53 protein-coding genes and 1 tRNA gene (2 of these 54 only partly in view) are annotated in these 57671 nt (G+C 31.9%); 20 read left to right on the top strand and 34 right to left on the bottom strand.

The window, feature by feature from the left end; translation table 11 throughout:
- Together ppk1 and EU92_RS08115 are read right to left on the bottom strand one after the other, a co-directional pair.
- Window positions 1-7 carry the start of a polyphosphate kinase 1 gene (ppk1, locus tag EU92_RS08110; RefSeq protein ID WP_032513207.1) on the bottom strand. Its footprint begins 2081 nt before the window's first position, so only the first 7 of its 2088 coding nucleotides appear in the window; the start codon lies at window positions 5-7; the stop codon falls past the left edge of the window.
- Entirely contained in the window at window positions 7-1275 is a 1269-nt protein-coding gene (locus EU92_RS08115) for an MFS transporter (protein WP_032513243.1), read from the bottom strand. The genes ppk1 and EU92_RS08115 overlap by 1 nt, the downstream gene beginning before the upstream one ends.
- A gap of 57 nt (window positions 1276-1332) precedes the next feature.
- On the opposite strand from EU92_RS08115, the gene cobA reads away from it, so the two are divergent.
- Window positions 1333-2136, top strand: a complete 804-nt coding sequence (gene cobA / locus EU92_RS08120) for a uroporphyrinogen-III C-methyltransferase (RefSeq protein WP_032513242.1) — start codon at window positions 1333-1335, stop codon at window positions 2134-2136.
- On the opposite strand, the gene EU92_RS08125 is transcribed toward cobA, so the two are convergent.
- The 10 genes from EU92_RS08125 to mazG form a co-directional block, all read right to left on the bottom strand.
- Window positions 2109-2936 carry an aminotransferase class IV gene (locus tag EU92_RS08125; RefSeq protein ID WP_032513206.1) on the bottom strand — a complete coding sequence of 276 codons (828 nt, stop codon included), beginning with the start codon at window positions 2934-2936 and terminating at the stop codon, window positions 2109-2111. The genes cobA and EU92_RS08125 overlap by 28 nt on opposite strands.
- Window positions 2933-4249, bottom strand: coding sequence for an anthranilate synthase component I family protein (locus EU92_RS08130; protein WP_032513205.1), 1317 nt, complete (start codon window positions 4247-4249; stop codon window positions 2933-2935). Before EU92_RS08130 ends, EU92_RS08125 begins: the two co-directional genes overlap by 4 nt.
- Window positions 4246-4920, bottom strand: a complete 675-nt coding sequence (gene queC / locus EU92_RS08135) for a 7-cyano-7-deazaguanine synthase QueC (RefSeq protein WP_032513204.1) — start codon at window positions 4918-4920, stop codon at window positions 4246-4248. Before queC ends, EU92_RS08130 begins: the two co-directional genes overlap by 4 nt.
- Window positions 4921-4926: 6 nt before the next feature.
- A complete protein-coding gene (locus EU92_RS08140; RefSeq protein ID WP_032513241.1) occupies window positions 4927-5598 on the bottom strand; it encodes a 7-carboxy-7-deazaguanine synthase QueE in 672 nt (223 codons plus the stop codon).
- Window positions 5599-5624: 26 nt separating this feature from the next.
- Window positions 5625-7235 carry a CTP synthase gene (locus tag EU92_RS08145; RefSeq protein WP_032513203.1) on the bottom strand — a complete coding sequence of 537 codons (1611 nt, stop codon included), beginning with the start codon at window positions 7233-7235 and terminating at the stop codon, window positions 5625-5627.
- Between the two features lie 75 nt (window positions 7236-7310).
- Window positions 7311-9107: an aspartate--tRNA ligase gene (aspS, locus tag EU92_RS08150; protein ID WP_032513202.1), complete on the bottom strand. Its 1797-nt coding sequence runs from the start codon at window positions 9105-9107 to the stop codon at window positions 7311-7313.
- A 55-nt stretch (window positions 9108-9162) separates the two neighbouring features.
- Window positions 9163-10275 (bottom strand): glycine cleavage system aminomethyltransferase GcvT, encoded by a 1113-nt coding sequence (gene gcvT / locus EU92_RS08155; RefSeq protein ID WP_032513201.1) that lies wholly within the window; start codon window positions 10273-10275, stop codon window positions 9163-9165.
- Window positions 10276-10337: 62 nt separating this feature from the next.
- Window positions 10338-11207, bottom strand: coding sequence for an agmatinase (speB, locus tag EU92_RS08160; RefSeq protein ID WP_032513200.1), 870 nt, complete (start codon window positions 11205-11207; stop codon window positions 10338-10340).
- A 1-nt stretch (window position 11208) separates the two neighbouring features.
- Window positions 11209-12060, bottom strand: coding sequence for a polyamine aminopropyltransferase (gene speE / locus EU92_RS08165; RefSeq protein WP_032513199.1), 852 nt, complete (start codon window positions 12058-12060; stop codon window positions 11209-11211).
- Entirely contained in the window at window positions 12057-12911 is an 855-nt protein-coding gene (gene mazG / locus EU92_RS08170; protein WP_032523502.1) for a nucleoside triphosphate pyrophosphohydrolase, read from the bottom strand. Before mazG ends, speE begins: the two co-directional genes overlap by 4 nt.
- 98 nt (window positions 12912-13009) lie before the next feature.
- Between mazG and EU92_RS08175 the strand changes: the two genes are divergently transcribed.
- The 4 genes from EU92_RS08175 to EU92_RS08190 all read left to right on the top strand — a co-directional run bounded on the left by EU92_RS08175 (window position 13010) and on the right by EU92_RS08190 (window position 16906).
- Window positions 13010-13081, top strand: a tRNA-Val gene (locus EU92_RS08175).
- Window positions 13052-13438 (top strand): AIR synthase, encoded by a 387-nt coding sequence (locus EU92_RS09425; RefSeq protein WP_072013173.1) that lies wholly within the window; start codon window positions 13052-13054, stop codon window positions 13436-13438. Before EU92_RS08175 ends, EU92_RS09425 begins: the two co-directional genes overlap by 30 nt.
- A gap of 97 nt (window positions 13439-13535) precedes the next feature.
- Window positions 13536-16292 (top strand): valine--tRNA ligase, encoded by a 2757-nt coding sequence (locus EU92_RS08185; RefSeq protein ID WP_032523499.1) that lies wholly within the window; start codon window positions 13536-13538, stop codon window positions 16290-16292.
- A gap of 2 nt (window positions 16293-16294) precedes the next feature.
- Window positions 16295-16906, top strand: a complete 612-nt coding sequence (locus EU92_RS08190) for a TVP38/TMEM64 family protein (RefSeq protein ID WP_032513196.1) — start codon at window positions 16295-16297, stop codon at window positions 16904-16906.
- Here EU92_RS08190 and EU92_RS10120 read toward each other — a convergent pair.
- From EU92_RS10120 to EU92_RS08200, 3 genes are all read right to left on the bottom strand, one after another.
- Window positions 16896-17048 (bottom strand): hypothetical protein, encoded by a 153-nt coding sequence (locus tag EU92_RS10120; protein WP_206537403.1) that lies wholly within the window; start codon window positions 17046-17048, stop codon window positions 16896-16898. The two genes, EU92_RS08190 and EU92_RS10120, sit on opposite strands and share 11 nt — an antisense overlap.
- Window positions 17049-17167: 119 nt before the next feature.
- Window positions 17168-18481: an RNA ligase family protein gene (locus EU92_RS08195; protein ID WP_032523498.1), complete on the bottom strand. Its 1314-nt coding sequence runs from the start codon at window positions 18479-18481 to the stop codon at window positions 17168-17170.
- A 24-nt stretch (window positions 18482-18505) separates the two neighbouring features.
- Complete coding sequence (locus EU92_RS08200; RefSeq protein WP_011819289.1) at window positions 18506-18925, bottom strand: hypothetical protein; 420 nt, start codon at window positions 18923-18925, stop codon at window positions 18506-18508.
- 84 nt (window positions 18926-19009) lie between these two features.
- Between EU92_RS08200 and EU92_RS08205 the strand changes: the two genes are divergently transcribed.
- The gene (locus EU92_RS08205; protein WP_032513550.1) at window positions 19010-19537 is read left to right on the top strand and encodes a SprT family zinc-dependent metalloprotease; all 528 of its coding nucleotides are present in this window, start codon (window positions 19010-19012) and stop codon (window positions 19535-19537) included.
- Window positions 19538-19620: 83 nt separating this feature from the next.
- Window positions 19621-20184 (top strand): hypothetical protein, encoded by a 564-nt coding sequence (locus tag EU92_RS10165; RefSeq protein ID WP_032513549.1) that lies wholly within the window; start codon window positions 19621-19623, stop codon window positions 20182-20184.
- Here the strand turns inward: EU92_RS10165 and EU92_RS08215 are convergent.
- Genes EU92_RS08215 through EU92_RS08235 form a run of 5 tightly spaced genes read right to left on the bottom strand, consistent with a single transcriptional unit; the run spans window position 20164 to window position 25623 of the window.
- Window positions 20164-20739: a chorismate lyase gene (locus EU92_RS08215; RefSeq protein WP_193741737.1), complete on the bottom strand. Its 576-nt coding sequence runs from the start codon at window positions 20737-20739 to the stop codon at window positions 20164-20166. The two genes, EU92_RS10165 and EU92_RS08215, sit on opposite strands and share 21 nt — an antisense overlap.
- 48 nt (window positions 20740-20787) lie before the next feature.
- On the bottom strand, window positions 20788-22755 hold the full coding sequence (gene mnmG, locus EU92_RS08220; protein WP_032513548.1) for a tRNA uridine-5-carboxymethylaminomethyl(34) synthesis enzyme MnmG: 1968 nt from the start codon (window positions 22753-22755) through the stop codon (window positions 20788-20790).
- Between the two features lie 12 nt (window positions 22756-22767).
- Window positions 22768-24150 (bottom strand): replicative DNA helicase, encoded by a 1383-nt coding sequence (gene dnaB, locus EU92_RS08225; protein ID WP_032513547.1) that lies wholly within the window; start codon window positions 24148-24150, stop codon window positions 22768-22770.
- Between the two features lie 58 nt (window positions 24151-24208).
- On the bottom strand, window positions 24209-24664 hold the full coding sequence (gene rplI / locus EU92_RS08230) for a 50S ribosomal protein L9 (RefSeq protein ID WP_032513546.1): 456 nt from the start codon (window positions 24662-24664) through the stop codon (window positions 24209-24211).
- Between the two features lie 20 nt (window positions 24665-24684).
- A complete protein-coding gene (locus EU92_RS08235; protein WP_002805294.1) occupies window positions 24685-25623 on the bottom strand; it encodes an acyl-CoA desaturase in 939 nt (312 codons plus the stop codon).
- Window positions 25624-25698: 75 nt separating this feature from the next.
- On the opposite strand from EU92_RS08235, the gene EU92_RS08240 reads away from it, so the two are divergent.
- The 5 genes from EU92_RS08240 (at window position 25699) to EU92_RS08260 (ending at window position 31433) form a co-directional block, all read left to right on the top strand.
- Complete coding sequence (locus tag EU92_RS08240; protein WP_032513545.1) at window positions 25699-26412, top strand: hypothetical protein; 714 nt, start codon at window positions 25699-25701, stop codon at window positions 26410-26412.
- A gap of 3 nt (window positions 26413-26415) precedes the next feature.
- Window positions 26416-27708 (top strand): methionine gamma-lyase family protein, encoded by a 1293-nt coding sequence (locus EU92_RS08245; RefSeq protein WP_032513544.1) that lies wholly within the window; start codon window positions 26416-26418, stop codon window positions 27706-27708.
- A gap of 2 nt (window positions 27709-27710) precedes the next feature.
- Window positions 27711-28100, top strand: coding sequence for a glycine cleavage system protein GcvH (gene gcvH, locus EU92_RS08250; protein ID WP_032513543.1), 390 nt, complete (start codon window positions 27711-27713; stop codon window positions 28098-28100).
- Window positions 28101-28145: 45 nt separating this feature from the next.
- Complete coding sequence (gene gcvP, locus EU92_RS08255; protein WP_032513542.1) at window positions 28146-31055, top strand: aminomethyl-transferring glycine dehydrogenase; 2910 nt, start codon at window positions 28146-28148, stop codon at window positions 31053-31055.
- A gap of 129 nt (window positions 31056-31184) precedes the next feature.
- On the top strand, window positions 31185-31433 hold the full coding sequence (locus EU92_RS08260) for a hypothetical protein (RefSeq protein WP_032513540.1): 249 nt from the start codon (window positions 31185-31187) through the stop codon (window positions 31431-31433).
- 12 nt (window positions 31434-31445) lie between these two features.
- On the opposite strand, the gene EU92_RS08265 is transcribed toward EU92_RS08260, so the two are convergent.
- The 6 genes from EU92_RS08265 to rpmI form a co-directional block, all read right to left on the bottom strand.
- On the bottom strand, window positions 31446-32579 hold the full coding sequence (locus EU92_RS08265; protein WP_032513539.1) for a glycosyltransferase family 4 protein: 1134 nt from the start codon (window positions 32577-32579) through the stop codon (window positions 31446-31448).
- Window positions 32580-32606: 27 nt separating this feature from the next.
- Window positions 32607-33800, bottom strand: coding sequence for an NAD-dependent epimerase/dehydratase family protein (locus EU92_RS08270; protein WP_032513538.1), 1194 nt, complete (start codon window positions 33798-33800; stop codon window positions 32607-32609).
- Window positions 33801-33970: 170 nt separating this feature from the next.
- Window positions 33971-34765 carry a thiazole synthase gene (locus tag EU92_RS08275; RefSeq protein ID WP_032513537.1) on the bottom strand — a complete coding sequence of 265 codons (795 nt, stop codon included), beginning with the start codon at window positions 34763-34765 and terminating at the stop codon, window positions 33971-33973.
- A 2-nt stretch (window positions 34766-34767) separates the two neighbouring features.
- Window positions 34768-35325 carry a tetratricopeptide repeat protein gene (locus tag EU92_RS08280; protein ID WP_032513536.1) on the bottom strand — a complete coding sequence of 186 codons (558 nt, stop codon included), beginning with the start codon at window positions 35323-35325 and terminating at the stop codon, window positions 34768-34770.
- Window positions 35326-35362: 37 nt separating this feature from the next.
- A complete protein-coding gene (gene rplT, locus EU92_RS08285) occupies window positions 35363-35710 on the bottom strand; it encodes a 50S ribosomal protein L20 (protein WP_032513535.1) in 348 nt (115 codons plus the stop codon).
- A 28-nt stretch (window positions 35711-35738) separates the two neighbouring features.
- Window positions 35739-35936 (bottom strand): 50S ribosomal protein L35, encoded by a 198-nt coding sequence (rpmI, locus tag EU92_RS08290; protein ID WP_011819271.1) that lies wholly within the window; start codon window positions 35934-35936, stop codon window positions 35739-35741.
- Between the two features lie 91 nt (window positions 35937-36027).
- On the opposite strand from rpmI, the gene EU92_RS08295 reads away from it, so the two are divergent.
- Both EU92_RS08295 and EU92_RS08300 read left to right on the top strand, forming a co-directional pair.
- The gene (locus tag EU92_RS08295) at window positions 36028-37563 is read left to right on the top strand and encodes a SpoIID/LytB domain-containing protein (RefSeq protein WP_032513533.1); all 1536 of its coding nucleotides are present in this window, start codon (window positions 36028-36030) and stop codon (window positions 37561-37563) included.
- Between the two features lie 27 nt (window positions 37564-37590).
- On the top strand, window positions 37591-38892 hold the full coding sequence (locus tag EU92_RS08300; protein WP_032513532.1) for a glycosyltransferase: 1302 nt from the start codon (window positions 37591-37593) through the stop codon (window positions 38890-38892).
- A 1-nt stretch (window position 38893) separates the two neighbouring features.
- Here the strand turns inward: EU92_RS08300 and EU92_RS08305 are convergent, their stop codons facing one another.
- From EU92_RS08305 to tig, 4 genes are all read right to left on the bottom strand, one after another.
- A complete protein-coding gene (locus tag EU92_RS08305; RefSeq protein WP_032513531.1) occupies window positions 38894-40657 on the bottom strand; it encodes a DNA polymerase III subunit gamma/tau in 1764 nt (587 codons plus the stop codon).
- Window positions 40658-40715: 58 nt separating this feature from the next.
- Complete coding sequence (clpX, locus tag EU92_RS08310; protein ID WP_032513528.1) at window positions 40716-42083, bottom strand: ATP-dependent protease ATP-binding subunit ClpX; 1368 nt, start codon at window positions 42081-42083, stop codon at window positions 40716-40718.
- Between the two features lie 102 nt (window positions 42084-42185).
- On the bottom strand, window positions 42186-42806 hold the full coding sequence (gene clpP, locus EU92_RS08315; RefSeq protein ID WP_275040506.1) for an ATP-dependent Clp endopeptidase proteolytic subunit ClpP: 621 nt from the start codon (window positions 42804-42806) through the stop codon (window positions 42186-42188).
- 89 nt (window positions 42807-42895) lie between these two features.
- Window positions 42896-44323, bottom strand: coding sequence for a trigger factor (gene tig, locus EU92_RS08320; protein ID WP_032513525.1), 1428 nt, complete (start codon window positions 44321-44323; stop codon window positions 42896-42898).
- Between the two features lie 124 nt (window positions 44324-44447).
- Between tig and EU92_RS08325 the strand changes: the two genes are divergently transcribed.
- From EU92_RS08325 to EU92_RS08335, 3 genes are all read left to right on the top strand, one after another.
- Window positions 44448-45479 carry an aspartate-semialdehyde dehydrogenase gene (locus EU92_RS08325; protein WP_032513524.1) on the top strand — a complete coding sequence of 344 codons (1032 nt, stop codon included), beginning with the start codon at window positions 44448-44450 and terminating at the stop codon, window positions 45477-45479.
- Complete coding sequence (gene dapA / locus EU92_RS08330) at window positions 45476-46384, top strand: 4-hydroxy-tetrahydrodipicolinate synthase (protein WP_032513523.1); 909 nt, start codon at window positions 45476-45478, stop codon at window positions 46382-46384. Before EU92_RS08325 ends, dapA begins: the two co-directional genes overlap by 4 nt.
- 77 nt (window positions 46385-46461) lie before the next feature.
- A complete protein-coding gene (locus EU92_RS08335) occupies window positions 46462-48435 on the top strand; it encodes a ribonuclease J (protein WP_032513522.1) in 1974 nt (657 codons plus the stop codon).
- On the opposite strand, the gene tilS is transcribed toward EU92_RS08335, so the two are convergent.
- Complete coding sequence (gene tilS / locus EU92_RS08340) at window positions 48432-49442, bottom strand: tRNA lysidine(34) synthetase TilS (protein ID WP_032513521.1); 1011 nt, start codon at window positions 49440-49442, stop codon at window positions 48432-48434. The two genes, EU92_RS08335 and tilS, sit on opposite strands and share 4 nt — an antisense overlap.
- An 85-nt stretch (window positions 49443-49527) precedes the next feature.
- Between tilS and EU92_RS08345 the strand changes: the two genes are divergently transcribed.
- Both EU92_RS08345 and uvrB read left to right on the top strand, forming a co-directional pair.
- Window positions 49528-50304 carry a DUF561 domain-containing protein gene (locus EU92_RS08345; RefSeq protein ID WP_032513520.1) on the top strand — a complete coding sequence of 259 codons (777 nt, stop codon included), beginning with the start codon at window positions 49528-49530 and terminating at the stop codon, window positions 50302-50304.
- 28 nt (window positions 50305-50332) lie between these two features.
- Entirely contained in the window at window positions 50333-52372 is a 2040-nt protein-coding gene (gene uvrB, locus EU92_RS08350; RefSeq protein WP_032513519.1) for an excinuclease ABC subunit UvrB, read from the top strand.
- Between the two features lie 7 nt (window positions 52373-52379).
- On the opposite strand, the gene EU92_RS08355 is transcribed toward uvrB, so the two are convergent.
- Together EU92_RS08355 and holA are read right to left on the bottom strand one after the other, a co-directional pair.
- A complete protein-coding gene (locus EU92_RS08355; protein ID WP_032513517.1) occupies window positions 52380-54140 on the bottom strand; it encodes an aspartate kinase in 1761 nt (586 codons plus the stop codon).
- 39 nt (window positions 54141-54179) lie between these two features.
- Window positions 54180-55181 carry a DNA polymerase III subunit delta gene (gene holA / locus EU92_RS08360; RefSeq protein WP_032513516.1) on the bottom strand — a complete coding sequence of 334 codons (1002 nt, stop codon included), beginning with the start codon at window positions 55179-55181 and terminating at the stop codon, window positions 54180-54182.
- Window positions 55182-55240: 59 nt separating this feature from the next.
- Between holA and EU92_RS08365 the strand changes: the two genes are divergently transcribed.
- Window positions 55241-55864: a precorrin-8X methylmutase gene (locus EU92_RS08365; protein ID WP_032513515.1), complete on the top strand. Its 624-nt coding sequence runs from the start codon at window positions 55241-55243 to the stop codon at window positions 55862-55864.
- Between the two features lie 32 nt (window positions 55865-55896).
- Here the strand turns inward: EU92_RS08365 and mutS are convergent, their stop codons facing one another.
- Window positions 55897-57671 carry the 3' portion of a DNA mismatch repair protein MutS gene (gene mutS / locus EU92_RS08370; RefSeq protein ID WP_032513514.1) on the bottom strand. Its footprint extends 967 nt past the window's final position, so only the last 1775 of its 2742 coding nucleotides appear in the window; the start codon falls outside the window, past its right edge — the gene reads right to left on this strand; its stop codon occupies window positions 55897-55899.

Raw genomic sequence — 57671 nt, 5'->3', positions numbered from 1 at the left:
TTTTCATTAAAATACTTCTGTTTTTTGATCATAAATAGAATTTTTAGTTTTACCCTCTGCAATAAGATATATCATGAAAATTAAGATAATGGAACCAGCAATAAACGGTGATTTAGGACCAAAGCTATCATAAACTCTTCCCGCCATTGCTATTCCTAAAACTCCTCCAAGACTCTGAAGTCCCTGAAGGTTACTTAGAATTGATCCTTGTTTATCAACGTCTAATTTTTTTGATATTAGTGCTCTTAAAGTGGGAGTAATTAAACCAGCTCCAACGGCTAAAAATGAGACAGCTGAATAAATATTAATTGTCGCATTTTCTTTTGGAGCAGTTATTAAAAGTGAACATGCTACAAGAATAAAGCCTGACCCTAAAAGTGTTAATTTCATTTCGCCGAATTGCTTTACGAGAGGCCCAATAAGTCCTCCTTGAACAATAATCGCAATAATTCCAACTACCACAAGAGTTCCACTTGAGGCCTTAGTTGTCCAACCTAAAGATTCTTGAAGGAAAAATATTAGTATATTTGTCAATCCAGTAAAAGCAATAAAATAGATAAAAAATGCTAATGATAATTTTCTAATCTTTTCTTCTTCAAATACTGTGAATAACTGTTTTAAGGGGTTTTTAAGAAGTGTTTTTAATTTGTTTGAGTTACTTTTAGGTTTTGTCTCTGGTAAGTAAAAGAATACTAAGATAAAGTTTATTATTGGAATAATTGAAGCTATCAAAACTGGAATAATAAAATTATTATTTGTATTTTTTGCAAAAATTACAACGAAAATATTTCCTAAGAAAAAACTTAAACCAAAAGCTACACCTATCAGCCCAAATGTTTTTGCTCTTTTTTCAGGGCTTGAGATATCTGCAAGAATAGTTGTTGCTGTGGCTGCAGTACCTCCACTTAAACCATCAATAAGCCTTGCTAGGAATAATAAAAATAAAGGGATAGAAGCTATATAATTAGACCAATTAAAAAGAACCGTAAAGGATAATATGGAAATTCCTATTACTGAGCCAGTTATACAAAAAAGAGTTACAGGTCTCCTTCCGTATCTATCACTCATAACTCCAATAAAAGGAGAAGCTGTAAATTGAGCTAATTGGTAAGTGCACGATAGTAAGCCATAGGTACTTGCTTTAGAGTCAAATAGTAAGACAAATGACGGTAAAATGGGCAAAAGAATACTTTCGCTTAATCGATCATTTAAAAGAGTCACGAAAGCACTTAGTAGAGTAAATTTTTTGTTTGGTTTCAATAAACTTTCTTTCACAATATTTACCTTCATTACGATTAACTTCTACTACCATACTTGTTAATGGAGATTAATGTGCCTGGTATTGTTTATTTAGTTGGAGCAGGTCCTGGCGACCCTGAGCTTTTAACTCTTAAAGCTTTACGTTTAATAAAAAATTGTGATTCTTTAGTACATGATGCTTTAATCCCAGATGAAATAACAAAAGAAGCAGGAAAAAATACAGAAGTTTTTCATGTAGGCAAAAGAGCTGGGAAGTGTTCTGTACCTCAGGATGAAATTAATGCTCTTATTTTAAAATTAGCAAAAGAAGGCAAAAATGTTGTAAGGCTTAAAGGGGGAGATCCATTCGTTTTTTCTAGGGGTGGTGAAGAAGTTTCGTTCTTAGAAAAAAATGGAGTTTCAGTTGAAATAGTACCTGGGATTACTTCTGGTATAGCTGCGCCTTCATATTTTGGTATTCCACTTACTCATAGAGATGCTGCAAGTTCTGTAACTTTCGTCACTGGACATGAGCGTGTAGATAAGGAAAAAAAGACAGTTAATTGGAGAGATTTAGCTAAATCATCAGATAGCTTAGTAATTTTTATGGGTATAAAAAATATTAAATTTATTGTGGAAGAATTAATACTAGGTGGTTTAGATAAGAATACTCAATGCGCTGTTATTCAAGAAGCTACTTTAAAAAATCAAAAATGTTTGATAGAGAAATTAGATAATCTCCCAGATAAAATCAAAGATAAAGAATTTTTAGCTCCATCAATTATCATTATTGGAAAAATTGTTGAATTTAAGGTTAATAACAATATAACTAAAGTATCTGATGTCTATTTACCAGATATTAATAAAGTTCAACAATATAATAAATCCCAAAAGTAAATTGGATCGAATTTAGGTTTAAGCTTTAAATCATTAACTTGATTAATTTGTCTGCAAGATAAGCTATTAATTGCAACTATTATGTCATCATTTTGAAATTCTGGAGGAATTAATTCTTCTTTTACAATTTTCAATTTTAAAGCTTTAGAAACCATAATCCCCTCTAAACAGCCGCTTTCTTTTCTAGGAGTTATCCATTGATTATTTCTTTTAATTAGAAGATTAAATGTACTTCCACAACAAAGTTCACCTGACGTGTTCAAAAGGATAGAATCATCAAATGATTTTTCATTAGCTTCTGTCAAAACTTGTATTGCCTGATTATATGAAAATGTTTTGCATTTACTTATAACACTGAATTCATTTATTTTTTCCGTTTGACTAATCCAAACGTTTATCGGATTGAAATTTGGTTTAATTCTATAGAACTCAAGCCATAAATTATCCAAATCTTTTCTCTCTGAAGTGCTATCAATTTTTAGTTTTCGACCTTCATTAGTTCCTCGACTATAGTTTATTCTTACTGAAGCAAATTGATCATTCTTAAGCGATAACTTTCTAATTCCATCGTGAATAAGTTGTCTCAAAGTTAATTTATTTATTTTGAGATTAATATTTAAAATCTTGCTGCTTTTTTCTAACCTTTTTAGATGTTCATCAAAAAGAATAGGTTTGTTTTCTTTTATCAAAATGGTTTCAAATATACCATCAGCAAATTTTAATCCTCTATTATTAGCAGCAATAAATATTCTATCAATATCCAACCATTGATCCTTGTGCCAGCCTAATGTTTCAATCATTTTAGTGAATCAATTAATGGTAAAAGTTTCCACTTTAGTTCATTAGTTTCCTCTTCAGGGTTTGAGTCAATAACTATTCCGCAACCAGCATATATATTGATTTTTTTGCCTTTAATTAAAAATGATCTTATTAGTATATTGCTGTCAAACTCTCCATTCCAGTCAAGCTTCAAAAACGAGCCGCAGTATGGTCCGCGTTCAAATTCTTCTAATTCAAAAAGTCTCTGGCATGATCTTAATTTAGGTGCTCCTGTTATAGAGCCCCCAGGCCAACAAGCTTTTAGTAAATCAATCCAGTTCTTTTCTTTTTTTAATTTGCCTCTGATTACTGAAGTTAGATGATGAACTTTTAAGAAACTTTCAAGTTTTAATATTTCTGGCACAATAATACTTCCTGTTTCGCAAACTTTACTTAAATCATTTCTTATTAGGTCAACAATCATAATATTTTCCGCTCTATCTTTTTCGTTCGTTATTAAATCGATAGCGTTAAGTGCGTCTTGATTTAAATCCTTATCTCTGGATCTAGTTCCTTTGATAGGTCTTGATTCTACAAAATTTTTATTATCTATTTTTATAAATCTTTCTGGCGAGGTAGATAATACCGCCTCTTTATAATTATCATTATTTATTATTATTCCTCCAAAGGGAGCTCTTAATTTGCTTCTTATTTTTAAATAAATATCAAGAGGATTATAGTTTTTGGAAGATTCAATCTCGCATTTAGTTGTTAGGTTTGCTTGAAATATATCCCCTAGGGAAATTAATTTTTTCAATTTTAGAATATTTTTCTGAAATTTTTCAGCCATTTCGTCCAAATTTATTTTTGAAAAATCAAAATTCAAATTTGTTTTAATAATATTTTCTTCTTCAATAGTTTTTATATTGTTGATTATATTTTTATAATTCATCAGTTCAGATGAGTTTGTGCCTTCGATAATTATTTCTTTTTTTATTAGATTACATTTAATGATTGGATCATATGATGCAATCCATAAAGTTGCCATATTAGATTTTCGCCATGGGTTTTTGGGTTCTATGTAAACTCCAGCTTCATAACTTAACCATCCGATCCAAAATCCTTTTTCAATATTTCTTAAATTGTTAAATGGATTATTAGTTTTGTCTAAGTTATTGATATCTCTTGATTGGATTATTTTTTTAGGTTTAATTCCTATTATTGACCATTCCCCATTTTCTTTACCATCACTGTCTAGCCAAGCTAATCCTTCATCTCCGAAATTTTTTGTTAGATGATGCGTAATCATTGCTGGATCTATCCATTTTTCTAGAATTATTTTTTTTATTTTCATTTTTTATTATTGTTATTAAGCCATTTTTCATAAGCGGCATTTCTAATTCTGCAGCTATCACACTTACCGCATGGTTTTGAATTGCCCGAATAACAACTCCATGTTTTATCTAAAGGGACATGATTATTAAAAGCTAATTTAATAATTTCCTCTTTATTTAAATCTAATAGTGGTGTCCAAAGTTTTATTGGATTATTTTCTCTTCCTCTTTTATTGGCTAAATCTGCTAATTCTTGAAATTTTTTAATGTAGTCAGGTCTGCAATCTGGATAACCAGAATAATCTAGTGCATTAACTCCTAATCCTATAAAATCAGCATCTATTGCTTCGGCATAACTTAGTGCAACGGAAATAAATATAGTATTTCTCCCAGGAACATAAGTATTAGGAATTTTATTAGTTTGTACTCCTTCTATCGGAATATTTTTTTGAGTATCAGTTAATGACGAGCCTCCCCATAAAGATAAGTCAAGCTTAATGATTTTAAATTCTTCGATATCAAAGTGTTTTGCAATTATTGATGCAGAATTTAATTCTTTTTTATGACGTTGACCGTAGTCAAATGAAAGGCCAAAAATTTTAGCTTCGGATTTTTTTGCGATACCAGTAACTGTAGAAGAATCTAAACCTCCAGATAATAAAACTACTATCGATTTATTTTTAAGAGTCATATGATTTCAATTAATTTTTAAGTATTTGTGAGTTTGAAGGCTCAATTTCCAATCGGGGTTATTTTTCACGAAATCAATAGCAAGAGAACAACCAATAGCATTGTTCCATCCTGGCTGTAAATAAAAAATTTTATCTTCTTTTTTTAAGCTATTTTCGTTTTTAGAGAGTTGATATTGTTTTAAAGTTTCTTTTTTGATTTGAATAGCAAATTCAATATCTTCTATTTTATTTATGATTATTTTGATTTCATTACAGTTTTTTAAAAAATAATTTTTTGGAGGTGAGTGTCTTTTTGGAGATAAAGTAATCCAGTCATAGCTTCCTGATATCGAATTAACTCCACTTGTCTCAATATGAATCTTCATTGGCTTTTGTTCTTCTCCCATCGTCATTTTTTTTATGGCTTTGCAAAAATTATCCAAGTTATGTTGTAAAGGTTCTCCACCTGTAATAACGCAAAAAGATGCTCCTTTTTCTCTGGCAATTTTTATGCGATCTATTATTTTTTCAATTGATATAAAAGGGTGTTTTTTCTCGTCCCATGAATTCTTGGTGTCGCACCACGAACATCCAACTTTACATCCCGCTAATCTTACAAAAAAAGCACTTTTTCCAGCGTGATAACCTTCACCTTGTAATGAATGAAATTGTTCGACTAAGGGTAAAAAATTTGTCATTTTTTCATTCAAAAAAATAAAGAATATTAATTTGATTGAGTTAACTTATCTTGAGAGGCTTTTATTAAACCTTTAAATAAAGGATGAGGTTTGCCAGGTCGTGATAAAAACTCAGGATGATATTGACATGCTAAGAAGTAAGGATGATTTTCTAACTCAATTAACTCAACTAATCTGCCATCTGGCGATGTACCACTAATTTTGTATCCAGAATCTAAAAAACTTTGTTTGTAGTAATTATTAAATTCGTATCTATGTCGATGTCTCTCATAAATAACATCCTCATCATATAAGTTTTTCCCAGTTGTATTTTTTGTCAATCTACATGGATAAACTCCAAGTCTCATTGTTCCACCTAAATCAACTACATCTTCCTGTTCTGGTAATAAATGTATCACTGGATTGGAAGTGTTTGGGTTTAGTTCTGAACTAGATGCATCTTGAAGATTAGCTACATTCCTGGCCCATTCTATAACTGCACATTGCATACCAAGGCACAAACCTAAAAAGGGAATTTTATTTTCTCTTGCGAATTTTATAGCCGAAATTTTTCCATTGACTCCTCTATTGCCAAATCCCCCGGGTACGACAATTGCATCAACTTCATTTAAGTAAGTTTCTGCTGAATTTTTTTCTATCATTTCAGCACTCACCCAATGTAAATCTAATAAAGCCTTTTGTTCAATGCATGCATGTCTTAAAGCTTCAACAACGGATAAATATGCATCTCCAAGTTCAATGTATTTACCTACTAGAGCAACTTTGATTGGAGCTCCAGGATTTCTTAGGTTGTGTATTAGTTGCTCCCAATTTTTCAAATCACATTTTTTATCTTCAAGGTCTAAATACTTCAGAGTTTCTTTGCATAAACCTTCTTTTTTTAAAGAAAGAGGTACAGAATAAATACTGTCTGCGTCTAAAGCTTCAATTACAGAGTTGATACTGACACCGCAAAAACCACTAAGCTTCTTTTTAAGAGCTTCATTGATAGATTTATCACTTCGGCATACAAGTAAATCTGGCTGAATTCCAATTGATCTTAATTCTTTCACTGAATGTTGTGTTGGTTTAGTTTTTATTTCGCCAGAGGTTTTGATGTAAGGAAGTAATGTTACGTGTATGTATGCAACATCGTTCCTATTGACATCATTTTTGAATTCTCTTATTGCCTCTAAAAAAGGAAGAGATTCAATATCACCAACTGTTCCACCAATTTCAGTAATAATAATATCTGCATTACTGTTGGCGGCTACTCTATGAATTCTTTCTCTTATTTCTCCCGTTATGTGAGGTATTACTTGCACAGTTCCACCGTCATAACTACCTTTTCTTTCTTTATTGATAACTGCTTGATAGATAGATCCCGTAGTCACACTATTTAACCTAGTCATTGCAGTATCAGTAAATCTTTCATAGTGACCTAAATCTAGATCAGTTTCAGCCCCATCTTCGGTTACAAATACTTCTCCATGTTGGAAAGGGCTCATTGTGCCTGGATCAACATTTAGATATGGATCTAGTTTTAATATTGAAACACTATATCCTCTAGACTTTAATAATCTTCCTAAGCTTGCAGCTACAATTCCTTTACCAATGCTAGAAACTACTCCTCCGGTGACAAATACAAATTTTGACATTAAATATTTTTAATTAAGCACAACCTCCTTATATTTTATTTAAAAAAAAAACTTTGAGAACATCCATATATATTCTTATTCATCAATTGTTATTTCAATATCTAATTCTTTTAATTGTGATTCAGAGACATTTGAAGGTGCATTTGTGAGAAGACAGTTTGCTTGTTGATTTTTTGGAAAAGCAATGGTTTCTCTGATTGAATCTGCTCCAATGATTAGCATGGTAATACGATCCAATCCAAACGCTATTCCACCATGAGGAGGAGCACCCATTTCTAAGGCTTCTATTAAAAATCCAAATTTTTCATCAATCTCTTTATCAGTAAGTCCTACCGTTTTCAGAACCTCTCTTTGTAAGTTCGCTTCATGAATACGTAAAGAGCCACCTCCCAACTCCAATCCATTAAGAACTAAGTCATATGCATTTGCTGTAGAGCTCTCAATTTCTTTTTGCAAGTTTTCAGAATCTTTAGATTTTATATTTTTTGGAGAACAAAAAGGATGATGTAAAGCTTCATACCTATTTTCCTCTTCATTTCTCTCAAACATCGGGAAGTCAGTTACCCATAAGAAATTCCATTTACTTTTATCAATGAGATTTAAGTCTTTTGCGATATATTGTCTAACCCTATCTAATGACTGATTGACAATTTGTTTATCTCCAGCTCCTAAGAGGATTAAGTCTCCATCTTTTGCTTCTGTGATTTTTAAAATATCAGCTATATCCTCTTCACTTAAATTATTTTTAATTGCCCCAATAGTCTCAAGCTCATCTCCTTTGACCCTTATAAAGGCCAAACCACCAGCTCCTGCATCTTGAGCTACTTGGAAGATGTCACCTCCTGGTTTAATTCTTACGTTGCTAATACTTGAATTACCTCCTTTGACTGTTATGGATTTTATATAACCTCCAGACTTAATTGCCTTGGTGAAAATATTAAATCCAATATCACCTAATACTCCTCCTAAATCTTTTAATAACATTTGATATCTAGTATCTGGTCTATCAGTGCCGTAATTATCCATTGCTGCCTGCCATGACATTCTTGGAAAAGCATTATGAAAATTAAGACTTAACACTTCTTTCCATATTTTTTTTATGAGACTTTCATTAAAAGAAATTATTTCTTCTTCACTAATAAAGCTCATCTCAATATCTAATTGAGTAAACTCAGGCTGTCTATCTGCCCTTAAGTCTTCATCACGGAAACATTTTGCGATTTGATAATACTTGTCCAGGCCTCCAACCATTAAAAGTTGTTTAAATAGTTGTGGGGATTGAGGTAAAGCAAAAAATTCTCCATTTGAAAGACGTGCAGGAACAAGAAAATCGCGAGCGCCTTCTGGAGTTGATTTTGTAAGTAATGGGGTCTCTACTTCTGTAAATCCAAAATTATCAAGAAATTCTCTAGCAACTTTAATAATCTTATGTCTTGTTTTTAAATTTTCTAGTAATTTTCCCCTTCTTAAATCAAGGTATCTATATTTTAACCTGAGTTCCTCTTTTGTATTTTCATAATCATGTATAGAAACTGGAAAAGGTAAGTTTTTTTTAATTTGGTTGAGAATTTGCAAATCTTTAACCTTGAGCTCTAACTCTCCAGTACTTAAATTTGTATTTATGGAATCTTTGGGTCTTTCATTAATAATTCCGCTAACCATTATTACTGTCTCATTTCTTAGATTTTCTGCCTGTTTAAATAGATCTGCACCATCATCGGGGTTAATTGTTATTTGTAGGAATCCACTATGATCTCTTAAATCAATAAAAATTACACCACCATGATCTCTTCTTCTATCTACCCAACCGCATAAATTAACTAATTTACCAATATCTGTATTATTGAGTTCTTTGCAAATTTTGTTTCTCATCTAAGTATGATTTATTTATCAATAACTTATAATAATTCTTTAAGGGTAAATTTAGTTAATAATTTTTTTTATAAAACGCTCTTTTTGTTATAACCCCTTTGAATTTTTTGCCTCTTATTAATATTTGAACTTCATTATTTATTAAGGCATGCGAAGTATTGATGTATGCAAAAGCTATAGCTTGTTGTTTAGTTGGAGACCAACTGCCGCTTGTGATAGTCCCAATATTTTCTTCACCTTTAAGAACTGAGCAACCTTTTCTTCCTATTGCTTTACCTTCTATAGATAGACCAACTAACTTTTTTTGAATACCTAATCTTGACTGCTCTTCAAGAAATCTTCTTCCAAAGAATTCGTGATTATTTTCTAGATGTACTAGCCAGCCTAAACCTGCTTCATATGGAGAAGTTTCTTCATTTATGTCTTGACCATAAAGATGCATGCCTGCTTCAAGTCTAAGAGTATCTCTAGCTCCTAAACCACAAGGTTCAACATTTTTGGAAATTGAGAAATCCCATAAATTAATTGCTGCTTTTTTAGATAAAAGTATTTCTAGACCATTTTCTCCTGTATATCCTGTCTTTGAAAAGAAAATTTTTTCTTTAGGCGAAATATTTTCAAAAATTTTATATTCGCATCCAAAGTTAGGGATATGTGAGATCGAAGATTCAATCCATTCTTCAAATAAATCGAATGAGTTTTTTCCCTGTAGTGCTAAAAGTACTTTGTCTTTTTTAAAGTTTGTTATCGAAATTTCATCTTTATTTACATTATTTTTTATCCACTGAAAATCTTCCTCATATCTACTTGCATTAACTATTAACAATAATTCTGATATGTCATTTTCTTGTATACCAAGGTCATAAATTATTAAGTCATCTATTATTCCTCCTTTATCATTGAGCATTACTGTATAAAGCCCCTGACCTTCAGAAAAGGAGTATAAATTAGTAGGAAAAAATTTTTGAATATAATCCTTTGGATTGATTCCCTTAACAGATATCACACCCATGTGAGAAATATCAAATAATCCTGCTGAAGATCTTACTGATTCATGCTCTTTAATTAATCCTGAAAATGATATGGGCATTTCCCAACCTGCAAAATCCACTAATTTTGCATTGGATTCAACATATTTTGAATAAAGAGGACTTTTTAGCAAATCCATGAAATATTTAGTTTGTATTTAGTATTTTTACACTGTAGTTTAGAAATTTTTTATTGCATATTTTATAATGACAAAATTAAGCTTCTCAGTACTTTGGCTGCAACTATGCTACTTACTCCGCTTTTATCAATTCCTGGAGATAATTCCACAATATCTGAAGCCACAATTCTAAAGTCTTTTAAAGTTTTCAGGATTTCCTCAAAATCATTCCAAAAAAATCCTCCTGGTTCTGGAGTGCCCGTCCCTGCTAATAAACTGGGATCAAACCAATCTAAATCTATTGTTAAATAGATTGGAGACTTGGCGTATGGTAGAAGAGCTTGTTTTAACTCATGTGCATTTTCGCCTGGACAAAAGTTAACTAATTGGTTGTTGTTATGCATAATTTCAAATTCTTCCTTAGTCCCACTTCTTATTCCTACTTGCAAAATTTTCTTTTCAGGTAGCACTTCTAAGCATCTTTTCATAGTACAAGCATGACTATGTTTATTTCCTATATATGATTCTCTTAAATCTGCATGAGCATCAAGTTGAACCAATATCAAATCTGGATATTTTTTTACTAATGCTTCAATAGCACCTCTTGTAATAGAGTGTTCGCCTCCAAGCATAATAGGACTAAGGCGTTTACTAATTAAATAATTTGTTGCTGATATAACCGATTCAATAACGGACTTTGAGTCATTTTTATCAATTAGTATTGATCCAAAATCAACATACATAATATCCTCTAAGTCTTTTTTTAGTTTTGGACAATATGTTTCTAAACAAGAACTGACTTGTCTTATTGCTTCTGGACCAAATCTTGCTCCTGGTTTAAACGAACATGTCCCGTCATAATTAACTCCAAATATACCAATTGAGCAATTCTCAGGACTTCTTTTTGCTCCCATATAAATTGCATTTTCGTTATCAAATAAATTTTTTGTCATCTTATGAATCTAGTTCTTTTACAATTTTATTTGGCATCATTTTGAATGCTGCATTTTGAAAATTTAAATTCCAAATTTCACATCCTTTTTCTATTTTTAGGGCTTCATCATAATTTTGCTTTGATAAATTTAGATCTTCTGAAGAAGCGAATGTCCAACTCCAAATCCCGCTTGGATATATAGGCACAAAGGAATACATAGTTTCAGAAACTTTAAATAAATTTTTTAGACTTTTCAAAATATTTATGTGAATATTTTTGAAGGATTCAGGTGATTCGCTTTGTGTTGCTAATATCCCCTTTGGTGTAAGTATTCTTTTACATTCTTCATAAAAAAAATCTGAAAATAATAAATTTGAAAATTCTGAGGGATCTGAACAATCTATAAATATAACGTCGTAAAAATTATCTCTTGTTTTTTTTACCCATTTAACACCATCATCAAGATGTATTTCTAATCTTTTGTCATTCCATGCTTCGCCTCCAATTTCTTTTAGAAATTTTTTAGATATTTTGATTACTTCCTCATCAATTTCTACTAGATCAATTTTTGATATTTGAGAATATTTAGCGCATTCTCTTACAGTACCACCGTCACCGCCGCCAATAATTAGTACATTAGATTTTTCGTCAATGCTACTTAATGCAGGATGAACAAGACACTCATGATAATATTTCTCGTCTTTTAATGATGTCATCCAGCAACCATCTAACATTAAAGCTTTACCATAATATTCATTTTCAATAACAATAATTTCTTGATATTTTGAGGTTTTTTTAATTAGAATTTTCCCATTTAGGCCGAATCTTGAGCCTTTATGATATTCATCTATCCATGTTGTAATATTTGTCATTTGCTTTTAGGAATTTTTCCCGCCAGTTTTTGCTTGGCTATTTGCCAAAGCCGTTGAAAGTCTTTGGGAGTTTGTTTTTTAATATTATCTCCTGCATGCTCTTCGACGATTGAAAATCTGTCTAAAAATTTTATATTAGTTTTTTGAAGAGCTAACTCAGGATTTATTTTTAAAAAGTTTGAGAGATTCAGAAGGGTAAAGTAAATATCCCCAAATTCATTTTTTATATCTGAATCATTTTTGCATTTAATTGCCTCTTTTAATTCATTTATCTCTTCTTCTAACTTTTTAAAAATCTCATCAGTACTTTCCCACTTGAAACCATTTTCTTTAACAACATTTGTGATTTTATCTGTACCAATCGTTGGAGGTAAATTTTTAATTTTCAAATTTAAATTTTTACTAATTGAAGATTCCATATGAGGTTCTTCTTTTTCTAAATTTTTTATATTTCCCCAAATCTGTTGTGATTTTTTTAATGATACTTTTTCTTTTTTGTTAAAAATATATGGATGTCTATTAATAATTTTCTTATTTAGATTTTTTATAACATCATTTAGTGTAAATTCTTTTTCTTCGTAACCGATTTCAGCATGAAGCATTACTTGTAATAAAAGATCTCCTAACTCTTCACATATGTTATCTGCATTTTTTTCATATATCGCATCTATAAATTCATTACTTTCTTCATACAAAAATGGGATCAACGATATATGAGACTGTATTTTCTGCCATGGGCAGCCCCAAGTTTTATCTTTTAATGCTTTGATATTAGATATTAAGATTTTAAAACTATTTATAGTCTCTAAATCGGAATTCTTTCCCAATTTATATCTTTTTTTTGAGGACATAGGATATATTTTATTAATTAAATTTTGCCTCAATCATGAAATATTTAAATACTTAGTATAAATTTTTCAACTTCATCTATTAGAATGATTTATTATGAGGGCGATTAGCTCAGCGGTAGAGCGCCTGCCTTACAAGCAGGATGTCCCTGGTTCGAACCCTGGATCGCCCATTTATTATTTTTCTAATGACTGAGATCGTCAATCTTTCAATCAGTCAAAGCGCTGCTTCAGAACTATCTAGGCAAGCTTCTTTTGGAGGTTCTCCAGGAGAAATGTCGATTGATTTGGTAGAGGATAAAAATTGTTCAGAAGGATGGATGCATATTAAATTAAGGCCAGGTACATGTAATGGATCCCCTATTTCAAGAACTGAAGGAGTAACTTTATACGCGGATGTAAAAAAGTTTAATTTACTGAAAGATTTAAAATTAGATTATTACGGTGATTTGAGCGGAGGTGGATTTCTTATTTCAACACCAAAAAATGCAAAACGTTGTTCCTGTGGTTCTGGCTTCAAACTTTTGTAGAATGGATTTGTCTTTTTTTGCAAACTAATATTATTTTCATTAATTGGCTGCTATCAAGATAAAATAAACAAAAAGTTTATTGAAATAAAATTTGAACATGACGGAGATGAATGATCAATTATCTTTACAGAATTATTCACCTTTTGAAGTAGAGAAAAAGTGGCAAGAAAAATGGGAAAGTTTAAAGGCGTTTAGTCCTAACCCTGAGGATGATGGGGAGCCTTTTTGTGTTATTATTCCGCCACCAAATGTAACTGGATCTTTGCATATGGGGCATGCATTTAATACGGCTTTGATAGATGTTGTAGTACGTTTTCAAAGACTTTTAGGTAAGAATGTTTTGTGTTTACCAGGAACTGATCATGCTTCAATAGCTGTTCAAACTATTCTCGAAAAAAAATTAAAAAGTGAAGGCAAAACAAGCGAGGATATTGGAAGAGATGAATTTCTTAAAAGAGCATGGAACTGGAAAGAACAAAGTGGTGGAAGAATAGTTTCTCAATTAAAAAGGATAGGATATTCAGTTGACTGGACTAGAGAAAGATTTACTCTTGATCAAAAATTAAATGAAGCAGTTATTGAAGCTTTTAATATTCTCTATAAAAAGAATTTAATTTATAGAGGCGAATATTTGGTTAATTGGTGCCCTGAATCTCAATCTGCCGTAAGTGATCTTGAAGTTGAAATGCAAGAAGTAAATGGCCATTTATGGCATTTTAAATACCCTTTAATTTCTGAAAGTGGTGAACAGTTAGATAAGTACTTAGAAGTTGCAACAACAAGACCAGAAACTCTTTTGGGTGATACTGCTGTGGCAGTTAATCCTAATGATGATAGATATAAAGAATTTATTGGTGTCAAAGTAAAAGTCCCTTTCGTTGATAGAGAAATACCTATTATCGCTGATTCAAATGTTGATAAAGATTTTGGTACTGGTTGTGTAAAGGTTACTCCAGCCCATGATCCAAATGATTTTGCAATAGGAAAAAGGCATAATTTAAAACAGATTAATGTAATGAACAAAGATGGAACTTTGAATATTAATGCAGGTGTTTTTCAAAATTTAGATAGATATGAGGCTAGAAAGAAAATTATCAAAGAATTGGATAACTTAGGCCTTTTGACAAAGATAGAGGATTATAAACATACTGTTCCTTTTTCTGATAGAGGTAAGGTGCCAATTGAACCTTTATTGTCAACACAATGGTTTTTGAAAATGGATGATATATCACAAGGATGTCTTAATGAAATTGATTCTAAAAAACCATCGTTTATTCCTTCACGCTGGGAGAAAGTTTATAAGGATTGGTTAGAGAATATTAATGATTGGTGTATCAGTCGCCAATTGTGGTGGGGGCACCAAATACCAGCATGGTACGTTTTAGATAACTCTCAAGACTCAATAGAACAAAATACTCCATATATCGTTGCTAGAAATGAAGAAGATGCCTTAATAGAAGCTAATAAAAAATATGGATTAAATATTAAATTGGTTCGTGATAAAGATGTTTTGGATACATGGTTTTCAAGTGGTTTATGGCCTTTCTCAACCCTTGGTTGGCCAAATACAAATGATCCGGATTTTAAAAAATGGTATCCAAATAATGTTCTTGTTACTGGTTTCGATATTATTTTCTTCTGGGTGGCCAGAATGACAATGATGGGGAATACTTTTACGAATAATATTCCTTTTAAGGAAGTTTATATCCATGGTCTAGTTCGAGATGAAAACAATAAAAAAATGAGTAAAAGTTCAGGTAATGGTATTGATCCAATATTATTAATTGATAAATATGGTTCTGATGCTCTACGATTTGCTTTAATTCGAGAAGTTGCAGGCGCTGGACAAGATATCCGGCTTGATTTTGATAGAAAAAAAGATACATCTTCAACTGTTGAAGCTTCAAGAAATTTTGCGAATAAATTATGGAATGCAACTAAATTTGTGTTAATTAATAAAACTTCTAACAATAATTATTCGCTTAAAGAGAGTGATGAAAATTCTTTAGAGTTATGTGATAAGTGGATTTTATCGAAATTGAATCAGGTAAATATAAAAGTCGCTGCTTTGTTGAAAGAATATAAATTGGGAGAATCTGCGAAACTTCTATATGAATTTGCATGGAATGATTTTTGTGACTGGTATGTAGAATTTGCTAAACAAAGGTTTAATAATAAAGAGACTAAAAATAGACAAATATCTGAAAAAGTTTTAATAAAAGTGCTCAATGATATTTTGGTAATGATTCATCCTTTTATGCCGCACATTACTGAGGAACTTTGGCATGTATTGCAAATAAAACCAGATAATGCATTATTATCTCTTCAACAATGGCCAATTCACGAAAATAAATTTGTTGATAATAAGCTTGATAATTCCTTTCAGCAACTCTTTGAAATTATTAGGTTGATTAGAAATTTGAGAGCTGAATTAGGTCTCAAGCCATCAGAAAAAGTTCCTGTTTACTTGATTTCAGACAATGATGAATTGATTGATTTTTTAAAAACTTTAGTTGACGATATTCAAACCTTAACTAAATCTTCTGAAGTATTTATTTTTAAAACTAATGCTGTTGATAAAACAGAGTTTGCTAAATCTTTTTCTGGGATAATTAGTGATTTAGAAGTTTACTTACCTTTTCAGGATTTTGTAAATATAGATGCATTAAAGGAAAGGTTAATCAAGGATTTTAAAAAGGTGACTATTGAATTAGATAATTTGAATAAGAGATTATCTAATAAAAATTTCGTTGATAAAGCTCCAAAAGATATTGTTGATGAATGTAGATTTAAATTTAATGAGGGTTCGGTAAAAATGGAGAGAATTACCAAAAAACTCGAACTTTTGAATTGAAAATGAATATATTCCTAGAAAATATTTATAATTTATCTTTTTTTTTTAATACTGGAATTGGCGTTTTTTCGTTTGTTTGCATTTATATTTTAATTGTTTTATTAATACTTCCAGCTTCTTGGTTATCTCTATTATCAGGTTTTTTATATGGCTCATATTTAGGATCAATTATCGTTTTCATTTCGGCTTCCATAGGAGCATCAGTTGCATTTTTTGTATCAAAAAGTTTTTTTGCTAAAAAGTTAAAAAACCTTTTTAGCCGTTATCCAAAATTAAGTGTTATGGAGAAAGTAGTAGAAAAAGGCGGACTTAAATTGATTTTTTTAGCGAGATTATCACCGATATTTCCTTTCAGTATTCTTAATTATTTTTATGGTTTGAATAATGTTAAATTCAGAGATTTCGTTCTTGGTCTTCTCGGAATAATTCCAGGAACTTTTCTTTATTGCTCAATAGGTAGTTTGGCAAAAAATCTTCAGGAATTAAAAAATGTGCAATCACCAAATAATTTATTTATGACTTTCATAGGAGTTGTTTCAACTTTTTTAGTTGTTTATTTCTTAGCTAAATACTCAAGAGAATATTTTGATAAAACTGAAGAATTTAAACTTTAATATTCCAATCTCTAATAGATGCAATTAAGACAAACCAAATAAGCCTAAATTTACCTAATAAAGTTTTGTTGGATTCTAATTTGATATATTTTGCCTGTCCACAGGGTGTTTTGATGTAGTTGAACACAGCTTTTTTATTCATTAGTTTTGCAAAAAGTCTTGATAATTATTTATATATTTTATAGCCAAGATTTTAAGTTTTTTTAATTTACAACCAAATTTTCCATTGACTAATTTGTTTTATACACTTTTTAAAAAAATTTAAATTTTTTCATCAGCTTTAAATCCTCTAAAGCATTTGAACCTAGGAAACCTAAGACTAAAAGCTACTGCATCTTTGGATTTAGTTTTAGCATCAGCTCTGATTTCTACAAGTTGGCCAACGAGGTGATTGCGCTTTGACCAATATTCTTCACGTTGGATATCACTAAATCCGCTCCCGCAACTAAGACTGTATTCAAAACCATCGTCTTCCCCTTCTACCAGGATTGCCCCAAGTCTACCTTTATTGCGACCTGTGCCTTCCTCAACCGATATAACTTTTAGAGTGACTTCAATGAAAGGTTTTGCTTTTAACCAACTATGTGTTCTTTTACATTCGTACATAGCATCAGGATCTTTAATCATTACTCCTTCATATCCACCTTCCACGGCTGATTTATTCAGCTCTACAAATCTTTTCTGTCCCTCGATGGTATCAAGATCTACATTTTCCCATTCAAGTGTTTGAATGTGTTTTAGAAGCATAGAATGTTTTGCTACCCATTCTTTTACTAATAAACTTCTTTTTGATTGACTAGTGTTCCATTTCCCTTTTTGGAAGTTTTCAAGGGGACATAAGTCAAACAGGTGGAGAACTGCATCTTTGTTTTGTTTGCCATCTTTTCTGTGTACCTGTTTCATTAAATCCTGAAAGTTAGCGCTCATTACTTCACCATCTAGGACTAAGTCATAAGGTGCAGGATTTTCTTTTAAGACGTTTTCTATTTCTGAGATAATATGGCCAAAATTATGGAATTGCTTCCCATTGCGAGAAAACATTTCTACTTTATTTTGTCTAATAATAGTTAAGACGCGCACACCATCTAATTTGATTTCAATTTGCTTTTTCCCTATCATTTTTTTTTCATGATTTGCACTGTCATGAGCTAAAGGACAAGAAAAAATAGGAATCGCATATTTGGGAAATTTCTTTGCTATCTTGTTGATTGTTTTTTCAGATACACCACATCTAAGATCTTTAATTAAAACTCGTCTATAAAATCCATTCCACTCTTCTTTTTTTGCAGATTCCATAGCTGCAAGAATTGCATCGCGAGCAGCGTGACCAGTAAGTTCTCTTTGAATAAGCTTATTGGCTAATTCTTTAAAATCTTTCCATAAAAATTTTTGACTTTTTTTATTATCTTTCTCAGGAACCATTTTTACACCAAAAGTTACTAATGGATCAAGTGCCATACGAATTCCTTCAAAAAAATCATCTAGACCTTCTTTCATTGCTTCTGAAATGATTTTTTCTTTATCTAATCTGCTTGGGTGTAATTCTAGTTGATGTATTATTTCTTCTTTAAACAATTCTTTTTGCCTCCCAAGAAATTATTAATTCACTTTAGCTATTCTGTCTATTTTCCAGTCATTGTCAGTTTTTGCGAAAGTAAAGTCTAATGGGAGCTCATCTTGTTTGTCTTCTGATTTTAAATTCAAAGTTATTATGATTTGATCTTCTTGGACTCTAGGTCTTCCTGATTTTAAATTCCTGTATTTATTGAGGTTTAAACTAGCTAAAAATTTAAGAAAGTCTTGTCGCTTAACATGAGTTTTATAAGTTTTTGTAGTCAAACCATAAGCTGCATCAATTCTGCCAGCAGCTATTTGATCAAAAAACTTTCTTACTAATGGATTAATTCCTCTGGCACTTATAACTAATTTGACTGCATTAAAAGTCCAAAAAGAAACTAGTACTGCGCCACCAACTAATAATGCTTTTATTCCAATATCTTTAACTAGTGTTGCATCCATGTTCATTTATCTTTTTTTATACTTTAAGAAATTAAATCGTTTTTGATGGCTTTTTTTGTCAAAATAATATAATTTTAGTTCATAATGCCTTTAATTCCTCTTTTACCTTTATTTCATAGATTTAATAGCCAATATTTTGAAAATTCTTTAGCTGTTAATAATCAACCTTTAGTAAAAGTTAGATGGAGTGACAATAGATTAAAAACTACTGCTGGTTTTTATAAAAGAAAACGAATTAATGGTCTTGTAGATTCTGAAATTATCTTATCGAAACCTATTTTGAGTAAATTATCTACTATCGAAATAAATAGTACGTTATGTCATGAAATGATTCATGCATGGGTAGATATGATATTAAAAAAAAATGAGATACATGGTCCAAATTTCTTAGAAAAGATGAATGAAATTAATGAGAAAGAGAAGAATTTTCAAATTTCAGTAAGGCACTCATTTCCTATTGAAAGGAGAGAATTAAAATATATAGGAACTTGTCAAAATTGTGGTGAGAAATTTTTCTATAGGAAAAAAATAAAGAATATTGCCTGTAAAAAATGTTGTGTAAATTTTTTTAATGGATCATGGAATAAAAACTGTTTAATTTTGTTTGATTAAAAATATAAGATGTGTTTTTGTTTCTATATTTGGAATTATTTATTTTTTTAATGTAATTTATATTTTAAAAAGCATAATCATTTATGGATTCAAGGAGAATTAGAAATCTTAAAAATAATTTTGATAGAAATATTGTTGATAAACAAGTTGATAAAATTTTTGAAACTGGAAGACAATTCGTTGATGGAGTATCTGGGGCTAGGCCAGGTAAAAGAAGAAACTCAGATTTTCAAGGTATAACAAGTAAGAGTGTTAAAAAAGTAGGAAGATGGGTATCTGAAAAAGTGGATTTATTCTTCGATGAGGATAATGATGATTGGTATGATGATAATTTTTGCGATGAAAACAGCGATATTAAGACATTTACTAGAGAATCAAATTCTTATGAATTTGCTAAACCGTACTCAAAAAGACCTTTAGAAGCAATATCTTTAAGGCATCCAAAAAATTTAAAGACAACTGAGCAAAAAAAATTACCTTATGTGAAAGAGAGTAAAGATGATGATTGGCCAGATGAAATGGATTTCAAAGTTGAAAGATGGCAAAGAGCTTCAGCAAAAGATATTAATACATCAAGAGATCAATCAAACCAACAAGGTCAATCAAAATCAAGAAATCTTCCCAGATCAAGAAGAAGAAGAGTATAGATTTGTAAATTCTTTAATTCCTGAATAACCTAATAAACTTTCTAAATGGGGATTGAAGACTTCTCGAATAATTGTTAAGGGCTTTTTGTCTCGAAAAAATCTATAATTTCTTGACCAGAATGGCCCTTTAAAACAAAATTGATCTTCCAGCCAATTTGAATTAACAAGTGCAATTCGATCAACTTCTCTAAACAACTCTGATCTGTCTTGTGTCAAGTTCTTCCATATTGGTTCCTCTTTGGCTTTTAAATTTTCATTCACTTGTTCTGCATTCCACCAACTTTCAGCCCATGCTAGGTTTTTATTATTGTTTTTAATCCATACTTGTCTTCTAATTAAGGGGCCATTTAGCTGATTTAATTCTGTAGGACCTTCTTCAATGAATAGGGGATCTACTTGCATTGAAATTAATTTAATTTTCGTCTCTTTATTAGTTAAAAGCTGTAGATGTCTAGTTGGACTTCCATCCCCAAGCAGCATTAATTTCCATGGACCAGATATTTTTGGTAATGAATTTTTCACTAAAAAAGTAGAGGCTTTTTCTTCCCATAAAATTTTTGGTGAGTTAAAAAGTTTATTATTCAGTGCTCTGACGTATTGCTTTTAAGATGATAACTTTTTTTCGACAAAAATATTTGCCTTTTCTTTCTTTATTTCTCTTATTTTTAGCCAAACAAGTAATGCAGTTAAATCAGCTTTGCTTACTCCAGGAATTTTTGAAGCATCACCAAAATTTTTTGGCTTTATCTTATTCAAATTTTCTCTCGCTTCTAAAGATAATGTATCTATCTTTTCATAATTTATTTCTTGAGGAAGAGATTTACAGCTTTGACGATTTATTTGTTCAATGTTGTTTTTTTGTCTTTTAAGGTAACCCTCGTATTTAATATCTATTTCAACACCTTCCTGTATTGAAGAATCTAGATTTTTTTTAATCAAATTATATTTAATTAGATCTGAATAATGAAAGTTTGGCCTTTTTAAGAGTTCTTTCAAACTTGTCGAGCCTTTGATTTTGGATCCCTTTTCTAATTCTATTTTTTTTGATATTTCATCGGTATTTTTCAAACGGGTTTTATTTAATCTGAATTTCTCTTCCTCGAGGAGTTTCATTTTTTCTTGATAGGACGCCCATCTTTTCTCATCAATTAGTCCTATTTGATAACCTAATGGGGTTAATCTCCTATCTGCATTATCTCCTCTAAGAGTTAACCTATATTCACTCCTACTAGTGAGAACTCTATATGGTTCTTTAAGATCTTTAGTAATTAAATCATTGATCATTGTTCCTATATAGCTGCTTTCTCTAGTAAAGATTATTGGATCTTTTTTGTTTAGTTTTCTTGTTGCATTAACTCCTGCAACTAATCCTTGTGCTGCTGCTTCTTCATAACCAGTTGTCCCATTAATTTGTCCAGCGCTAAATAAATATTCAATTTCTTTCGTTTCGAGTGATGTTTGGAGCTGTGTTGCAGGAATATAGTCATACTCGACAGCATATGCTGGCCTCAACATTTTACATTCACTTAATCCAGGTAAGGTTCTTAAAAGTTCCAATTGTATATTTTCTGGTAAACCTGTAGAAAATCCTTGCACATATATTTCAGGGGTATTAATTCCTTCTGGTTCTAAGAAAATTTGATGTGATTCTTTATCAGCAAATTTAACTATTTTATCTTCTATAGATGGACAATATCTTGGCCCTTTACTATCAATAAAACCGCCGTAAATGGGAGTTAAATCTAAATTGTCTCGAATGAGTTGATGTGTTTTAGAAGTTGTTCTTGTGATATGACAACTAACTTGGGGCATATTATTTTTGATATCTGGATCAAATGAAAAATATTTATCAGCTGCAGTACTGGGTTGAATATCTAATTCATCAAAAATGATACTTTTTTTGTCAACTCTTGCTGGAGTTCCTGTTTTTAAACGTTCTGTTTTGATACCAATTTCGTGTAAGTTTTGCGTAAGACCTTGTGCTGCTTGTTCGCCCGATCTACCAGCTGACATTGATTTATTTCCTATCCATATTTTGCCTTCTAAAAAAGTACCAGCTGTGATGATAACTGATTTCGCTGAATGATAACTACCAAAGAATGTTTTCACACCCTTTATTCTTTTTTTTACGATTTTTTTTGACTTCAATCCAATTTCTTCAGTTTTTGCAATATCTAGTTCAGTAATCATTGCTTCTTTCAAAGATAAATTATCTGTATTTTGTAGTATTTCAATCATTCTTTTTGAGTATTCTCTTTTATCTGTTTGAGCTCTTAACGCCCATACCGCTGGGCCTCTACTTGCATTTAATATCCTTTTTTGTATAGCTGTCTCATCAGCTAACTTACCAATAATTCCACCTAATGCATCAACTTCATGAACCAACTGACTTTTTGCTGGCCCGCCAACTGCTGGATTACACGGTTGCCAGGCAATCCTATCTAAATTGATTGTAAATAAGGCTGTAGAAAATCCTAATTTTGCCGTTGTAATAGCTGCCTCGCATCCTGCATGTCCTCCTCCAATAACTATGATGTCAAAAGATTCATTTGTTGCTTGATGATCTTGCATTTTAGGATCGATTTAATTAGCTAAATTCTTAAATCTCGTAAATTGAGGTTCAAATAATAATTTAACAGTTCCTACGGGCCCATTTCTATGTTTAGTGACAATGATCTCTGTAATTCCTCTATCTTCAGTCTCTGGATTATAGTATTCATCTCTATAAATCATTAATACTAAATCTGCGTCTTGTTCAATAGATCCTGATTCTCTTAGATCGCTTAACATTGGTCTTTTATTGGTTCTAGACTCTACTCCTCTACTAAGCTGAGATAAAGCTACTACTGGTACTTTTAATTCTCTAGCCATGCTTTTAAGACCTCTTGTTATTCGTGAAAGTTCTTGCACTCTATTATCAGGGGTTGATCCTTCCATTAACTGGAGGTAATCAATCACAATTAATCCTAATTCTTTTTTTTGTTCAGCTATTAATCTTCTGCAAAGAGATCTCATCTCTAAAACACTTAAGTTAGGTTTGTCATCTATAAATATTGGTAATTGACCTAGTGAATTGATACCTTCTCCAAGTAAAGGCCATTCATCTTGCTGTAATCTTCCTGTTCTTAGCCTGCCACTCTCGATTCCAACTTCCATAGAGAGTAATCTATATGTCAACTGTTCTTTACTCATTTCAAGGCTAAATACGCACACAGGTAAATCTTGAGATTGTGCAACATTCTTAGCCAGGTTAAGAACTATTGAAGTTTTCCCCATTGAAGGTCTTCCAGCAACAATTATTAAATCACTTCTTTGAAAACCTTGAGTCATCGCATCAAGGTCGTAAAAATTTACAGGAATTCCAGCTACAGAAGTTCCTAATGATCTCGACTCTATTTCATTGAAAGTACTTGTAAGGATTTCAGCTGCTTGAGTCAGACCTTTTGAAGGTTTTTCTTGACTGATTTCGAATATTTTCTGCTCAGCTTTATCTAACACTTCATTAGTATCTTGAGTCTGATCAAAACCTAATTGAACCACCTCATTCCCAGATCTTATGAGTTGCCTTCTCATGAATTTATCGTTAATTAAATTAGCAACTTGTTCTATAGACGCTGTAGAGGATACATTTTCCACTAGTTCTACTAATTTGTTATTACCTCCAATTTTTTCTAGTGATTTATTGTCTGCTAACCACGCACTCATAGACGTTAAATCAGTGGGTTTGCCTTGTGAATGCAACATTAATGCTGTTTTATAAATCTCTTGATGAGCATTTATATAAAAAGCTTCAGGCTTAATTAAATCTGCAATTCTGCCGAAAGCATCTGGGTCAAGGAGAATGCCTCCCAGAACAGCTTCCTCCGCTTGAATATTTTGAGGAGGTACTAACCCAGCATTTTCGCTATTGAAATCTTTTTTAAAGTTTTTATTTTGCCCATTATTTGGAAAAGGTACTGAAACCATATCTTTAATTGCTTAGATATATACTCTGGCTACTTTTCAAAATAATGCAACAAATTGATTAACTTGTTACTTCAATATTTACTTCTGCATTAACTTCTTGATGTAATTTTATTTTTACCGTAAAGGAACCCAAATTATGGATATCAGGAACTGTGATATTTCTTCTGTCGATCTCTTTTTTTGTTGCTGCTTGTATTGCTTCAGCAACATCCCCATTTGTTACAGTTCCAAATAGTACTCCATCTTCTCCAACCTGTTTTTTAATAGTAAATCTTCCTATTGTTGTTAAGGCTGTTTGGAAATCTAAAGCTTCTTGTTTTAATTTGTCGGCAGCAATTTTTTCTTTTTCTTTTTTTCTTTCAATTTGTTTAAGAACAGCAGGTGTTACAGTCATTGCCTTGCCATAAGGTAAGAGAAAATTTCTTGCATATCCTGGTGCGACTTCAACTAGGTCGCCTTCTTTACCGAGCGAGACGATTGATTCAACTAATGCGACTTGTACTCTTTTAGCCATGAAAATATTTAACGATATATTTAATAATAAGACCTAGAGGGTAATTTTACTTTTTTTGCAAGTCTTAATTTAGCAAGAATCTTAATATGCTCCCAAGTTAAGTCAATTTGTCCTTTAAATAATCCTTGCCTTGCTGAATTAGGAAATGCGTGATGATTATTATGCCATCCTTCACCAAATGTTAAAGCTGCAACCCAAGCATTGTTTTTTGATTCATCACCGCTTTCGAAAGGAGCTTCTCCCCAGCAATGAGTAGCTGAGTTTACTAACCAAGTAATGTGGTAAACGACTACAAGCCTTAAAGGTATTCCCCATAAGACCATAGCCCATCCCCCAACTCCTAATTTTTGACCTATTGCATATAATGTGAGTCCAATAGGGATTTGTAAAAATAAGAAATATTTATTTAGGAATCTGTAGTATGGATCTTTAATTAAATCTGCACTTAATTTGGGTACTGCTTTAAGAGCTTCTACATCTTTAAACATCCATCCCATATGGCTCCACCAAAATCCTCTCTTACTGTTGTGATGATCCACCTCTGTATCTGAGAATGAATGATGATGCCTGTGTAAACCAACCCAATCTATTGGACCATGCTGGCAACTGATAGCACCACAAGTAGCAAAGAATCTTTCCAACCATCTTGGAACGACAAAAGATCTATGGGAAAGTAAACGATGGTAACCTAGTGTGACTCCTAGACAGGCAGTTAACCAGTAAAAGAAAAATAAAGCTGTAACTGCTGGCAAGCTCCAAAACTGGGGTTGTAATGCCACTAAAGATAATACATGTATAGCAATCATAAAAACGATGGTTCCCCATGTTTTGTGTAATCTAGGAGGGTATTTCTTAGAGTGACTAGATGGAGCTAGGAATTTATAATGAAGCTCTGCAACTTTTTCTGCGGGTACAGGTCTTTTTAATTTAGCTGTTTCTTGGAAGATAACTGAATTCATGATATTGAAATACTATTTTCAAAATTACCGATATGTAATATTATCATACTATACTATTGATAAGTTTTATTATCTGTGAGTTTCGGATATCGCGATAAATTATCAAATGGTCGAAGGGCTATGGCTCATTTGATACATCTCTGGCATGAGAGGAATGGTTGGTCACATAAAGTGCTGCCAATGCTTTCTGAAATTCTTGACTTAGGTAAAGTTCATAATTCGCAAATTTCTAATCTTAGGAATGGAAAGTTATCTTCGCCAGGCCCTGAAGTTTTTCTTGCTTTAGCTCAAGTTAATACGATTCTTGATCAAGGTATAGAAATAATCAGGGATCGTTTAGAAGATAATTACCCAGATTTATGGAAATCTTTGCAAGAGTCTGCATTACCCTTGAAAAATGATTCAGGTAATCCATTGTCGGCAGGAGAGTTATTTGAGATTTTTTCAGGATTAAAATCTCTGCCTTCATCTTTTGACTGGTATATAGAAGATGAAGAAGCTTCTGCTTTAAGTGATGCCTTATCAGCGCATTTTTGCCAGAATATGGCTTGGAGATCATGTAAAATTAAAGTAATGGAAGCCTATGATGTCAATAAATCTACTCGTAGAGAACGCTTTGCTGAGGTAATAGCAGGAATTAGAGACTATACCGCAGAAGAATTAGATGGAGAACTACTTGATTTATATGAGGCTTCAAAAAAACTCTCTTATTTTCAAGGTAGAGGCCCTAATGCTTTCCTCGCAGAATTAAGAAATTTAGCTTCTAAGAAAAAAGATGACTTTTCATAAATAATGATAAAAAACAATAACTTTAAACTGGCTGAAAATGCTGTGCTCTCTATAGAAGAGGGTTTAATAAAAGTTTTTCAAGAGAGGTCTATACATGTTTACGAGAAATTGGATAATATTTTGACAATTTTTAATGAAGAAAAAGTTTCTACTAGTCATTTCAATCAATCTTCTGGTAGTGGTCATAATGATATATCTAGAGAAAAAATTGATGCGGTATTTGCAAGATTGTTTCTCGCTGAGAAGGCAGCTGTGAGAATGCAATTTGTAAGTGGAACGCATGCAATATGTTCTGTCTTATTTGGAATTCTTAGACCTGGAGATGTGATGTTATCTCTTACAGGTCAACCATATGACACATTAGAAGAAGTGATAGGAATAAGGCGAGGAGGTAAAGGCTCACTTAAAGATTTTGGGATTGAATATAAGCAAATAAATGTCTGCGAGAATTTCGATTCTTTTGAAGAAAAAATTCTTCATTCTTTTAATGAAAATTCATGCAAATTAGTATTCATACAAAAAAGTTGTGGATATAGTTGGAGGAAATCTCTTGCGAATCATCAGATAGAGAAAATTTGTAGTCTGATTCATTCCCTTGATCCTAACTGCATATGCTTTGTTGATAACTGTTATGGGGAGCTTGTTGAAGACAGTGAACCAATTTCTAAAGGTGCAAATATAATTGCTGGATCATTGATTAAAAATTTGGGAGGAACAATTGTTCCTACTGGTGGGTACATTGCAGGAGATGCTGAGTTGGTTGAGATGGCATGTTCTAGATTAACTTCACCAGGTATTGGTTCATCAGCAGGAATAAATTTTGGACTAGGAAGATTAATTTTGCAGGGTTTGTTTTTAGCACCACAAATTGTACACGAATCACTAAAAGGTGCTGATATGGTTGCCGCAGTTTTTAAAAATTTGGGATTTAAGGTTTTGCCAGAGCCAGCAACTTATAGATCTGATCTTATTCAGGCAGTGAGATTGAATAATCCTGATTTGGTACAAAAAGTTTGTCAATCTTTTCAAAATTCTTCACCAATAGATTCTTTTTTAAATGTTGTTCCATCACCAATGTATGGATATGATTCAAAATTATTAATGGCAGGAGGTACATTTATTGAAGGTAGTACAAGTGAATTTTCCGCTGATGCTCCTCTTAGAGATCCTTACAATATTTTTGTTCAAGGTGGTTCTCACATAGCTCATATCAAAATTGCATTAATTCAATTATTATCTGAATTATTAGAAGAAAAATTAATTTCAAAGGATTCTCTACTTTCTTTATCAATTTAATCATGTCTTACCAGTTTCCAGACAACCTCAACTATGCTGATACCCATGAATATGTCTTAGAAGAAAACGGATTGTTAAAAATTGGAGTTAGTGAATTTGCTATAGATCAATTAGGAGATATTGTTTTTGTTGAGTTGGCTGATCAAGGAGCTACTTTAGAGAAAGGTGAGACTTTTGGAACAATAGAATCTGTTAAGGCCGTTGAGGAAGTCTATCTGCCTTTCTCAGGGAAAATAGTTTCTGTGAATGAAAGTGTTGTTGATAATCCTGAGCTTTTACAGAATGATCCTACTGGAGAAGGTTGGTTAGTCATTTTGAAACCAGAATCACAAGTATCAATTGCTGATTTGATGACTTCTGAGGAATATCAATCAAAGGTTGTACCAAAATAAGGCAAACTTTTTAAAAAGAGCTATTTTAAAGAAAAATATTTTAATATGACATCCAAATTTGGGTCCGATTTGTTTATAGATAGGCATCTTGGGTTAGGAGATAATGATCAAAGAATTATGCTGAACAAGCTTGGTTTTAATAATATTGATCAATTTATAAATCAAGTTATTCCTGAAGATATTCAGCTTAAAGGTCAATCTTCAGAAATATTGCCCCAAGGTTGTTCAGAAATTGAGGCTTTAAATGAATTAGACGAGATTGCAAAGAAAAATACCAAAATGAGATCACTAATAGGCCTTGGGTATTATGACAATCACATGCCTAAATTAATCCAAAGACATGTTCTCGAAAATCCTAGGTGGTACACATCTTATACTCCATACCAAGCAGAAATTGCGCAAGGAAGGTTAGAAGCTCTATTTAATTTTCAGACTATTGTTTGTGAACTAACAGGATTCCCTGTTTCCAATGCATCTTTGTTAGATGAGGGTACTGCAGCAGCAGAAGCTATGGCCATGAGTTTTTCCGCAAGAAAAAATAAATCTTCAAAAGTGTACTTAGTGGAATCAAATGTTTTTGATCATACTTTTAATGTTCTACAAACCAGAGCAAAACCTTTGGGAATATCCTTAAAACGCTTTACTCAAAGTAATCTTCCTAATCATGATGATGTTTTTGGCATTTTGTTGCAATTACCCGGCAAAAATGGGGAATTATTTGATCCCACATTCTTAATATCCCAAGCACATAGATCAGAAATTATTGTAACGGCATGTATTGATCCACTGGCACAAGTTTTAATTAAACCAATTTCTGAATTTGGTGTTGATGTTGCAGTTGGTAGTATGCAAAGATTTGGTGTGCCAATGGGTTTTGGTGGCCCTCATGCTGCATATTTTGCATGTAGCGAAAAATATAAAAGGCTGATACCTGGAAGAATTGTTGGGCAAACTCTCTCTAAAAATGGAGAAAAGTCTTTAAGACTAGCATTGCAAACAAGAGAGCAACATATTAGAAGGGAGAAGGCCACTAGTAATATTTGTACTGCTCAATCTTTGTTAGCCATAATTTCTTCTTTTTATGCTATTTATCATGGACCCTCTGGATTAACGCAAATTGCTAAGAGATTAGTGGAGTTGAGAATCAATTTAGAATCTTGTTTGGTTGCTTTAGGTTTTGATATTCCTGATGGGATTAGATTTGATAGTGTTGACGTTTATTCTGAGCACTCCCAAAAGATCCATAATGAAGCTTTAAAAAATGGGTATAACTTAAGAATTTTGCCGTTGGGAGCAACTATTGAAGATTCAACTGGCTTTGGGATCTCTTTAGATGAGCTAAGTAATGAAAAAGAAATCAAAGATATTGTGACTTTCATAGCAAACCTTATAGAAAAAAAAGAAGATTTAGAGCATATAAAATTTGACAAAAAATTTCATCTTGAAAGTTTAGCTTTGAGATCCAGTGAATGGATGCAGCAAGATATATTCACAAATTACCAAAGTGAAACTGAATTAATGAGATATATATTCCGACTTGCTGAAAAAGATTTTTCTTTGGTAGATGGAATGATGCCATTAGGAAGCTGCACCATGAAGTTAAATTCTGCAGCAGAGTTAAATCCAGTCTCTTGGGCTAATTTATCTTCCATTCATCCTTTTTCTCCACCAGATCAAACTAAAGGCTATTCAAAAATAATATCTGACCTAGAAAAATGGATAAGTGATATTGTTGGTTTAAAATCAGTTTCTTTTCAACCAAATGCAGGCTCACAAGGAGAATTTGCAGGTTTATTGGCAATAAATTCTTATTTTGAATCAAAAGGAGAAATTTTAAGAAAAAAATGTTTAATTCCCAAAAGTGCTCATGGAACAAATCCTGCTAGTGCCGTTATGGCAGGTTTTGATGTTTTAACTGTTGAATGTGATGACGAAGGAAATATTGATTTTCAAGATTTGTCCATCAAGGTCAAGAAATTTGATAACCAAATAGGAGCCCTTATGTTGACCTACCCCTCTACTCATGGAGTTTTTGAATTACAAATCAGAAAGATATGTGACTTAATTCACTCTGTTGGAGGATTTGTCTATTTAGATGGAGCAAATCTGAACGCTCAGGTTGGATTATGCAAACCTGGGAACTATGGGGTTGATGTTTGTCATTTGAATTTACATAAAACATTCTGCATTCCTCATGGAGGTGGTGGTCCAGGAGTAGGTCCAGTTGCCGCATCAGAAACTTTAAGCCCATTTCTTCCTACTCATTCTTTAATGGATAATAATTTATCTATTAGTTCTAATTACGTATCTTCTGCCAAGCATGGGAGTGCGAGTATTCTTCCAATAAGTTGGATGTACATAAAAATGGCTGGTCTTAGTGGTTTAAGGAAAGCAACTGCGCACGCAATTTTATCTGCAAATTATATTGCGCATTCTTTAAAGCATAAATTCAAGATTCTTTATAAAGGAAAAAATAATTTTGTCGCACATGAATGTATTTTAGATTTTAGAGATTTAAAATCTAAAACTGGTTTGAGTGTAAATGATTTAGCTAAAAGATTAATAGATTATAGTTTTCATGCCCCAACTATAAGTTGGCCTGTTCCAGAGACCATAATGATAGAGCCTACTGAAAGTGAAAGTTTGGCAGAATTAGATAGATTTTGTGAGGCTATGCTATTGATAGGAGAAGAAATAAGTGAAATAGAAAATAATAATGAATTAAAGAATAATAATGTAATAAGCAATTCTCCCCATACGCTGAAAGAGTTAATTGCTGATAATTGGCATTATCCTTATTCAAAAGAAAAAGCTTCTTTTCCTTATAAAACTCCAACTACTATTAAGTTTTGGTCTTCAGTTTCTAGGATTAATAATGCCTATGGCGATCGTAATTTAATTTGTTCTTGCAATGTAAATCAAGAAGAGACTTTAGAAGAAAAAAAATGTGCTTAAAGGACTAGCGTTCTTGTATTTACTTAGTTACTATCAATGTGAATAAAAATTTAATATTTTCTTATAGAATTTTTTTAAATTTTTTTATTAAAATATTCGAGCATCAAATTTTTTGGGGTATTTGAAGCTATGACCAAAGATTCTAAATCTGGTAATGTTAAGCATCTGCCAGTTAAAAATGTCGACTTACCAAATTTTGTCAATAATTCTTCAGGAGATAACTCTCATATTTGTTCTATTGAGGGAACTAATGTTATAAGAGTACCTTTTGGTAAAAGATTCTCAAAGAAAAAAAGACCTGAAAAGAATCAAAATATCGCTACTCTAATACTTCCTTTAAGTTCGTTTAGTAATCCTACGCCTCCACATGTAGCATAATTTAGATTGAGTTTAATCTATTTCTCTGAGAGTATCTGAATAATAATTTTGTAGTTGTAAAGTTGCTTGATTCCAATCCCATTTTTCTGCTTCGTTTCTTGCCTCTTTCCTCATAACTTCTCTTTTATCTTCATTCTCTAGAATTTTTTTTGTCGCTTGAATCAAACTTTGTTCCCCATTATCTTTTTCATCAGGATCATATAAACAACCATTAATCCCATCGCTAATTATATCCGGAATACCTCCCTTGTTTGCCCCGATAACTGGACATCCTGCCGCCATTGCTTCTAGTAAAACCAACCCAAGTGTTTCTGTACTCGAGGGAAATAAAAATATATCTCCAGAGGCATAGGCGCTAGCAAGTTCATCGCCAGATAAATATCCTATGAAATTAGTCTTGGTATTTTCGAAGATTTTTTCAAGCTGGTTTCTATATGGTCCGTCACCTACAAGTGCTAGGCAAGCATTAGGAATACTTTTTAGGACTGGTTTAATCCTCTCAATTTGTTTTTCTGCTGATAATCTTCCTACATAAATCAATAAGTAATTAGCGTCTTTATATTTCCCAAATAATTTTTCTCTCACTTTCTCACTTCTCAAATCTGGACGGAAACTGTAAGTATCTACTCCTCTTTGCCATAGAGCAGTCCTTTGAATACCTTTTTCTTTTAACTCATCCACCATAGCGGTGGAAGTACATAAATTTAACAAGGCTTGATTATGAGCTGCTTTGAGTAATTCCCATAAAAGTGGCTCTAACATACCCATGCCATAGTATTCAAGATATTTAGGGAGATGAGTGTGGTAGCTTGCAATTAATGGAATATTATTAGTTTTCGCCAACCAAATACCACCTAAGCCAAGTACAGCTGGGTTAACAACATGAATCAAATCTGGTTTGAATTTTTCTAACTTTTCTGAAACAGCAGGACCTGGCAAACCAAGCTTCAATTCTGGGTATAAAGGTAGTGGCATTGCAGCAACTCCAAATACAGTTGCTCCCATATATGACTCTGGACATCCCTCGGGACAAAAAACAATGACCTCATCACCATTTTTTATTAAAAATTCAATAGTTTTAGTCAGTCTTGTTACTATGCCGTCAACTTTAGGTAAAAAAGTTTCAGTAAACAATGCAATTTTCACTTTCTTAAGGTAAATATTTCAGAAATTTTAATTAGTCTTTATGGCTTCAGCTTGTTTTTTGGTCCATGATGAAACACACGGTATGCGTTTTAAATCACATCGCTTGGAGTATTTTTTAGCAACCTCTACCACTTCTTCTAGTAAGCCATTATCGAGAGTTGTTGGGTTTAAACCTAATTCTATAAAGCATTTATTATCAACAATTAAATCATTTTCAACTGCTTCATTTCTTGGATTTGGTAGATAATTGATATCAGCTCCGGTTAAAGATGCAACTTTTTTAGCTAGTTCTCCAACTTGATGACTTTCAGTCATTTGATTAAAGATCTTGACTCTCTCGCCTGGTTTTGGAGGATTTTCAAGAGCAAGTTGTACACATTTTACAGAGTCTTTTATATGTATAAATGCTCTTGTTTGCCCTCCTGTACCATGAACACTTAATGGATATCCAATGGCAGCTTGCATTAGAAATCTGTTTAGAACAGTTCCATAATCTCCGTCATAGTCAAATCTGTTTGTCAATCTAGGATCTCTCAAAGTTGCTTCCGTATTTGTTCCCCAAACAATACCTTGATGCAAATCAGTGATTCTTACAAGATCATTTTTGTTGTAGTAAAGAAATAATAATTGATCTAAAGTTTTGGTCATATGGTAAACACTACCTGGACTAGCTGGGTGTAATATTTCTTCTTCAAAGCGACTTCCATCAGGTTGTGGAACTTCAACTTTTAAATAACCTTCTGGAATTGTTGCACCTCTATGGGATCCATATCCATAGACTCCCATCGTTCCTAAATGAACTACATGAATATCTAAATTACTCTCTACGATTGCAGCAAGAAGGTTGTGTGTCCCATTAACATTATTATCGACTGTATATCTTTTAGTAAAACTCGATTTCATTGAGTAGGGTGCTGCTCTTTGTTCTGCAAAATGGATAACTGAATCTGGTTTTTCTTCGATAAGCAAATTAAGTAATTTTTGATATTGTTTGGAGATATCCATATTAAGGAATCTCATGGGTTTACCTCCTATCTCTTTCCATACAGAAAGTCTTTCTGTTATTGAAGAAATCGGAGTTAAAGATTCTACTTCTAGATCAATATCTATTTTTCTACGACTTAAATTGTCGACAATAATTACATCATGATTTTGTTCTGCTAAATTTACCGCACAAGGCCAACCGCAAAAACCATCTCCACCAAGAACAATAACTTTCACTCAAAACTCCAGAATTAATAGATTCATAATATATTTATTAAATTACTACAGTGTGCTTCCTATTTGCTAAAAAATATTGTAAAAAGTTTCAAATCTTCTTTCTTAAATACAATAAATAAAACCAAATAATAAATTTTTACTATCTTTTAAAATTTTTTAACTTTCGAGAATTAGATAGATATGTTTTTTTCTGGTGAACTTGCAATTGCAAAACTTTGCCTTTCAATTCTTCCTGCAAGAAAAGCATGCCTGCCAGCTTTTACTCCATAATTTATAGCTTGAGCCATTAGAGGCGGATTTTTAGCTAGTGCGATTGCACTATTTATTAAGACACCATCAGCTCCAAGTTCCATAGCTTGAGAAGCTTCACTAGGTACCCCAATTCCAGCGTCAATTATCACTGGCACTTTGGCATTCTCAATAATAATTGCTATGTTTGACAAATTTAATAAACCCTGTCCGGAGCCAATTGGGGAGCCTAATGGCATTACAGTTGAACAACCTACTTCCTCTAGTCTTTTTGCGAGGATAGGATCTGCATTTATATAGGGAAGTACAGCAAAACCCTTTTTTATTAAAACTTCAGCTGCTTTTAGGGTTTCTATTGGATCTGGGAGCAAATACTTTTTGTCAGGAATAACTTCTAATTTGACAAAATTATTTTCTTCTTGTCCAGATAATTTTGCAAGCTCTCTTCCCAAAATTGCTATTCTGACTGCTTCATCAGCATTTACACAACCAGCTGTATTAGGAAGCATCCAGTATTTTTTCCAGTTAATCTTTTCGAGTAAATTTTCTCCAGTCTGATCATTTTTAATTCTTCTAACAGCGACTGTTATAATTTCTGTTTCTGACTTTGACAAACTTTCCTCCATGTCTTGTGCAGATTTGAATTTACCAGTACCTACCATCAATCTACTGGAAAACTGTTTTCCTCCGATTAGTAAAGATGAAAAATTTTCCATATTTAGAATCCCTTATCTTGTATTCCTTTATAAGGTTTGTAATCATTTCTTTTTTCTAACTCCTTGCTTTTTTTAATTGCTGTTTTGTTTTTTGGATCTATCAATAAAACCTTTTGATAAGTGGCATATGCCGATTCGTATTCCAATAAAAGCTGTTGTGCTGATGCGAGATTATTTAGGGCTATCGGATATTCTGGGAGTGTTTTTAGTGCATATTTATAGTATTTAATGGCTTTTTTAAATTCATTTTGAGCAGCATAAGAAAAGCCTAAAGCATTATTTATTATGGCTTTGGCTTCATCAGGTTCATTTTCATAATTTTCAATAGCTTTTAAAAAAGTCTTAGTTGCTTCAGAATATAATCTTTTTTTAATTTGAATAGACCCAAATTCATATAATTCTGTAGCTGTAGTTAGAGAATCTAAACCCTTCTGTTCGAATTTCACTAAATTTAATTCTTCACTTCTTGTTCTAAAAAATTGTCTGAATACAAAAATAGAAATTATTATTAATACAACAAAAAGAATTATTAAATAGGATTGAAAGGAAGATATTTCCATTATTTATAATTACTTTTTAAGATTATATTCTTTTTTTCTAATTACTAACGGAAGAAACTATTTTTTCAAAACATTTTGGATCGTTCAAGGCTAATTGAGAAAGCATTTTTCTATTAATGATAATTTCGGAATTTTTCATGCCATTTATTAATTTGCTATAGTTAGTTCCATTTATTCTGGCTGAAGCATTAATTCTAGCAATCCAAAGTCTCCTAAAATCTCTTTTTCTTCTTCTTCTATCTCTGTAAGCATTGCAAAGAGCCTTCATTACTCTTTGATTTGCTGTTCTGAAAAGATTTTTGTTTCCTCCTCTAAAACCTTTTGCAAGATTTAAGATTTTGTTTCTTCTTTTTCTGGCTATATTGCCTCTTTTTACACGTGCCATGAATTATAAATGAAAATGGGTTAAAACTTTATGCGTAGGGGATCATTAATCTTACATTATCGGCATCTCTTTCATCAACTACTGCTTTTGTTGAAAGATGTCTTTTTAATTTTGAGCTTTTATGGTCAAGTAAATGATTATGGAAAGCCCTTCTTCTCATGAATTTACCCGTCGCAGTAGCTTTAAATCTTTTGGCAGCTGATTTTCGAGTTTTTAGTTTAGACATTTAAGCCAAATGTGTTTAATTAGAATAATCTAAACCTTTATACGCATTGGTGCAAATTAAAGTTTTTAATTGATAAAGAAATCTCTTACTTATGAAACTTAAATTTACCTTTTTAAATTTATTTTTAAGCTTTATATTCCTTTTAATAAATACTAAAGTTGCTTATAATGTAATTTCAGAAGAACTGATAAAGGTTGAACTAAATAAAGAAATTAAAAAAGGAAAATTTTTAATTGGTTTAAAGCAATATCTTGGCAGTGAAAATGATAGTTTTTCTATAAAAAAGAATATTAATTTTAAAACTGATAAAGGTTTTTTAAACTTGCATTCTTCTAATGGTATCAAGCATAACTCAAAACAAATAAATATTACCTGGAGGGATATACCAATCAAAAATCCAAAGACAATAGAAAGAATTGTTTTTGGCCCTTTTGCCAGCTATGAATCAGCAAAAAAACAAGCAGAGAAACTAAAAGATAAAGGATTTAAGACTACTGTTGCTTACCCTGAGAATTGGGAGGTATGGATTCCATTTGAAGATGATTTGCCAGAGTTTGAATTAAAAAATAAGATTTTCAGGAAAATAAAAAATATTCAAATTACTCCTTTTCTTAATAGTGAGTATGGGTTTAAGAAACTTGAAGGACCCATACATATTTATGCTGACGAGGATATAAAAATAAATGATGTTTATTTTGGTCAAAATTTTTATTTAATACAAGATTCATATGGCACTTGGACATTAATTCAAAAAATTAAGTTTGATGATTATTTGGAAGGTGTTTTACCATACGAAATTGGACCGAGTTCCCCTCTAGAAGCACTTAAAGCACAAGCAGTTATTGCACGAACGTGGGGAATTTACAATTCTGAAAGATTTAATATGGATAAATATCATTTATGTATAAGCACTCAATGCCAAGTTTATAAGCCTCCTAAAACTAAATATAAGAAAGTACAAAAAGCTATAGAAGCAACCTCAAATTTAATTCTCACATATGAAAATCAACCAATAAATGCTTTTTATCATGGTTCTAATGGTGGCGTATCTGCTACCTCGGGAGAGTCTTGGCAAATGCAAAATTATTCTTATTTTAATTCAATCATAGATGGCTCTAAATCATTAAAAAAAATTTTTAAACTTCCAATTCCAAGTGAATTTGAATTAAATCATTTTTTAGATTTTGATAAAGCACAATTTTATGGGAGCAATCATTCTCTTTTTCGCTGGAATAAAAAAATTTCAAGTCTTATGATTAAAGAAAATTTAATTAAAAATAAACTTATAAACTCTAATCAAAATGTTTTGGATTTAAATGTTATTGAAAGGGGTTCAAGCGGCAGAGTAACAAAATTACAAATAAAGACGAACAAAGTTAATCAATCTATTGTTTTAGTTAAAGATGATATTCGACGAGTATTAAGTTTCATCCCTAGTAATTTATTTACTATTAATAAATTAAGTGATGATTTGTGGCTTTTGAAGGGAGGAGGCTTCGGTCATGGTGTAGGTTTATCACAAGCAGGAGCAATTGAGATGGCTGAATTAGGATTTTCTTATGAACAAATATTGAATCATTACTATCAAGATGCAAAACTTGAAAAAATTGAGATATTGTCTCAATGAAAATTCAATAATTAGCAATTTACTTTTATGAGTAATGGTTTTTATAAAAATCGAAGATTAAAGTCGTTGCTATTTCTTAGTTCTTGTTTTTTAGTAGCTATTATTCCTCATGTTAATAATATCGAAGGCTTTTTTTACTTTATATGGATTCTTGCTTTCGTCATTTCTTTTTATGGTTTAATAGTTATCTCTAGAAATTTCAAAAGGAACAAGCTTTCAAATACTTTTAGCAGTAGAGTTACTAATAAAGAGTTACCTATAATTGATGTTTTAGTCGCAGCTAGAGATGAGGAGAATGTTATAGCAAGATTAGTTGAAAGGTTATTTAACTTAGATTATCCAAAAAATAAATTAAATATTTTTATAATTGATGATGGTAGTTCAGATAAGACGCCCTTAATTCTAAATCGATTATCCAGACAATTTGACAAGCTAAAAGTAGTAAGTCGTTCTCCAAATGCAGGAGGCGGGAAGTCAGGAGCTTTAAATTATGCCTTAAAGTTTACTCATGGAGAATGGTTATTAGTTTTGGATGCTGATGCTCAATTAAAGCAAGATTCTTTGATCAGGTTGTTTAATTTTGTAAAAGAGGGTGATTGGTCCGCAGTTCAATTAAGAAAATCAGTAATAAATGTGAGTAAGAATTTTTTAACTTCATGTCAGTCTATGGAGATGGCTATGGATGCAATCTTTCAATATGGAAGATTATCAGTTGCTGGAGTTTCTGAATTAAGGGGGAATGGTCAATTAATAAAAAAAGATATCTTAGTGTCGTGTGGTTCCTTTAATGAAGACACAGTTACGGACGATTTAGATTTAAGTTTAAGATTATTATTATCAAAATCTAGAATTGGAATCTTATGGGATCCTCCAGTTATGGAAGAGGCAGTTGAGAATTTAAATGCTTTATTAGCACAAAGGCAAAGATGGGCAGAGGGAGGCTTGCAAAGATTTTTTGATTATGGGGATCAATTATTTACTAATAAAATTGATTTTTTTCAGAAATTTGATTTAACTTATTTTTTCATTTTGCAATATGCACTACCAATTATTTCTATTTTTGATTTAGTTCTCAGTATCGTTTTATTAGATTCACCAATTTACTGGCCTATTTCATTCACAGCTTTTATGTTATCTGGAATTGCTTTTTGGTACGGATCTTCATGTGAAAGCGAAGTCCCGGTATTGCAAAAAGGAAATTTTCTGATGACATTTGTATCAGTTTTTTATTTATCACATTGGTTTCTAGTAATCCCTTGGGTAACACTAAAAATGTCTATTTTTCCCAAAAAGATTCTTTGGCGAAAAACTATTCATACTGGAGTTTAATTTATTCATCAAGGTCTATAATTTCTCCATTAAAGAAATTTGCTAAGTTTTTGGGACTATCATCATAAATTTCCTCTTTGGATATTTTTATTGAGGAATTATTGTTTGGTTTTATTTTCATTAATGGTTTTAGATCCTTTGCTTCAATTTTGTTAGTTTTTGTAGAGTGTTGTGGGTTACTTTTAGTTAATTCTTTGGTGGAAAAATTAAGTATTATTTGATCTCCAAATATCTTTTTTACTGTATTTTCGATTATAACTTTTCTGCTTTTTATCATATTTTCCCAGTTTGGAGATAATGCAATTGTGATTTTCTCAGAATCAAAACTCTCAAGTTCGGCTTGTTGAGAAAGTAACATTCTTGTAGATGGTAATTCTAATTTAGAAAGAATTAGTTCCCACTTATCTTTTAAATTATTTGGTTGAGTATCATTTTGTCTTTCATCTGAAATATTGCTCATACTTTCTTTTTCAAGCTCATTAAAGGTTTCTAATTTAGTCTCTCTTTTTATATTGAATTCAATGCCGCTTATATTCTCTTTTATTCTTGGTTCTGGAGTTTTATTGAAAATATTTTCATTATTAATTGTTTCCTTGTTTTTTGTGTTTTCATGTTTCTCTTTAGTCGAATTATTTTTATTTTCTTGCTTATTCTCAATACTATCTACCTCTTGATTATCTAGAAGGCCAGTTAAATGAATTTCAAACCAAAGCCTTGGATTATCACTTGTTTTGATTTGATATTCAATATTTCTCAGATTATTATGCCAATTAATTATTGTTGATTTATTGATTGTTTTTGAGATCTTATCTAATTCATCTTGAAATTCATCAGAAGTATAGTAAAGATCTGAATATTTATTATTTGAAGAGTGTAGTAGTAAATCTCTTGTAATATTTAATAATCCAATAATTATTTGATGGGGTTCGTTTCCAGCATCATATAATTTGTTGCAGGCGATTATTAATGACGCTGCATTATTCTCAATTAATGATTTAATCAAATTGGTTAACTCAATTTCTGAAACTTCTCCTAGCAAGTTTTGAATATTTCTTATTGTTATACCCTCTGGTAGTAAATTAAGCTGTTCAAGAAGGCTTTGTGCATCTCTCATTCCTCCATTAGATCTTTTTGCAATTATTTTTAATGCTTGAACTTCATAATGAATGGATTCTTTTTTTGCTATTTCTGATAAATGTTGAACAATGTCACTAGGGCTTATTCTTCTAAAATCAAACTTTTGACATCTACTTTGGATTGTATTTAATACTCTCTCAGGATTTGTCGTCGCCAGGATAAATACAACTCTTGAAGGCGGTTCTTCAATAGTTTTTAGTAAAGCATTTGAAGCTGCTGTGGAAAGCATATGACATTCATCAATAACGTATACTTTCCATCTTGCTTGAGTAGGTGCAAACCTTGCTCTTTCTATAATTTCTCTTATATTTTCAACTCCTGTATTAGACGCTGCATCAATCTCGATAATATCTAGAGCATTCCCATCTGTAATTTGTTGACATAAGTCACATTTACCACAAGGATTAATCGTTGGTTGTTCGAATGCCTGGCAGTTTAAAGATTTCGCAAATATTCTTGCACTTGATGTTTTTCCAGTACCTCTTGGACCATTAAAAAGATATGCAGGAGCAATCTTTTTTGTTAATAATGCTTGTTTTAGAGTAATAGATATAAAATTTTGACCAACCAGTTGATCTAGGTTATTGGGTCTATATTTTTGATGAAAAGGTTTATGTATATTAGACATTTATTCTTCATTAATTAGAACAATTAGGGCTTAAATTGCGATAATTAAGCTCTAAATTTTACGCAGACTCTTTAATGATCCTTTTTGACCCTGAAGGTAGTTTAACAATTTTGGAAGAAAATAAATTATCTACCATTTTTTTTGTAATTGTGAATTCCTTTACATTTTCTTCAGAAGGCAAAGTGTACATTATGTCTAGCATTAGTTCCTCAATTATTGATCTTAATGCTCTTGCACCTGTTTTTCTTTTAAATGCTTCATTTGCTATGGCTACTACAGAATCAGGCTCAAAATTTAATTCAACATTATCCATACTTAGTAAAGTTTTAAATTGCTTTACTAGTGCATCTCTTGGTTGAGTTAGAATAGATTCTAAAGTTTCTTTTGTAAGACACTCCAACACAGCACAAACGGGAATTCTTCCAATAAATTCTGGAATGAGTCCGTATTTAACTAAATCATCTAACTCTAAATTTTTTAGTGCATCTCTTGGGTCTACTATTTTCTTAGTATCAACTTTATTCTGATCTGAATTTGTGGTAAATCCTATTGAGTGTTTACCCAAACGCTTTTGCACTATATCTTCTAAACCTATAAAAGCCCCGCCGCAAATAAATAAAATTTGACTTGTATCAATTTGAATACAATCATGATAAGGATGTTTTCTACCTCCCTGCGGTGGAACATTAGCAATTGTTCCTTCAAGCATTTTTAATAATGCTTGCTGTACGCCTTCACCAGAGACATCTCTAGTAATTGAAGGATTTTCGCTCTTTCTGGCAATTTTATCTATTTCGTCTATGTATATAATTCCTTTTTGAGCTAGTTCGACATTCATTTCTGATTTCTGTAAAAGTCTTAAAAGTATATTTTCAACATCTTCTCCAACATATCCAGCTTCCGTTAAAGTCGTTGCATCAGCTACTGCAAAAGGAACATCTAGAAATTCAGCTAAAGTTTGTGCTAATAATGTTTTTCCGCTTCCAGTTGGGCCGATCAGTAAAATATTTGATTTTTGTAATTTGGTTGCTTGTGAATCCTTTGAATTACTATTTTTATTTTCTTCTTTAACTTTCCAAGCTAATCTTTTGTAGTGGTTGTATACCGCTACTGATAGAATTTTCTTCGCAGATTCTTGTCCAACTACTTGATTATCAAGAAAACTTTTAATTTCTAATGGTTTAGGAATTGAGGTTAATTCTAAAGGAATAGATTTTTGGGGATTATCAGTTGGTAATTTCTTTTTTACTTGCTGAGTGTTGTTTGTGTTCGCTTGATTATCAATTAGTTCGTCATCAAGAATTTCATTACAAAGATCTATGCACTCATCACAGATATAAACCCCAGGACCAGCTATTAGCTTTCTAACTTGATCTTGTGATTTCCCGCAAAATGAACACTTAAGATGGGCGTCGAATTTAGCCATCGATTATAAAGTCTAAAGTAAAGGGTTAAATATTCCCTATTCCCTAGGATTGCTTATAAACATCGATTCGTCATCTTATTCTTAAAAAATAAGTATCGCTTGTCATTTTTTGATAACTTTATCAATCAATCCATATTCGACTGCTTCTGAGGGAGATAAGAAGTAATCTCTTTCTGTATCTTCATTAATCTTTTCTATAGGTTGACCAGTATGTTCTGCTAAGAGCGAATTTAATGTCTTCTTGAGAAAGAGTATTTCTTTAGCCTGTATTTCAATCTCTACTGCTTGACCTTGTGCCCCTCCGAGAGGCTGATGAATCATTATCCTAGAATTAGGCAAAGCCAATCTTTTCCCCTTTGCTCCACCAGAAAGTAGAAATGCGCCCATGCTTGCAGCTACTCCAAAGCATATTGTTACTACATCAGGGGATATTTGTTGCATAGTATCGTATATAGCCATTCCCGCTGTTACTGAGCCACCAGGCGAGTTTATATAAATTTGGATGTCTTTTTCAGGATCTTCAGCTTCAAGAAATAATAATTGTGCAACAAGAGAGTCAGATACTTGATCATTAATTCCAGTACCTAAAAAAATTATTCTCTCCCTCAATAATCTTGAATAAATATCAAAAGCTCTTTCTCCTCGCCCAGATTGTTCTATAACAGTAGGAACAGCTGCACTAGTTTTATTAATGCTTTTGTAAGAACTTATTGAGCTTTGGATTAAATGTTTTTTTTCTGAGTTCACAAAATAATTTTCGTCTTATAGATAATTTAAGCGGTTTTTAATTAATTAGTAGGAAATTTCATAAATTAATTTTTTTCTTTTTTATTTTGATTTTTTGTCGTTTTTCTAGTTTTTGTAGTTTTTGTCGCTTGTTTCACTGTTTTCGAAGCTTTTGTTGACTTTTTTGTGGCTTTTATATTTTTTTCTTTTACCTGGGAATTTTCTTCAAGCCAAATGATTAATTTTTCTTTGAGTAAATCGTCACGTATTACTTCTGTTAATTTTTTTATATCGATTTGTTTTGAAGATTGAGAGATTGCATCTTCGTAATTTTTCATTTTTAAATCAATCTCATCTTTTTCAATTGTTATGTTTTCTTTTTCAGCTAATGCTTTTAGAGCTAAATTTCTTTGAACATTTTTTTCAGCCTGAGGTCTTGTGGACTCTGATAATGATTTAACTAATTCCGGAGTGAAAGTAGATTTAACATCTAGACCTTGTTGAGCAAATCTTTGCGCGGTTTGTTCAATATTATTCCTTACCTCAATATCAATCATAGATTTTGGAATTTCAGCAACCAATTCATTTGTTAAGGCCTCCAATAAAGCCTCAATTTTGATATCTTTTTGAGTTTTTTCGAAGTTTTCTTTAAGTTGCTTTTCTATATCTTTCTTTAATTCTTTTAATGATTCTTTGTTGCCAGACTGTTTCGCAAAATCGTCATTAAGTTCAGGTAATTCTTTTTCCTTAAGATCCTTAAGATTTATTTCAAAGATTGCCTCTTTGCCTCTTGAATCCTCATGGGAATAATCTTCAGGAAATTTAAGGTTAAGTGTTTTAGTATCACCAATTTTCATTTTTACGATCCCCTCAACGAAACCGGGAATCATTTTGTTCTTTTCTAACTCAAGATCCATTGATTCACTTGTCCCACCATCAATCTCTTTACCAGAATCTTTATATTTCCCTTTGAAACTAACTACAGCAATATCCCCTAATTTCGCTGCTCTATTGGTTACTGGAATAATATTTGCAAACTGACTTCTAGATTTTTCTAGCGCTTCATCTACTGACTTAGGATCAAATTTATTTTTTGAGATTTCAATACTAAGTCCTTTGGATTTTTTTAGTTTTAATTCGGGGGCAACATCAGTTTGGAGTGTTACTTTAAGTGATTTTTCAGGACTAAACTTTTCAAGTAAAGATTCAAATCCATCTACCAATTCGGGCTCACTGAGAGGCTCTATAGATTTTATTTTTAACGCTTCTTGCCATGATTTATCAATTATTTTTTCTAGAGCAGAAGCATGTAATTGCATGATCCCAATTCTTTGAATTAAGACTTGTTTAGGAATTTTACCAAGTCTAAATCCTGGAATTTTAGCCGAACGACTAATAGCATTGATTGTTTCATTTACACACGTCTTGCATGTCTCAGATGGTATCTCTAATTCAAATGAAATTCTACTTTGAGGCAGAGGAGTTGTTTTGACTATTAAAGCTTCTTTAGCCATGTCTTTTGTAATTATTACTATAAGCCGAAACTTAATTATTTCACATTATATGATTTCCTTGAAAGTTAATTTTTTGATAAAGTAAAAAAAATAGTCAATCCATTAATAAAAAACTTTTTTAAGTGTGAGAAAATCTCAGTTTTTGCCTAATAGGCCATTAAAAGTTGCTGTTTTAGGATCTTCAGGTGCTGTAGGATCTGAATTACTCAGAATTCTTGAACAACGCGATTTTCCAATATCAGAATTGGTCTTACTTTCGTCTGAGCGTTCGGAAGGGAAAAAAATTATTTGGAAAGATGAAGAATTAGTTACAAAAAAAACTACCAAAGAAGAATTCTTAAATCTTGATTTAGTTTTAGCTTCAGCCGGTGGAAGTATCTCAAAAAAATGGTTGTCTACCATTATGGATCAAAATGCTGTACTGATAGATAATTCGAGTGCTTTCAGGTTGGATAAGAACGTACCTCTTGTAGTTCCTGAAGTAAATGCTAGTGATGCACTTAATCATGATGGGATAATAGCGAACCCAAACTGCACTACCATTTTGTTGACATTAGTTTTGGCTCCGTTAAATAAACTTTCTACTATTCAAAGGGTCATTGTCTCAACATATCAATCCGTCAGTGGTGCAGGTCAATTAGCTATGGAGGAATTAAAATTTTTAACTGAAAAATATCTCCAGGGTGATCCCCAAAAAAGTCAAGCTTTGCCTCACTCTTTGGCATTTAATTTGTTCCTACATAATTCAACTATGCTTGAAAATAATTACTGCGAAGAAGAGATGAAAATGGTTAATGAGACCAGAAAAATATTAAATATTGCTGATTTAAAGCTCTCTGCTACATGTGTACGAGTTCCAGTACTGAGAGCCCACTCAGAATCTATCAATATTGAATTTGCTGGTGCAGTTGAACCTAAAGATGCTCTTGATGAATTAAAAAAATCTCCTGGAATTGAAATTATCGAGGATTATAAAAGTAACAGATTTCCAATGCCAAATGATGTTATGGGAAGGGATAATATTGCTGTTGGTAGGTTAAGAACTGATATAAGCAATCCAAATGGATTAGAATTATGGTTATGTGGAGATCAAATAAGAAAAGGAGCAGCTCTTAATGCTGTTCAAATAGCTGAGTTATTAATTCCAAAAAAATGACTACACACAAAACTAAGTTTACTAATCCATTATTTGGAAGAATATTGACTGCAATGGTTACTCCATTCAACAAAAATGGAGATGTAGATTATGAACTAGCTATAAAACTTTCAAATTATCTTTTTAATAATGGTTCTGATGGCATCGTGCTTTGTGGCACCACTGGAGAATCTCCAACTCTTTCATGGGAGGAACAGCATGATTTATTTATCGCAGTAAAAGGATCTTTGGATTCAAAATGTCAGTTAATAGTTGGTACTGGTAGTAATTGCACAAGCGAGGCTGTAGAAGCTACAAAAAAAGCTTACAACTTTGGGGCGGACGGTGCGTTGGTTGTTGTTCCTTACTATAATAAACCTCCTCAAGAAGGTCTTTATCAACATTTCAGTTCTATTGCTAATTCGGCAAAGGATTTACCCTTGATGCTTTACAACATACCTGGAAGGACAGGGTGCAATTTATTACCTGATACTGTGAATAAACTTATGGATTTCTCAAATATTAGCTGTATTAAAGCGGCAAGCGGTAGAATAGAAGAAGTGACGGAGTTAAGGGCAGCTTGCGGCTCTGAACTTTCTATATATAGTGGCGATGATTCTTTATTGCTTCCTATGATGTCTGTCGGTGCTGTTGGTGTTGTAAGTGTGGCTAGTCATTTGGTTGGCACGCAATTAAAAGAAATGATTTATTTATTTCTGAATGGGGAGGTCTCTAATGCGTTAAATATTCATGAAAGACTTCAACCACTCTTTAAAGCACTCTTTGAGACAACTAATCCAATTCCAATTAAGGCAGCTTTAGAGCTTTTAGGCTGGCAAGTGGGTTCCCCAAGAAATCCATTGACACCACTTAATAAAGATCAAAAAGAAAATTTATCCAAGATAATTCAAAATCTATCTTTGTAAATACTTCTTCAAAGCTTTGATAAGCTTAATTTAATTAAAATAACTACAAATTTGCTTGCTCGCAAAAAATAATCATCATGAATACAAATCAAATCAAAACAAATAATAAACAATCAAAAACACAAACAAACAGTCCTTGCTTAAAAATTATTCCCTTAGGAGGACTTCATGAAATAGGAAAAAATACATGTGTTTTTGAATATGGAGACGATATTATTCTTATAGATGGTGGATTAGCTTTTCCTAGTGATGGCATGCATGGAGTAAATGTTGTAATGCCAGATACAACATATTTGCAGGCTAACTTACATAGATTTCGAGGAATGATAGTAACTCATGGCCATGAAGATCATATTGGAGGAATATCACATCATTTAAAGAAATTTAGAATCCCTGTTATCTATGGCCCACCTTTGGCGATGTCAATGCTTAAAGGCAAAATGGAAGAAGCTGGCGTGGCAGATCGAACAACTATACAAACTATCGAACCAAGACAAGTTGTTAAACTTGGCCAAAATTTCTCAGTTGAGTTTATTCGTAATACTCACTCTATTGGGGATAGTTTCTCCTTAGCTTTGACTACGCCTGTAGGAGTGGTATTTTTTACTGGGGATTTTAAATTTGATCATCTTCCGCCAGATAAAAAACATGCAGATATTGAAAGAATGGTCTACTACGGAGAGAAAGGCGTTCTTTGTATGCTTTCAGATTCAACTAATTCTGAAGTAAAGGGATTTGTTCCTTCTGAGATTTCTGTTTTCCCGAATTTAGATCGATTAATTTCTGAAGCTAAAGGAAGAGTAATGCTTACTACTTTTGCAAGCTCAACTCATAGAGTTGCAATGGTCATTCAGCTTGCGATGAAGCATGGAAGGAAAATTGGATTAATGGGCAGATCAATGTTGAATGTTGTTGGTAAATGTCGAGAATTGGGTTATATCAAGTGTCCAGATGACCTTTTTTTTCCAATCAAAAGTATTCGAGACTTACCAGATAGAGAAACATTGCTTTTAATGACAGGGAGCCAAGGTGAAGTCATGGCAGCTTTAAGCAGGATTGGAAGAGATGAGCACCCTCATGTAAAACTCAAAACAACTGATACTGTAATATTCTCTTCTAGCCCCATTCCAGGAAATACTATTTCAGTTGTTCATAGTATTGATAAGTTAATCAAACTAGGAGCTAATGTTATTTATGGAAAAGAACATGGCATTCATGTTTCTGGTCATGGATGTAGGGACGATCAGAGGTTAATGCTAGCGTTGATTAAGCCAAAGTTCTTTGTGCCTGTGCATGGAGAATATAGAATGCAAGTTTTACATGGTAAAACTGCGGTTTCGATGGGTGTTGATCCGAATAATGTACTAATTCTCGATAATGGAGATACGATCGAACTTAGATCAGATTCTATGATTCAAGGAGAACCTGTCAAGTCAGGTATCGAAATGCTTGACAATACTAGAACGTGTGTCGTTGATGCAAGAGCACTTAAAGAGAGACAGCAACTAGCTGATGATGGAATAGTTACTGTTTTAGCCCCTATAAGTACAGACGGCAATATGGTTGCACCACCAAGGGTAAGTCTTAGAGGAGTTGTAATCTCTGCAGATCCTAGAAAAATGTCAATGTGGACAGAACGAGAGATAAGTTGGGTATTGTCAAATAGATGGAAGCAATTATCAAGACAAACTGGACCAAACAATTTTGAAGTTGATTGGATAGGTGTCCAAAGAGAAATTGAGAATGGTTTATCTAGAAGAATGAGAAGAGAATTACAAGTAGAGCCTTTAATTCTTTGTTTGGCTCAGCCTGCACCAAGTGGAACTCGTGCTTATCAGCCTAAATTAGATGATGAAGTAAAACATCAACCGAGACATAAACATTATCCTAATGTGAATAATCAACCCAAAGCTACCAACCAAAATAACTTCAAAAATCAGTCATCTAAGAATGATCAATCTCAAAATAAACCTATTAAAGAATCAGTAGAAAATAAAGAGGAAGTTTCTTCGGGTCGTACACGAAGAAGAAGATCTGCCGTAGTATCTTAAATTTCCTGAATATCAATATAATTTTTATTCCAAATAATTTTTAAAGACTCTTGTAAGTTAACTTGACCTTTGTTTTTGTAATAAATTGAAGTTGCTAATTTTTCTAAATTTTTAGAACTATATTGTTTCTTACATGCTTCCCTTAAAAATCTATTTAAGATAGTGCACCTTGCTTCAACACACATGTTATTTAAAAGATTTCTATTAATACCTTTTAAGTCTTTACAGTAGAGGTACGCTAGTTCACTAAGATCATTACGCTCATTATTGTAGTTGCTCATTTTTTGGGAAAAATCATTTATCCTTGAAGAACACCCTGGATAGATATTTTCTAAGGTAGGAATAATTTGTTTTCTAACTAAATTTCTTTTTAATTTAAGATCTGAATTTGTTGGATCTTCCCAGAATGGGATGTTCAAATCATTACAGAATTTTTTTGTGTCTTCTCTACTGAAAATTAATATTGGTCTTATTAAAAAAATTTGATTTTCTAGTAATCTTTTGCTCTCAATATTGCTGAGACCGGCAAAATTGCTGCCTCTGGCTAAATTAAGTATAAATGTTTCTGAATTATCACTACTAGTGTGACCAGTTAATAAATGAATATTTTTTTGTTCCTGATTCTTTTTTAATAAAGTTTTGGCTCTTGCACATAATTTTTTATATCTCCAATCTCGTGCTTTTTCTTCAGAAAAAATGTTTTCTTTATTTGCTTTATCAAAATAGAATGAGATTTTTTTTTCTTCGCAATAACTTTTTAATTCAAAAGCATATATTGATGATTTTTGATGCCACTGATGATCTCCATGCCAAACACTAATTGACCAATTATGAATTTTTTTTAGGTCATTAATTAGGGTTAATAAGGCCATAGAGTCTTGCCCACCGGAAACACTGATTAAAATATTCGATCCTGTGGGAATTAATGTTTTTTTGCTAAGAATCTCCTTATGAAGGAGGTGATGCCATGATGACCAATTTTTCTGAGTGAAATTTTTATCAGACATTTTGTGTTGCTCAGATAATATTTTTTAAAAAATGCACTGTTTTACTAAAACAATGTCACAATCGGGTAATAAATTCATTAAGTAAATGAGTCTGATTAATCTTTTGCCACAAACAATTAAAGAAGAGTTGAGAAGTAAATCTTTACTCAAGGTAATTTCTGGATTGAATAATTTCGATGTTCAATCTGTGAAAACAATTGTTGAGGCTGCTTCATTAGGAGGTGCAGATCTTGTTGATATTGCTTGTAAGCCTGAACTCGTTCATCTAGCACGTCAGAATTCTTCATTACTAGTATGTGTGAGTTCAGTAGTGCCTCAGATTTTTATAGATTCTGTAAAAGCAGGCGCCTCATTAATTGAGATAGGAAATTATGACACTTTTTATGAAAAAGGTATTAATTTTTCAGAAGAAAAAGTCTTAAATCTAACTAAAGAGACAAAGGATTTATTACCTAATGTTCCCCTATCGGTAACGGTTCCTCATACTATGCCTATTGATAAACAAGTTGATCTTGCTTTAAAGCTAGCTCAAGAAGGTGTTGATATTATTCAAACAGAAGGTGGCACCAGTTCTAGCCCCTATTCATCTGGAATCCAAGGTTTTTTTGAAAAGTCAGTACCAACTCTTGCAGCTACCTATGCTATTAATCAGGAATTTAAGAAACAGTCTGTCAATATACCAATTATGAGTGCTTCTGGATTAAGTCAAGTAACCTGTCCATTAGCAATATCTTGCGGCGCCTCAGCAGTTGGGGTTGGATCTGCAGTTAATAAATTAGATGATTTAATATCGATGATTGCGGTTGTTAGGGGCCTAAAAGAATCTTTGAAAAATTCAATAATTAGAGAAAAAATTTCTTAGTATATTAAGAACTTTAGCTACTAGCTTGATGAACAACTATAAGCTTCAAGCTCCTTACGAACCAAATGGAGATCAACCTGAAGCTATAAAAAAATTAGTTAGAGGAGTTAATAGCGGAAAAGAGTTTCAGACTCTTTTAGGAGCTACTGGAACTGGTAAAACATTTACTATCGCTAATGTAATTAATCAAACAGGAAGGCCAGCTCTTGTATTGGCCCATAATAAGACATTAGCTGCACAATTATGTAATGAATTAAGGGAGTTCTTTCCAAAAAATGCTGTTGAGTACTTTATTTCCTACTATGATTATTATCAACCTGAAGCTTATGTCCCTGTAAGTGATACGTACATAGCAAAAACAGCTTCAATTAATGAAGAAATAGATATGCTTAGGCATTCTGCAACACGCTCATTATTTGAGAGAAAAGATGTAATTGTTGTAGCCTCTATAAGTTGTATTTATGGCCTTGGTATACCAAGTGAATATTTAAAAGCTGCAGTTAAATTTGAAGTTGGAAAATCTATAAATCTACGTTCTTCTTTAAGGTCGCTCGTTGAAAATCAATATACTAGAAATGATATTGAAATTACTAGAGGAAGATTCAGAATTAAAGGTGATGTTTTAGAAATTGGTCCAGCTTATGAAGATAGATTAATAAGAATCGAATTATTTGGGGATGAAGTCGAGGCTATTAGATATGTTGACCCTACTACAGGAGAAATAATTGAAAGTTTAGAACAAGTTAGCGTTTACCCAGCAAAGCATTTTGTTACTCCAAAAGAAAGACTGGAGAGTGCAATCAGTGCAATTAGAAGTGAATTAAAAACTCAACTAGATAAATTTACATATGAAGGAAAATTATTAGAGGCTCAACGTCTTGAACAACGCACAAAATATGATTTAGAAATGCTAAAAGAGGTTGGTTATTGTAATGGAGTTGAGAATTATGCTCGTCATTTATCAGGTAGGGAGGAAGGTTCACCGCCAGAATGTTTAATAGATTACTTTCCTAAAGATTGGTTGTTGGTAGTCGATGAGAGTCATGTAACATGCCCTCAACTTCATGCAATGTACAATGGTGATCAATCTAGAAAAAAAGTGTTAATAGATCATGGTTTTAGATTGCCAAGTGCTGCAGATAATAGACCTTTAAAATGTGAAGAGTTTTGGGAAAAATCAAAACAGACATTATTTATTAGTGCAACTCCCGGTCAATGGGAATTAGATCAATGTAATGGTGAATTTATTGAGCAAGTTATAAGACCAACTGGGGTATTAGACCCTGTAATTGATGTGAGACCTAGCGAGGGCCAAATAGAAGATCTTTTATCTGAAATAAGAATTAGAGCTGCAAAGAATCAAAGAGTGCTAGTCACTACACTTACAAAGAGAATGGCTGAAGATCTAACTGATTTTTTAGCTGAAAATAAAGTAAGAGTTAGATATTTGCATTCTGAAATCCATTCAATTGAAAGAATTGAAATTATTCAAGACCTTAGAATGGGCGAATATGATGTTTTGGTAGGAGTTAATTTATTAAGAGAGGGACTAGATCTTCCTGAAGTATCATTAGTCGCTATTTTAGATGCAGATAAAGAAGGTTTTTTAAGGGCAGAAAGATCATTGATTCAAACAATAGGAAGAGCTGCAAGACATGTTGAGGGAGTTGCCTTGCTTTATGCAGATAACTTCACAGATTCAATGAAAAGAGCAATATCTGAAACTGACAGAAGAAGAACTATTCAAAAAAAATATAATCAGGTCAATGGTATTACTCCAAAACCTGCAGGTAAAAAAATAGAAAATTCAATATTATCTTTTCTAGAACTTTCCAGAAAATTAGATGCTAATGGTTTATCTAAAGATTTAATAAATATAGTTAATAACAAAACTGATGTAATTCTGAATGCTAGCGATAATCAGTGTTTGCTAGAAGAATTGCCTGACTTAATAGACAAGTTAGAAATTAAAATGAAAGATGCGGCAAAAGAGTTAAATTTTGAAGAAGCAGCAAATTTGAGAGATAGAATTAAAAAATTAAGACAAAAATTGGCAAGAAATAACTAAAGAAAACTTATTTCTCTAATTCGAAATGATCATGAATTGCATTAACTGCTTTGTCACAATCTTTTTCTAGGACAATACAAGAAGTTCTAATTTCACTAGTGGCAATCATTTCAATATTGATATTTTGGTTGGCCAATGCTCTAAATATTTTTCCAGCCGTTCCAACCTTAAATGCCATTCCTGCTCCTACAGTGCTTACTTTAGCAATTGCAGGGCCATCTTCAATGTATGAACCAGGTAATTTCTTTGTTAGGGCTTCAAAAACTAAGTTAGCTTTTTCTCTATCTTGCTTATTCATGGTAAGACTAATATCCTTAGTTTTTAAAGAAGAAATTCTTTCAGATTGCACGATAGTATCGAAAAGTAAATTATTCTCAGCTAATGCTAAGCATATCGATGCTGCAACACCTGGACGATCAGGCAATTTCCGAAAACTTACTTGAACTTGATTTTTATCTAACGCAATTCCTCTTACTTCAGGTTGATCTTGTTTTTCATTGATTGGATTAACAAATATTTGTGTATCAGATAATTTAAATTTCTCAGCAACAAATCTAATAGCTTTTGGGATATTATTAATTTCAATTACGCAGCTGATCTTAATTTCACTAGTAGCTATTAACCTGACATTTATATTTGCTTGAGATAAAGTATCAAATAAATCAGCTGAAACACTTGGTCTACCCATAATGCCTGCACCTTGAATACTTAATTTAGTCATGTTTGTTTTTAGATTGTATTCTCCTCCTAATTGACTAGTTATAAGTTCACATTGTTCTGCAGTCTTTTTAACTTCTATTTCATTTACAGTAAATGTAATATCGTTATTATTTCCATCATTTGTCGCTTGTATTATTAAATCTACATTGATACATGCTTCTGATAGCTTTTCAAATATTTGTGCTGCAATCCCTGGTCTATCAGGAATATTTGAAAGACTGAATACTGCTTGGTTTTCTAATACTTCAAGACTATTTACTGTTTTTGTTAATTCTAAACTTCCTCTTTTCAGTGGGAGAGGTTGGATTTGACTTTCTAGGAAAGTCCCACTTGAGTCACTATGGCTAGATTTGACGCACAATTTAATTCCATAATTGCGGGCAATTTCTACAGCTCTTGGATGCAGAACTGAAGCACCTACGCTTGCAAGTTCAAGCATTTCTTCACAACTAATTTCATCTAAGAGTTTTGCATTAGGAACAATTCTTGGATCAGTAGTAAGAACCCCTGGAACGTCTGTATAAATTTCGCAAGTCTCAGCTCCTAACGCTGTTGACAAAGCTACTGCGGATGTATCTGAACCACCTCTACCCAAAGTTGTAATTTCCATTGATCCAGTATGGCTTAATGTTGTTCCTTGAAATCCAGCGACTACAACTACAAAACCTTGATTTACATAATTTTGGATTCTTTCTGTTTTAATATCTAGAATTCTTGCTTTCCCATGTATAGATTCAGTAATAATTCCTACCTGGCTCCCGGTCATTGAAATTGCAGGTACTCCATATTCGTTTAATACCATTGAGAGAAGAGCTATGGTTACTTGCTCTCCAGTTGAGAGAAGCATATCCAATTCTCTTCGATTAGGATTTTTACTTATTGATTCCGCTAAACAATTTAAATCATCTGTAGTTTTCCCCATTGCAGAGACAACTACGACAATTTCATTTCCTGCTTCTTTACTTTGACAAATACTAGTTGCAATATCTTGAAGCTTTTTAATATCATCGACAGAAGTACCGCCAAATTTTTTTACTAGTAAAGCCATATTTAAATCATAATGTAAATTCGTGAACTTAAAATTTGGTTAACTTAAATTAATTAAATTCTCGGTAAAAACATTTATAGGATTATTACCTTGTTTTAGTAATGATTCAATATCTAATAATTTACTAAGTAAATTAATTAAATATTCTTGCGATATATTTTTTACTTTTTTTCGAATAAAAAAAATTCTTTTTGGATTGGAAATACCTGCAAGATTACAAATCTTTTCTGAATTATCGCTTCCTGAATTAATTGCTAATTTTATAATGGTATGAATTCTTATTTGACTAATTAAACCTGCATTTAGTTTTAAAGCAGGTTCTCCTTTCTGTAAGGAATAATTTATTTCAATAAGGCTTTCATTAATATTTTTTTGTAAGAGAAGATCAATGATTTTGAAAATGTTGGATTGATGATCACTAAATATTTTTTTTACATCAATACTTTTTAGAAAAAGTTGTGAATTCGAATCACTTGCTAATGCAGAAAGATATGTTTTTGCTTTAGCTAATTCATTTTTCAATTTAAAGCTATCATTTCCAACAGAATCAATAATTAATTCGACTGCGTTTTTATCAATTTTGATATGCATTGCATTTGCTGCATCTTCTAAAAATCTTTTGCGTCCTTCATAGTCCCAAATTTCTGGTAATAAAAATGATTTTTCTTTGGCTAAATTATTTTTGATAAGTTTTTGTAAGAATTTAGTACTCTTAAGCCTTGAGTCAGGTTTTTTTGTATTTTGTAAAATCAAATAAGTTTTTGTAGGAATATTGCCATGAATTTTTTCAAATTTAATTCTTAAAAACTCATTTTTTGTAGTAAAAATTGGATTATTTTTTAAAGTAACAATTCTGTATCCGTCTCCAAAAGGCGGTGTAAGAATTTCATCAAAAGCTTTATTTACTTGCTCATCATCATCTCCATTTAAATTAGTTACGTTTATTTCTTTCCATTCTTTGGATACTTCTTTTTCAATTAATTCTTGGATAAATGTATTTTGTGCATTTAAATCATTGCCCCATAATATTTGTATTGGCATAATCGCTCAATAAAAAATCTTATATTAACTATGATTACTTTTAACACAAATTAAATTCAATGGTAATAGATCATCCGATTTTTTTGGAAAGTATCAGATTCATAAGATCTCATTTGGGAGCCAATGATTTAAATGATTTGGAAAAAAAAGTTTTAGAGAGATTAGTGCATACTTCGGGAGATTTTTCTGTTCAAAATCTTATAGAGTTTAGTGAAGGTGCATGTGAGAAGGGGCTTCAGGCTCTTAAAAATGGTGCTCCGATTTTAACTGATACCGATATGGCTGCAGCAGCTATAAAATCAATGGCAGAAAATACCACTAGGAATAAAGTGTTCACCGCTAGAATGTGGTTTGGAGAAAATAATCACACAAAATTAACTAAAACAGCATATGGATTGAGTGAAGGTTGGAAGGAGTTATCTGTTAAAAATTCTGGGAAAAAGTCACCTGTTGTAGTAATTGGCAGCTCGCCAACAGCTTTATCGTATTTAATTGATATTTTACAGAATACTAACGATTTACCTAGTTTAATCATTGGAATGCCAGTTGGATTTATAGGAGTAGAAAAAAGCAAAAAAAAACTGATTTCTACCAATCTTCCTAGTATTATTGTGAATTCAACTAGAGGAGGGGCTGCTATGGCAGCTGCTGCGATTAATGCGTTATTGAGGGAATCTATTTGACAAACATCTATACTTATGAAAATGTCCATAATCTAATCAATATTATGATTTAATTTATTGTTTTCTTCTAAAGAATTTAAAACTGATTTTGCCTTTTCTATAACTTCTCTAGGAACTCCTGCTAATTTTGCTGCTTCTATACCATAGCTTTTGTTTGAGCCTCCTTTTGCAATCTTATGACTAAAAATTAGCTGATCGTTATTTTGCTCTACTAAAACTTGAAAATTTACAATATTCTTATTTGAATTTTTTAAAAAATTCAATTCATGATAGTGAGTAGCAAAAATTGTGTTGCATTTAATTTTTTTTGCAAGATATTCACTTACCGACCAAGCTATTGAAAGGCCATCAAAAGTAGATGTCCCTCTACCTATCTCATCAAGTAAAACTAGTGAGCTGGAAGTTGCCTGATTTAGAATTGATGCAGTTTCAGACATTTCTACCATAAATGTTGATTGGCCAGATGATTGATCATCAACTGCCCCAATCCTTGTAAAAATCCTATCTGAAATCTTGATTTCAGCATTATTAGCAGGAACAAAGCTACCAATTTGTGCAAGAATTTGGATTAAACCAATTTGTCTTATAAAGCAACTTTTTCCGCTTGCATTGGGACCGGTTAATATAATTAATTTTTGATTATCATCAAAAGAAATATCATTCGCTATAAACTTTTTATCATTTAACAATTGCTCAACTATTGGATTTCTTCCTGCCTTAATTGTTGTACTATTTTTTGTCAATGAATCATTTATTGGTATTAATGAAGGTTTTATAAAATTGTTTTCTACCGAAGTAATTGATAAACCAAGCAATGCATCAAGAGATGCTATGGATTTTGAGATTGATCTTATTTGTTTTGTTTTTTCAGCAACAATATTTCTTAATTCGCAGAAAATTTCATATTCTCTTGATGAAGCTCTACTTTTTATTTGGAAAATCTTATTTTCTTTATTTTTAATTTCTGAAGTGATATACCTTTCTTCATTAGTAAGTGTTTGCCTTTTGATCCAATGTTGTGGAGCTAAATTAACTTTTGACTTATTTATAGATATGTAGTACCCAAAATTTTTGTGAAATTGAATTTTTAGATTCGAAATTTTGCTAATTTTCCTTTCTTTTAATTCCTCTTTATTTAGCCATTCAGAGTAATCATCCATTAAATTGCGTAAACCATCTAATATATTGTCAACACCATCGTGGATCATGCCTCCTTCACTTATGTTTAGAGGAGGATTCTCTATTAGTTTAAAACTTATAGTATCAGCTAATTCTAAGAGTCCTTCATCAATATTTTTTAATTGATCAGTCCAATCTGGTAGATCATATTTAAATAATTCAATAATTGATTTTAGCCTTGGTAATTTTTTTAAACTTTCAGCTATTGCAATTAAGTCTCTAGGACTCGCATGACCTGCACAAGCTCTACCTGCAAGCCTTTCTAAATCGCCCATTGCTCTAAGCAAATTTTGGGTATCTATACGTAATTGTTTAGATTCAAGAAAGTTTGTAATTATATTTTGTCTTTTATAAATTTCATTAACGTTTAATAGTGGTGAATCTAGCCACCTTCTTAAACACCTTGCACCCATGCAAGTATAAGTCCTATCAATACTCCACAGTAGCGAACCTACATAATTATTTTCTCGTTGTGTATTTTTGATTTCTAAGTTTTTTTGAGTTTGATAATCAATAATTAATTTGTTGTGACCAAATTGAATTTGTGGGAAGTCTAATGAGATTTTCACAGAAGAATCTTTATCTAAATTTGAAGGATTAATTTTTTCTAAATAATTTAATAAACCCC

Origin of the sequence: Prochlorococcus marinus str. MIT 9107, assembly GCF_000759855.1 — a bacterium.
Lineage (GTDB): Bacteria > Cyanobacteriota > Cyanobacteriia > PCC-6307 > Cyanobiaceae > Prochlorococcus_A > Prochlorococcus_A marinus_N.
Note: the sequence above shows the minus strand (reverse complement) of the source record. Positions and strands in the feature narration are given on the sequence as shown.

Coding starts and splice junctions, on each gene's coding strand:
- EU92_RS08125 (WP_032513206.1), bottom strand. CDS start 2,936: ATGATTGAAACATTAGGCTGGCACAAGGATCAATGGTTGGATATTGAT.
- EU92_RS08130 (WP_032513205.1), bottom strand. CDS start 4,249: ATGAAAATAAAAAAAATAATTCTAGAAAAATGGATAGATCCAGCAATG.
- queC (WP_032513204.1), bottom strand. CDS start 4,920: ATGACTCTTAAAAATAAATCGATAGTAGTTTTATTATCTGGAGGTTTA.
- EU92_RS08140 (WP_032513241.1), bottom strand. CDS start 5,598: ATGACAAATTTTTTACCCTTAGTCGAACAATTTCATTCATTACAAGGT.
- EU92_RS08145 (WP_032513203.1), bottom strand. CDS start 7,235: ATGTCAAAATTTGTATTTGTCACCGGAGGAGTAGTTTCTAGCATTGGT.
- aspS (WP_032513202.1), bottom strand. CDS start 9,107: ATGAGAAACAAAATTTGCAAAGAACTCAATAATACAGATATTGGTAAA.
- gcvT (WP_032513201.1), bottom strand. CDS start 10,275: ATGGATTTGCTAAAAAGTCCTCTTTATTCAAAATATGTTGAATCCAAT.
- speB (WP_032513200.1), bottom strand. CDS start 11,207: ATGACAAAAAATTTATTTGATAACGAAAATGCAATTTATATGGGAGCA.
- speE (WP_032513199.1), bottom strand. CDS start 12,060: ATGACAAATATTACAACATGGATAGATGAATATCATAAAGGCTCAAGA.
- mazG (WP_032523502.1), bottom strand. CDS start 12,911: ATGTCCTCAAAAAAAAGATATAAATTGGGAAAGAATTCCGATTTAGAG.
- EU92_RS09425 (WP_072013173.1), top strand. CDS start 13,052: ATGTCCCTGGTTCGAACCCTGGATCGCCCATTTATTATTTTTCTAATG.
- EU92_RS08185 (WP_032523499.1), top strand. CDS start 13,536: ATGACGGAGATGAATGATCAATTATCTTTACAGAATTATTCACCTTTT.
- EU92_RS08190 (WP_032513196.1), top strand. CDS start 16,295: ATGAATATATTCCTAGAAAATATTTATAATTTATCTTTTTTTTTTAAT.
- EU92_RS10120 (WP_206537403.1), bottom strand. CDS start 17,048: ATGAATAAAAAAGCTGTGTTCAACTACATCAAAACACCCTGTGGACAG.
- EU92_RS08200 (WP_011819289.1), bottom strand. CDS start 18,925: ATGGATGCAACACTAGTTAAAGATATTGGAATAAAAGCATTATTAGTT.
- EU92_RS08205 (WP_032513550.1), top strand. CDS start 19,010: ATGCCTTTAATTCCTCTTTTACCTTTATTTCATAGATTTAATAGCCAA.
- EU92_RS10165 (WP_032513549.1), top strand. CDS start 19,621: ATGGATTCAAGGAGAATTAGAAATCTTAAAAATAATTTTGATAGAAAT.
- mnmG (WP_032513548.1), bottom strand. CDS start 22,755: ATGCAAGATCATCAAGCAACAAATGAATCTTTTGACATCATAGTTATT.
- dnaB (WP_032513547.1), bottom strand. CDS start 24,150: ATGGTTTCAGTACCTTTTCCAAATAATGGGCAAAATAAAAACTTTAAA.
- rplI (WP_032513546.1), bottom strand. CDS start 24,664: ATGGCTAAAAGAGTACAAGTCGCATTAGTTGAATCAATCGTCTCGCTC.
- EU92_RS08235 (WP_002805294.1), bottom strand. CDS start 25,623: ATGAATTCAGTTATCTTCCAAGAAACAGCTAAATTAAAAAGACCTGTA.
- EU92_RS08245 (WP_032513544.1), top strand. CDS start 26,416: ATGATAAAAAACAATAACTTTAAACTGGCTGAAAATGCTGTGCTCTCT.
- gcvH (WP_032513543.1), top strand. CDS start 27,711: ATGTCTTACCAGTTTCCAGACAACCTCAACTATGCTGATACCCATGAA.
- gcvP (WP_032513542.1), top strand. CDS start 28,146: ATGACATCCAAATTTGGGTCCGATTTGTTTATAGATAGGCATCTTGGG.
- EU92_RS08260 (WP_032513540.1), top strand. CDS start 31,185: ATGACCAAAGATTCTAAATCTGGTAATGTTAAGCATCTGCCAGTTAAA.
- EU92_RS08275 (WP_032513537.1), bottom strand. CDS start 34,765: ATGGAAAATTTTTCATCTTTACTAATCGGAGGAAAACAGTTTTCCAGT.
- EU92_RS08280 (WP_032513536.1), bottom strand. CDS start 35,325: ATGGAAATATCTTCCTTTCAATCCTATTTAATAATTCTTTTTGTTGTA.
- rplT (WP_032513535.1), bottom strand. CDS start 35,710: ATGGCACGTGTAAAAAGAGGCAATATAGCCAGAAAAAGAAGAAACAAA.
- rpmI (WP_011819271.1), bottom strand. CDS start 35,936: ATGTCTAAACTAAAAACTCGAAAATCAGCTGCCAAAAGATTTAAAGCT.
- EU92_RS08295 (WP_032513533.1), top strand. CDS start 36,028: ATGAAACTTAAATTTACCTTTTTAAATTTATTTTTAAGCTTTATATTC.
- EU92_RS08300 (WP_032513532.1), top strand. CDS start 37,591: ATGAGTAATGGTTTTTATAAAAATCGAAGATTAAAGTCGTTGCTATTT.
- EU92_RS08305 (WP_032513531.1), bottom strand. CDS start 40,657: ATGTCTAATATACATAAACCTTTTCATCAAAAATATAGACCCAATAAC.
- clpX (WP_032513528.1), bottom strand. CDS start 42,083: ATGGCTAAATTCGACGCCCATCTTAAGTGTTCATTTTGCGGGAAATCA.
- tig (WP_032513525.1), bottom strand. CDS start 44,323: ATGGCTAAAGAAGCTTTAATAGTCAAAACAACTCCTCTGCCTCAAAGT.
- dapA (WP_032513523.1), top strand. CDS start 45,476: ATGACTACACACAAAACTAAGTTTACTAATCCATTATTTGGAAGAATA.
- EU92_RS08335 (WP_032513522.1), top strand. CDS start 46,462: ATGAATACAAATCAAATCAAAACAAATAATAAACAATCAAAAACACAA.
- tilS (WP_032513521.1), bottom strand. CDS start 49,442: ATGTCTGATAAAAATTTCACTCAGAAAAATTGGTCATCATGGCATCAC.
- EU92_RS08345 (WP_032513520.1), top strand. CDS start 49,528: ATGAGTCTGATTAATCTTTTGCCACAAACAATTAAAGAAGAGTTGAGA.
- uvrB (WP_032513519.1), top strand. CDS start 50,333: ATGAACAACTATAAGCTTCAAGCTCCTTACGAACCAAATGGAGATCAA.
- EU92_RS08355 (WP_032513517.1), bottom strand. CDS start 54,140: ATGGCTTTACTAGTAAAAAAATTTGGCGGTACTTCTGTCGATGATATT.
- holA (WP_032513516.1), bottom strand. CDS start 55,181: ATGCCAATACAAATATTATGGGGCAATGATTTAAATGCACAAAATACA.
- EU92_RS08365 (WP_032513515.1), top strand. CDS start 55,241: ATGGTAATAGATCATCCGATTTTTTTGGAAAGTATCAGATTCATAAGA.